Below are 53,867 nucleotides of genomic sequence, written 5' to 3' on the forward strand. Positions count from 1 at the left end.
AAGACTGAAGATGCGACGATCGCACCTACACTAGATTTACCAGAGGCGATCGCCTCCGGTCAACCTTGCAGCAATTGGGACGACGAGTTTTTGTGTCGCGACGGCAAGATTTTACCAGTTTCCTATTTTTTCCATCCCGCAGTTGAGGGCAGCGAAATATCAGTCTTGGTGTTTTTTGACATTTTTGACATTAGAGAACACAAGCAATCGCTCTCGATGCTGCAAGCAGTTCTAGAATCTACAGATGCAGGAATTCTGGCGGTTGACAGAAACGGCAATATATGTAATTATAATCAGAAATTTGTAGAGATGTGGGGGTTGTCAGCCAGCCAAGGAAAGTTGAGCCGATCAACCTTCGGCACAGTCAAAAAACCGCTCGAAACAGGATTCCCCTTCGACAGGGAACAATTAAAAGACCCGCAAGGATTTCTCCAAAACGTGCTCAAAGTGTCGGCAGATTCAGATACTCAAATCAGCGAATTATTAGAATTTAAAGACGGAAAAATTCTGGAATTAAATTCGTTGCCCTCAAAAGTCGGAGCGAAAACAGTCGGTAGAGTCTGGAGCTTTCGAGACGTTACCGAACTCAAAAAAACAGAAGAATCTTTGCAATATCGAATAGAATTCGCTCAGTTGATTGCCCGTTTGTCAACCCATTTCATCATCCAGCCCTTATCAGAAATAGACAAAGGCATCGATCGCACTCTAGAAGCGATCGCCACCTCGATCAGGTTTGACCGCAGTTACATCTACCTGTTATCATTCGACAAAACCCGCGCAGACAAAACCTACGAGTGGTGCGCGGGAAGCATTTCGGCAATTAAAGACAGCACCAATAAAAAAATAGACATCGCACAAATCCCTTGGATCGCAGAAAAACTCGATCGCGCCGAATGCCTCTATATTCCAGAAGTCGGCGAACTCCCGCCCCCAGCCAAAGCCGAAATTGGGTATTTTATCGGTCAAAATCCAGCCCACTTGCAGACCGACTCCCCATCCCAAACAGTCAATCAAACAGCAACCGCCTCAATACATTCGATTGGCACTTCGCTAAATAATTTAGAATTTAAAAAACAGCTAAAAAATATTCAATCGCTGATAATTATTCCCCTAATTTCTAGTAAAAACCTAGTAGGATTTATCGGATTAGATGGCAAACAGCAAACAGCAGGTCGAGCAACCGAAATATCCACACAGCTAAAAATGGTAGGAGAAATGCTCGCCAATGTCCTAGAGCGCAAGCGAGCAGAAGCAGCCTTGAGACAATCCGAAACAAAATACCGCAGCATCTTTGAAAACGCAGTCGAAGGCATATTCCAGACAACGCCGACCGGACACTACCTCAGCGGCAATAGCGCACTAGCCAGAATTTACGGCTACGAATCCTGTACCCAAATGCTTGCCGAACTCACCGAGATCAACCGTCAATTTTACGTTAACCCCAATCGGCGCGCCGAGTTTATGGCCCAATTGCGCGCGCGCCACCAAGTGTCAAAATTTGAATCCCAAATATACCGCCGAGACGGTAGCAAAATCTGGATTGCCGAAAACGCCCGCAGCATCTGCGACGAAAACGGCAGCGTTTTGTACTACGAAGGCACAGTCCAAGACATCACCGATCGCAAACAGACAGAATCCGCCATGCAGTTGGCCCTAGAAGCAGCAGAATCCGCCAACCGGGCAAAAAGCACATTTCTCGCCAACATGAGCCACGAACTTCGCACACCCCTCAACGCCATCATCGGCTACAGCGAAATGCTTCAAGAAGAAGCAGAAGAATTGGGCAGTTGCGAATCCGTCCCCGACCTCGAAAAAATATGCAGCGCCGGCAAACACCTGCTGTCCCTAATTGACGACATCCTAGATATTTCTAAAATTGAAGCAGGCCGAATGGATCTCTACTTAGAAAGCTTCGACATCCATAACTTAATTGAAAGTGCTGTTGCCACGGCCAGGCCGCTGGTCGAGAAAAACGGTAATACCCTAGAAGTGTACTGTCCAGACAACCTCGACACCATGCACGCGGACATGACCAAAGTGCGGCAAGTGCTGCTTAACTTGCTCAGCAACGCTGCCAAGTTCACACAAAACGGGAGAATTGCGATCGGAGTGGAAAGAATTAAAAATGAACAATTAAAAATGAAAAATCAAGAGGAATCTTCCCAAATTTTAATTTCTAACTCCGAATTTTTAAGTTTCCGCGTCGCCGACACCGGCATCGGCATGACACAAGAGCAATTGCAGCGAGTTTTCCAACCTTTCACCCAAGCTGATGCCTCGACTACCCGCGAGTACGGTGGCACCGGTTTGGGACTAGCAATCAGCCAGCGCTTCTGTCAGATGATGGGTGGCAGCATTGAGGTCAGCAGCAGCTTGGGCGCAGGCACCACTTTCACCGTGCTCTTGCCCCGCGCCATCAAACAGCCGGAAATCCCCAACAAAGTCCACGACAGCACGAGCCCTCCGGATGCCCCCGCTGTCGGCACGGTGCTGGTAGTGGACGACGACCCGATCTCGCGGGATTTAATTCAGCGCACCCTCAGTCGCCAAGGACTGCACATAGAAGTCGCCGACAGTGGCGAGCAAGCTCTCCGGCTCGCTAAGCAATTACGGCCAGACGCCATTACCCTGGACGTGATCATGCCCGGAATGGACGGCTGGGCGGTACTCTCAGCGCTGAAGGCAGATCCTGACCTTGCCGAAATTCCCGTAATCCTGCTATCCTTTGTGGGCAACAAAAGCCTCGGCTTTGCATTGGGTGCCTCGGACTACCTCACCAAACCAGTGGACGGCAAACGGCTGGCTGCCTTGTTGAACAAGTACCGACGCGACCAAGACGGCTTTGCAAGTAACAATTTGACCTGTCAGATTCTAATTGTGGAAGACGACGTTGCCACGCGCGAAATACTGCGATGCGTACTAGAAACACAAGGCTGGGCAGTAACGGAAGCTGACAGCGGACGTGCTGCTCTCGATCGGCTAAAAGTTGCTCGCCCGCACCTGATATTACTGGATTTGATGTTGCCAGAAATGGATGGTTTTGAGTTGATCGGGGAAATTCGCAAATCCCATTCGGGAGATCCTATACCGATTGTTGTGATCACGGGGAAAAACTTGACACCGGCAGAAAGCCAGCAGCTAAACGGCTACGTCGAGCGGGTGCTACAAAAGGGAGTCTACAGTTGCGATACTTTGCTGCGCGATGTTCGCTCTATAGTAAATGAAAGGCTCGATCGCAGGTACGACTCGAAAGGCAAGGAGAAAACCAATGGCTAAAATCCTGTTGGTCGAAGATAACGAAATGAACAGGGATATGCTTTCCAGGCGTCTGGCCCGCAAGGGACACGAGGTCTTTATTGCTGTTGACGGTGCTGAGGGAGTGTCGATGGCACTCGCGAAAGTACCAGATTTGATTCTGATGGATATGAGTCTGCCGGTTCTCGACGGGTGGCAAGCAACGCAGCAAATTAAGGCGGCTCCTGAAACTAGCAGGATTCCGGTGATTGCCCTGACGGCTCACGCAATGGCGGGCGATCGTGAAAAGTGTCTTGCCGCCGGCTGCAATGACTACGACACCAAACCGGTGGAGTTTCCCCGACTTTTGGGTAAAATTGAAACGCTTCTGAAAGAGGCCCTGACATGAAAGGTGACGAGGGCAGCGTGCTGGTTGTTGACGACAATGAGGTAAACCGCGATTTGCTGGCCCGCCGACTTCAGCGTCAAGGCCATTTGGTGACTGTTGCTGAAGATGGTCTCCAAGCTCTGGAAATGTTGCGAAGCGATCCTTTTGATTTGGTTCTGCTAGACATTATGATGCCGCAAATGAACGGCTATCAGGTGCTGGAAAATCTCAAGGCTGACGAGAATTTGCGCCACATCCCGGTGATTATGATTTCGGCGGTGGACGATATCGACAGTATTGTGCGCTGTATTGAGTTGGGGGCGGAGGATTATCTTTCTAAACCTTTCAATCCTGTATTGCTCAAGGCTCGGATTAGTGCTTGTCTGGAAAAGAAGCGGCTGCGGGATAAGGAGCAAACTTATTTGCGGGAGTTGGCAGAGGAAAAGGAAAAGTCGGAACGTTTGCTGTTAAATATTTTACCAGGCCCGATCGCGCAGCGCCTCAAAGAAGGGGAAATTACGATCGCCGACAGTTTCGCTGAGGTAACAGTAATGTTTGCCGATTTGGTCGGTTTTACGAAGCTTTCGGCTCATTTGTCGCCGGCGGAGTTGGTAGAATTGCTCAACGAGATTTTTTCAGCTTTTGACGAGTTGGCCGAGCGCTACGGACTTGAGAAAATTAAGACGATCGGCGATGCTTATATGGTGGTTGGCGGTTTGCCTAAGCCGAGCGACAACCACGCCGAAAGCATTGCCGAAATGGCGCTCGACATTCAAACAGCAATCGGTAAGATGCACGCCAAGGGAGGTCAACCCCTCAGCATCCGCATCGGCATCCACACGGGCCCGGTGGAAGCTGGGGTAATCGGTACTAAAAAATTTACTTATGATTTGTGGGGAGACACAGTAAATACAGCTTCGCGGATGGAATCTCAAGGGGTACCGGGCGGCATTCAGGTGACAGTTGCTACCTACGAACGCCTGCAGGACAAGTACGTTTTCCAAGAGCGCGGCGTGATTCCAGTGAAGGGTAAAGGCGATATGATGACTTATTTGCTTGTGGGCCGAAAGGCTTAATTGGTCATTGGTCATTGGTCATTGGTCATTGGTCAACAGTCACTGGCATTGGTTGTTTGTGATGTCGTTCTTGGTTGAATTGGATTTTTTTAACCGCAGAGAGCGCAGAGGACACAGAGAGAGAGAATGGAGAGATGAATGCAGGAGGATGCTACCGGATTTGATATTATTTGTAGGTTGTTATTTGTCCCGTTTTAGTTGTTAGTTGTTAGTGACTACCAATAACTAATGCTAACAGTTAACAGTCAACAGCCAACAGTCAACAGTCAACAGTCAACAATTACATAATTCTCAAATGAACGTAAATTCTAACCTATTAATGTATGCCCAATGGGCAGGAATTCTGACAGCGGCTTTGCTGGTTTTAACAGTTATAGCATTTATTTTTAAATGGGGCTTTCGCTTCCGTTTGGTAGGAGTTACTAGCTTTATGGCCGTAATTGCTGCGAGTATATTTGGTCTTGGTTTGGGACTGTTTGCGCGCACGGAAATTCCCGGCGCGGTGCGCTATTCTTTAGTTTACGATACTGGCGGCGCTCAAACAGTTGTTACTGTGCCGCCTTCGATTACTGAATCGGAGTTAGAAGCAACGATGCAGCAAGTGGCTGCGGATTTGTACTCTCCAGGGCGTTCTGGACGCGGAAGAGACTACATGACTATCCGCGTTCGGACGATCGTACATCCAGAGCCGGGGCTGTCGCAGCCACTGTTTTTGGGCGAGGTGAGGCGATCGCTCGCGACGAGATATGATGAGAAAATGGCGATCGACATCTACCCCGAAAAAGTTGCTATTCTGAAAAAGTATCAAACCTGATAAATGCTGTATGGGCGGGTTTTACAAACAAGAATTGCCTCAAACAGACAATCTCGTAAACCCGCCCGCACCGTTAGATAATTCTGCGATTGAAATCGCTTTTTTTCAAACAGATGAATCCTGTATGGGCGGGTTTTACAAACAATAATTGCCTCCAACAGACAATCTCGTAAGCCGGCCCGCACCATTAGATAATTCGGCGATTGAAATCGCTTCTTTTCAAACGAATTTCCTCTCTAAGAGACTAAGATAGCCGACAAAAAATACTTTAAAATTATCAAAAAACTATCTAATTATGACTCAAGAATCTAAAAAAAAGCAGCCTGCTTCGGAAAGATGGAATCAAGAAGATTATTTAGCTTTGACCGAGGCACGGAAACGCGAATTGGTGAGGATTCAAGGTTTAATTGATGAGGATGGGCAAACACCAGAACAAAAAGCTGAATTATTTTTAGAACAAAGTTATTTATATATCTATGCTGAAGAATACGCAAAGGCGATCGCCTCCTACGACAAAGCCTTAGAAATCAAACCAGAAAACCACGAAGTCTGGTACAATCGAGGCTATGCACTGGGTAATTTAGGCAGGCTTGAAGAGGCGCTCGCCTCCTACGAGAAAGCCTTAAAAATCAAACCACATCATCACGAAGCCTGGTATAGTCGGGGCTATATACTGAATGATTTAGGCAGGCTTGAAGAGGCGCTCGCCTCCTACGAGAAAGCCTTAAAAATCAAACCAGATCATCACGAAGCCTGGTATAGTCGGGGCTATATACTGAATGATTTAGGCTGGCTTGAAGATGCGATTGCCTCTTACGATAAAGCTTTAGAAATCAAACCAAATAAACACCAACCCTGGGACAGCCGCGGTCTTGCATTGCATAATTTATGCCTGTTTGAAGATGCGATCGCCTCTTACGATAAAGCCTTAGAAATCAAACCAGATCTACACGAAGTCTGGTACAATCGGGGCCTTGCACTCGGTAATTTAGGCAGGCTTAAAGATGCGATCGCCTCCTTCGACAAAGCCTTAGAAATCAAACCAGATCATCACGAAGCCTGGTATAGTCGGGGCTATATACTGAATGATTTAGGCTGGCTTGAAGATGCGATTGCCTCTTACGATAAAGCTTTAGAAATCAAACCAGATAGAGATCGAGTCTGGTACAATATAAAACATCTCAAATTTATCATCAGGCTTGCTGCTATGCGTTACACAGTCAAATTGACCGAGCAATTCAGAATTTGCAGAAAGCGATCGATATGAATCCTGACAAATACCGAGAAATGGCAAAAACTGACTCGGATTTTGACAGCATTCGAGCTGATGTTCGGTTTCAAGCCTTGATTCAAGGATAGGGATTTGCCGTTGGGTGCGGGCGGGTTTATGAAATTATCGGTTTCAGGCAATTATTGTTGGTAAAACCCTCGCGTTGTATGGTGCGGATCTGTGAGATTTTCGAGTTTTGTAAGTAGATTGTTGATGGCGATACACCATAGGATAGCTAGCTGACGCGAGAGGATACTGGAGAACGAATTGTTAGAGAACAGGAAGGAAGGGCGATCGCTGCTATCATTACTTATGCAGATTTCAAGCGACTCGAAGCACTAGAAGCAGCCCTAATTGACAAAGCAAAACTACAAGAATATGAATGGCTAAAAGCTGCGATCGCAAATCCAGCCTTTGATTCTCTGAGAGACTCAGCGGAAGATATCTACACTTTAGCTGATGGCTTGCCCTTCCACGACTCAGAATGGATTAAAATAGTAGCGATAGAGCATAATTTTGGTTCGATCCTCGACCCTGAAAAAGACATTTAAATCTTGGGTGAGGTTTGTGATACCTGAGTGCGATCGCCCTTTTTACGCTTCTACGCAATTTATGAAAAAAAATAGTATTAATCTATACCTTGAAACCAGAGAGTTGCGTATAGATTAGAAAAGGTTGAAAAAATTGCAGAGTTACTATAAAATTGCCATAAATAACCAAATATAGGCGATCAATCAATTGCGATCGGCAGCGAAAACTTAATCAATATAAAGAAAAAGCGACAATTTTACAAAAAATAATGAGGTGAAACCCCTTGCAAAAATTAGCCAGCATAGAAAAGCCGATCGACTCAGGGGAAAAATCCATAGCAGTCAACATCCAAAAGGCTCAAACCTTGTACGATCGGGGCAACGCCCTAGAAGCAATGGGACGATTCCAAGCTGCGATCGAATCTTGGGAAGAAGCGATCAAACTTGAACCAAAATTTTATGAAGCCTGGTATAACCAAGGCGTAGCCCTCAAAAAATTGGGAAAGTTAGAAGAAGCGATCGCAGCCTACAACAAATCCCTACAAATCAAACCCAACAATCCCGAAGCGTGGTATAATCGCGCCAACGTTTTGCGGAAGCTCAACAGACTCTCAGAAGCGATCGCATCCTACGAAAAGGCGATCGAACTCAACCCCAGCTACCCCGAAGCTTGGACGAACCGCGGCAACACCCTCGTCAGCTTAGAGAAATTATCAGAAGCGATCGCCTCCTACGAGAAAGCTATAGCCATCAAACCAGACTACTGCGAAGCTTGGTACAACAAAGCATTTGCCCTGAGAAAATCTGACCAAAATACAGCGGCGATCGCCTCCTACGATAGGGCACTGGAACTAAGACCAAACTTGCATCAAGCCTGGTACAACCGCGGCTTAGCCCTAGCCGATGAAAAACTCTACCCGGAAGCCGTCGCCTCCTACGACAAAACCCTGCAACTGCGGCCGAATTCCGCCGAAGCCTGGAACAAACGCGGCACGGCGATCGCCCAAATAGGACAATTTGAAGAAGCGATCGCATCCTGGGACAAAGCCCTCGCACTCAAGCCAAACGACAGCGAAACCTTTTACAACCGTGGCTTAGCCTTCGCCAACTTACAACGCTTTGAAGAAGCAATAACCTCTTGGGACAAAACCGTAGAGTTGCAGCCAGACAACACGGAAGCCTGGTACAACCGCGCCGTCGCCCTCAAAAAAATCCAACGATTTACCGACGCGATCGCCTCCTACGATAAAATCATCGCACTCAAACCCGACGATCCCAACCTGTACTATCAAAAAGCTTGCATTTACGCCTTGGAAAAACAAGCAGGCGAGCTCACAAACAGCCCGGAACTTGTAGCCACCAGTATCGCGCGGGCGATCGAAAACTTATCCAAGGCGATCGAACTCAATCCGCATAAATACCGGAAATTGTGCAAAAATGACTCTAAATTGCGTACAATACGGGAAGAAGTGCGGTTTTTAGCTTGATTTCAGGGTAGCTATGATTGATGGATACGGATGCCGCACTGCAACCTTTGTAGGCAAAACAGCACCATAAACCCCAATCATGCAAACCCTAGACAAAACTCAAGCAAAATTCGCTCAACTGGCAGCCCACCTCAGAGAAGTTAACGACATCGAATCAGCCTCGTCGCTGCTGCATTGGGATCAATCAACTTATATGCCGGCCAAAGGTGCAAATGCCAGAGGCCGCCAGTTGGCTACTCTCAAACAAATATCCCACGAAAAATTTACAGATCCAAAAATAGGTGAACTCCTAGAAGACTTGCGTTTCTACGAACAAACCCTCCCCTACGACTCCACCGCAGCCAGCCTGATTCGCATAGCCCGCAGAGACTACGATCGCGCCTCCAGAGTCCCCGCAACCTTCATGTCCGCACTCTGTCGCCACCAAGCCGACAGCTACGAAGCTTGGGCCGCAGCCAGGGCAGCCAACAACTTCGCAGCCGTTGAGCCGTATCTCGAAAAAACCCTAGAATTAAGCAGGCAATACGCGGACTTTTTCCCCGGCTACGAACACATCGCCGATCCGTTGATCGATCGTAGCGACTACGGCATGAAAGTATCCCTGCTGCGCCCGCTTTTCGCCAAACTGCGTGAAGAATTAGTGCCGATAGTCGAAGCCATCACCTCGCAACCTCCCGCCGACGACTCCTGCTTGCACCAAGACTTCCCAGAATCACAGCAACTAGAATTCACCCGCAAAGTCGTAGAACGCATGGGGTACGACTTCCAACGGGGACGGCAAGACACTACCCTGCACCCGTTCATGACCAACTTCTCCATAGACGACGTGCGAATTACCACCCGCGTCTACGAAGATCACTTGGATCAAGCTTTGTTCAGCAGCATCCACGAAGCCGGACACGCCCTCTACGAACTCGGCAATTCCCCGGAATTTGAAGGCACCCTGCTTGCAGGCGGCATTTCCTCCGGCGTGCACGAAAGTCAGTCGCGACTTTGGGAAAATATGGTCGGGCGCAGCCGCGGTTTTTGGGAATGTTTCTACCCGCAACTCCAAGGCGTATTTTTGCGACAGTTGGGACACGTATCCACTGACGCATTTTACCGGGCAATTAACAAAGTCTCGCGATCGCTCATCCGCACCGACGCCGACGAAGTAACCTACAATCTCCACGTCGCCATCCGCTTTGACCTAGAATTGGCAATGGTAGAGGGAAAACTAGCAGTGCGAGACCTCCCCGAAGCCTGGAACGAACGCTATAAAACCGACCTTGGTGTTGTCCCTCCCACCGACAGCGAAGGCGCGATGCAAGATGTTCACTGGTATGTTGGTACGATCGGCGGAATGTTCCAAGGTTACACCCTCGGCAACTTGATGAGTGCCCAATTCTACGAAACAGCAGTAAAAATCAATCCTGAAATTCCCGTAGAAATAGAACAGGGCAATTTTAGCGTACTCCACGACTGGCTAAAACAAAACATCTACCAGCACGGCCGTAAATACACCGCTGTCGAATTGATAGATCGCGTTACAGGTTCACCTTTAACTATCGATCCCTTTATCCGTTACATTCGCCACAAATACGGGGAGTTTTATGTCATTTGAGGGATAGCAACTTCACTTTGCAGACTTTAAAATTACAAAAAAAGTAGCTCCTTAAAAAAAGGGCGATACTGTTTGAGTATCGCCTAATTTCACAGCGGAAATCAAAAGTCTTAAATAAGGGAGTATGTATGTCTGAACTCTTTCAGGAGACTTCTTGCAAAAGTCCTTTTAAGCAAATTTTAGGACGGGTTCTCCGGCCCATCCCACAAGAGAAAAAACTTTTTGTGGGATGGGCCGGAGAACCCGTCCCAGCTATTTTTGCAAGAGGTCTTTTGTACAAAATCCGCCTGTAAAGATTTGTGAATAACGGCAGGTTTTGTACCATAAGACTGAGGATAAAAGACGTGGTTTAGACGAGAATATCAGCTTTAGTAACGAAATATCTCAAAATCAACCGGGTTTATTAGAAATAGTGCGAACCGGCCCCTACTTCTAACAGGCAACTTCCAACTCGCAACTTCTGAGTGCTGGTGTCCCCATTGCCGAAATTGTAGAGACCGGGGCGGATATAGCAACCGCGCCAGAAGGTTAGAACTTTCTTAATGGCCCAAACCAATGCGGTCTATTACCCCTTCTCTCGGACTTCTTGTTACCCGATCGCGAAGTCGAAGGGCTTTCTTCCTTCTTCATTCTGCTATATGTCTCAGAAAGCTGTCCGGGTAATACAATTAGATTTAGAAACATGAAAACAGGGAAACCTTGTCAAACCTCACTAATAGGATGAAATTTATGCGTGTGACTACTGTTACGATTTTCAGCTTGATCGCTCTGCTCGCTCCCGGCTTAACCCGAAAGGCAACTGCTGCTTTTGACTCCGAACCATTTGTGCAGGAACAGTACCGCAGAGACTTTACGGCTCCCGCCGATCCGGGCGCGTCAGCATCGCCCGAAGGAAATTCCCAAGGAGATATGTTTAACAAGCCTTTTTACGCGGGCGAGCAGCCGCCAGTGAAAAAGGAAAAAACTATCTCGGCGGGATCTGACGGGCCAGAAGTTGCAGCCATACAGCAACGGTTGCAGGTGCACAGTTTCAAGGTGGGGACGATCGACGGTTCCTATGGCTCTCGCACTACATCGGCTGTGAGTGCCTTTCAGCAGTCTAAGGGTTTGAATGCCGACGGCATTGTGAACAAAGAAACTTGGACAGCTTTAGCAGCAGATCCGGCATCAGCTCCTGAAACTGTGCAGAGCAATGCTCCAATTCTGAACGATGCTGCTGTTCCCGGCAATCCTCCAACTCTTCTAAATAAAGGCGCTGTCGGTTCCAAGGTGAAGACGCTACAGGTGCGTTTGGAAATACAGGGTTACGATCCGGGCCGGATCGACGGCATTTTTGGCGCTCGCACTGCTACGGCTGTCAAGAGCTTTCAGGAGTATAAGGGTTTAACGGCTAACGGCATGGTGGACGAAACAACCTGGAAGGCGCTGGGCCAAAAGTAAGTGACAAGTGAAAAATACGGAAATTTGCTGTGGCGATAACTAATGATTGAACCCGGTGTCCAAAAATGACCGGGTTTCTCGATGTTGGGCGATCGAGCAATTTGGTCATCACCCTGCGGATTTATCAGTGGGTCGCTTCCTTCAATCTAAAATCTAAAATCGATGTTGACCGATCGCTTTGTTGTGTGCTATAGTAGTAAAATGTCAAAATGCGGATATGGCGAAATTGGCAGACGCGCCAGATTTAGGTTCTGGTTCCGAAAGGAGTGAAGGTTCAAGTCCTTTTATCCGCACTACTCTCAACGCTTTGTACATCAATAGTTTCAGGTTTGTTACTGTACAGTAACAAATTATTTGTCACTAATAATCGATCTCCTCATCATTAGCACCAGGTCTGAGATTTTTGATCACTGGAGGTGCATTGGCCGCCAGCCAATTATGAATTCTTTTCCCAATTATTTTCATGAGAAAACCTCCTAAGCCTGTTTGTTTAAGTGCAGTTCTTTTTCGCCATACTTCCGCAACACCCTGCCCTGGCTGTAGGCAAGAATTGGGAAGGTATCGAAACAGTTCGTTGTGCGGTCATTTGCACTTCACTTTTCAATACGCTCAAGTTCCTCCCGTACAACTCTTCGTAAGGTTTCTTCCAAAGGATCACAGCTCTGCTGGATATATTGACGCAACGCTTCATTAATCAAGCTTGGGTAGTTCCCTCTATCTGCTACATGAACTTGCTCGCGAAACCACGCTAAAACCTCATCTCATCATCTAACCAAATTGCGATCCGAGTTTTCCTAGGTAATGTTAATTCGATCGCCCTTTGCTTACCCTGACTAAAATCATACTCTGCTTCCATGACTATTCCTCTCCCTCTTCTTTTTCCTCCTCTGCGCCCTCTGCGCTCTCTGCGGTTTGTTCAATCTTTCCTGCATTAAACTCAATCTTTTTCTGTTGGCGTTCCGACGCTGCTTTTTGCAGCATTTTCAACCTTTCTGGGTCAGAATTCGATCGCCAAAACAACTTATGATCCTTAATTTTAACGCAGTTTTCCTCCAAACACTTCACCCACTCGCGATGTTTCTTAACTGCGCCACGATCGAGAATCCCTAACTTTTCTTCTTGGCGGGTGAGTTTCACAAACTTTTCGTAATGGGGATAAGTAGCAGTAACAAAAGCTTCTTTTCTAACTAAAATTGGCGGATTATACAAATCAGAATAGTCTTGATAGCCCACAGAAAGGTCGCGCAAATTTATGTGCATGGAAGTGTGGAGGGCTGGATGCGGGTTAGTGTCAAAATCGGGATAAAATAAATAGGAAATTTTTGGTTTATGAGCGTAAAATTTGATAATTGTAGCGCCATCAAGCCTGCCAATTGTGCGGTTGGCGCAGCCTTCGTAGAGCCGCAGCAAAGGGTCAAGTTCTTCTAATGCAGAGACGTGAACTGAAAGGGAGCCTGGTAGTTTGTAGCCGATCGCACTATCTTCACAGCAGTCAGCCACAATATCAGGTTTGCTCAGACTATATAGCATTAAATCTGCCAAAGTGCAAGCTTTTTGATAATTGTCAAACAAACCTTTGATATCATTGCGGATTTGAGCCGGGAGTCGGCGGAGTGAAGGCCGATCGCCCAAACCGTTGAGAGCGAGATATACCAGCAAATCTTGGCGACGCTTGTCGGCGATTGTCTCCCAATCATCCGCATCCGTTGCTTGCAAAATCACCCTCCAAGCGCGATTAAAACTGTGGAATTCCCCCTTAATTGGCGATTCTTCAGCTAATTCGCCTTTAACAGGAAGGCGGCCCCGATCACTAACAAAAGCCATCAAAGGAGCCAACATTTCCGCATAATCCTCAAACCGCTTAACTTGCGATCGCACTCTGGGAGTCGATAAGTGCGATCGAAACCGAGAAGCACGAAAACCTTCACCCTCCGCAGCATCCCGAAACACAAAATAAATCCCCAAAGCAACAGGAATTGCATCAACACTCAAAACTTGGTCAATATAAACCTTCAACTCTTCTTGTTGGTAATACTTCTGAAAAGTATTCCGAGAAGTAATCACCCCATCCCCATAAGCAATTTGGCCTCGATCGCTATCATCAATCAAAACCTGAGCCGCCACAACTAATAAACTCTTAGTTAATTCCCAAGCATTCAGCAAAGCTTCTCGGCGTTCACCCAAAGATTCAATGACATTAATCACATAACCAATATTCACAATATCAGCACAAATTCGCGGATTTTGCGGCTGATAGTATGGGTCCCAACCAGAAATAGCATAACCCTCTTGTGCAATATATTTAATATCCCCGCCGTAACCGCAACCGTAGTCAAAAAAAGTCGCCCCGTCCCTCACTAAATCATCTTCTAAAACCAGACGCAGAGGTTTAGAAAGCGAATTACGTACCATTGCAGCTTTGTGTCGCTCGATCTTAGGAATTGATAGCTCACTATTCTCCTGTTTCAAACGCTCGACAACAGTATGATCTTTGATTTCTACACCGCAATATCCCAAATATTTGAGCCAACCCTCGCGAGTGCCGATAACGCTAGTATTGTCAAGCAGTCCCCACTTTTCCTCGCAGCGAGTCAGCCTCGCAAACTTTTCGTAATGGGGATAATCCGCAGCTACAAAAGTTTCCTTACGGTGCAAAACAGGGGGATTTTCGCTGTTGCTGTAATCAAAATATTTAACTTCCCCGGTTGCTAGATTAATCTGGATGCTGGTTTGCAAAGCAGGATGAGCATCTGTATCGAAATCAGGGTAAAAAAGATAAGATATTTTAGGTTGATGGAGCAAAAATTTAACTAAAGTTGCTTCATCAATATTTTTGAGAGTGCGTCTGGCACAATTTTCGTAGATTCCGAGGACAGGGTTGAGTGTCTGCAAAGCTGAAACGTGAACGTAAAAAGCCGTCGGTAATTTTTTTCCCACCTTGCTTTCCCGACAGCAGCGAGCCGCCTTTGCCACCAGATTGTCAACACATACATTATTGATTTCATCGAGCGGGTACGGCACAGCATTTGCCGAATCTTGCTCAGAGATAGCCTCGTTTTCGTACAATAAAACTTCCTGAGCAAAAGCCATCAAAGGCGTTAGCAGTTTTTCATCATTTTCTAATGAATCGCTATCTAAAATAGTGTTTGTACTGGTATCGTAATTCATAGCTAAATTAATTATTTTTTTAATTAACCGCAGAGAAAGCAGAGGACACGGAGTAAATAAATCAACAAAATTTTCCTAAAATTTCTATATGTTAGGATGCACACTCCGTACCGTACCGCTTTATTTCTTAGTCTTTTAGAGAGGGACTTCGTTTGTGTAATGGCGATTTTAATCGCCGACTAATATCGACTACGAGCGAGTAAGATATTAACCAAACATTCGAGTTTCCACAAATTCTTGAACGCGGGCTAAATGACTGGACAAACTCACTAATATGTTCTCAACCCTCTCAATATTTAACAATTCCACCTCTGATGGTTTAGATTGAAAGCCTCGCGCTTGATGCTCCAATTGTGCGGCCAAATCCGACATCATAGCAACTCCCACATTAGCAGAAGTTCCCTTGAGACGGTGTGCTTGATATTCCACAGCTTGCCAATCTTTAGCTTCTACGGCTATTTTGGCAGCAGCCACATCAGCTTGCGCGCTTGCCACAAAAGCTTGCAAAAGTCGCTCTGGCAATTTAATATTAACTCGTCCGAGTTGCTCCAATCTGCTCTTGTCGAACAGTCCGTCGTCGTCTCTATGTTCCCAAGTTTGAAGTGCGATCGCCCTTGGTGCCGGCACAGCCACAACCTGCACTTTTTCCAAAATTTCTGTATAATTTGTTACTAATTGAGATTGATTTTCTGAATTAATACTTTTAACTCCATACTTATTTTCAAACTGAACATTTCGGGCTTCATACTTTTTCAGGGCCGCCGCCAAAGCATCTAAATCTACAGGTTTGCTGAGATAATCGTCCATCCCCGCCGCCAGACACTTTTCTCGTTCCCCCGGCATAGCATGAGCAGTTAAAGCCATCACAAAAGTATGCCGATCGCTTCCTTCGATTTCCCTCAACTTTTGCGCCGTTTTGTAACCATCAAGTACCGGCATTTGACAGTCCATCAGCACTAAATCATAGCTTTTTTTTGCCAGCAAATCCAGCGCTTCTTGACCGTTGACCACGCAGTCAGCTTGATAGCCTAAAACTGCCAACTGTTCGACAAGAACTTGTTGATTGATCGGGTGGTCTTCCGCCACCAAAATTCTCAACGATAACGGCGAATTGGAAGTAACATATTGAGAATTAACTGGTGGCAACTTGCAAGTATTAGCAGCCTCCACTCTCCCAAAATCTCCCGTTCCCTTCACCGGCGCAAGCATTGCCTCAAGCAGGCGGCTTGGCCGCACTGGCTCGATCAAATATCCGTTAAAACCCTGACGGCAAAGCGCTTCAGCCTTCGGCTGTTCCCGCAAAGGAGTCATGGCGATTAACGAGCCAACTATAGAGGTCGATCGCACTTTTATCGCAAATTCCTCCGCATCCAACTCCGGCATTTGCAAGTCCACAAGCACTACATCCCAGCTTTTTCCCCCCTCTCCCGAATTCTGAGAAATCCCGCCCTGGGAATTGTTCAACCAACTCAAGGCCTCAGCAGCAGTTTCTGCCTCATCGCAGCGGGCACCCCAACTTTGAGCGAGCGATCGCACTGCTGCCCTCCTCAAAGCGCTTCCAGACACTACTAACAGCTTCTTTCCCGCAAGTTCGGGTTCATGAGGCTCAACTTGCAACTGTTTTTCCAAAGGTACAGCAAACCAAAAAGTCGAACCGCTGCCTAGCAAACTGCGAACTCCAATCTCGCCTCCCATCATATCCACTAACTGCTTGCAAATCGCCAAACCCAAACCCGTGCCACCGTAAGGCCTAGTAGGAGAATCGTCTACCTGAGAAAAAGATTGGAACAGCTTTGTTTGCCCTTGGGCCGAAATTCCAATGCCAGTATCCCGCACCGAAAATAGCAATCTTGCTTCTTGTCTACCGTCTGCCAGTCGGTTGCCCTGTTTCACACTTACGTGAACTAGAACTTGACCGCGATCGGTAAATTTTATGGCATTCCCCGTCAAATTCAGCAAAACTTGCTTCAATCTGCCCGCGTCGCCCACCAACTTTCTCGGCACCGAACTGTCAACTAAAATATTCAATTCAATACCTGTTTCCTCTGCCCAATGCGCTATAATTTCTATCACCGACTCAACGCAACTATCCAAATCAAAATTAGCCTTTTCTAGCCGCATTTCTCCCGCTTCAATCTTAGAGAAATCGAGGATATCATTAATAACATTCAGCAAATGTTCAGCACTGCGGTAAATAGTCTGAGCGCAGTCCCGCTGTTTCTGTTCCAGAGGAGCGCGCAGCAGCAATTGAGCCATTGCCAAAACCCCATTCATCGGAGTGCGAATTTCGTGACTCATGTTCGCCAAGAATTGCGACTTCACCCGGCTCGCTTCTAAGGCAGTTTCCCGGGCTTCCACCAACTCATTAATCTTGTCGGCAACCATCACAATTCCCGCCACTTTCCCGTCGGGATTGTACCAAGGATGAGCGGCCCAGCGCAGGTAGATAACAGAGCCGTCTGCTCGTTCCCACGCATCTTCGCTCATAGAAACTACCTTGCCTTGGAGCACTTCTTGGTACATTACTTTCCAGCGATTCGGCGTATCTGGAAACAATTCGTAATGACTGAGGTTGTTCAAGGACTGCCACTCCAAATTAAATTGAGTCAGCCATTTGTGAGAGTTAGCTAAATAGCGCATTTCCGTATTGAACATCGCCATTGCTACGGGCACGCAGGTAATAATTTGTTTCAGTTGCTGCCGTTCTCTTTCTAGAGCATCTTCGGCTTGTTTGCGATCGGTAATGTCGCTAATCATGCCGGCCATTCGCAACGGTTTTCCTTGGGAATTGCGCTGAGCTTTTCCCTGAGAAGTGCAGTAGCGGTAAACACCGTTCGAGTGTAGCAGCCGGAATTCTACATTATAGTCTATTTCTTGTTCCAAGTGAGCCGCGATCGCCCCGACGATTCCCTCCTTGTCATCTGGGTGCAGGCGGTTGTAGAGATCTTCCATAGTCCTGCCAAATTGCTCTCGCGACAAACCGATAATTTCCAAAAGGCGATCGTTCCAATAAACCTCATTTTTACTTAAATCCCAATCCCAAATTCCATCGTTAACTCCCTCTAAAACTAACCTGTAGCGTTCCTCACTTTCCTTAAATTTTTGACTGGTATGAAACGCCTGATATTCGGCGCGGTAAACGCGCATGGCATTGTACAAACTGCGGGACAAACTCTCTGGAGAAAGCTTGCTTTTAGGGATATAATCAGAAGCTCCAGCCTTCATCAATTCCACAGCAATTTGTTCGTCCCCTTGACCTGTGAGCACAATTAAGGGAACTTTCAGCCCAGCTTCTCGTACATTTTGTACCAAACTCAATCCGTCTCCGTCCGGCAAGCCGTAGTCGAGGAATACACAGTCAAATTTGCACTCAAATATTTGATTTAATAGCAGCCCATTTTCTATCTCCTCAACCTCGCTTAAAGGTTGAGATTTATTTTGTTTGGATAGTTTAGCGGTAGCCTGAGTATAATTTTTACTGACCGAAAGTTGGGCCAGCGCATCCGCGCAGTCTTCTGCTTCAGTAACTTCTGCCGAAACACCAGCGGATTTGAGCGAACGTTTGATCGCCATTCTATCGACTGCATCGTCATCAACTATCAGAATTGTGAGAATTTTGTCCATAACAAAGGAATTGTGGATTACTCCGAAAAAGCTGCAGTCTGGAAAAAGGAATTAAAACAACTGCATCGCTGAAAAAACACCAAGCCACATTAAAAAATTTATTTTTTATTAAATTTCCCCTATGTTAGGGAATTTCGCTCAGCATCCAGTATCTGTTTAGGGTAGCCATCACTTCCACAAAGTTAGAAAAAGTAACAGGTTTAAGAATATAGCCAGCTACATTCAAATTATAAGCTTTTACTTTATCTCTATCTTCATTAGAAGTCGTGAGGACGATTACCGGAATCGACCTCAAACATTCATCCAGTCGCAATTCTTGCAAAAACTCGATCCCGCTCATTCTCGGCATATTCAAGTCCAGCAAAATCAACCTGCGCGCTTGAGGCATGGGAGGATCAATTTTTCCTTCTCCACGTAATATAGCTAGGGCTTCTAATCCATTGGCAGCAATGTAGAGGGGGTTGACGATGTTATTTTTTTTGAAAGCTCGCCGGACGTTCATCACATCAACCTCATCATCTTCTACCAAGAGAATATGAATTTTTTTGTCTTGCATAAATCAGCCATTTTATAGATGTTTTTTAAGCGCCCGTCTGGTTGGGGAGCTTTAGTCAGCACGGATCGCGAACCCAGCAGGTTTAATCTCTATTGTCCTTTGTCCAGAATCATTTATGCCTGGGCAGATGACAGTATCTACCTACAGGTGTACTCGCCCCTCATGCTCTCAGGGGCGCGGCCGAAATCTAAAAACTCGCCAATAACGCCCGATCGAGCTACGGTAAAATCTAAAACTCATCTACATTATTAATCGCCATGTCAGCCGATCGCAAACTCTACGAAGGCAAAGCCAAAATCCTCTACTCCACCGAAGACAGCGAAATTTTGCTGACCCACTTCAAAGACGACGCCACAGCCTTTAACGCCCAGAAACGCGGCAGCATCCTCGGCAAAGGCGAAATCAACTGCGCCGTATCCGCCCACCTGTTTCGGATGCTAGAAGCCAAAGGCATTCCCACCCACTTCATCGACACGCCGGCCCCCAACCAAATGCGAGTCTGCCGCGTCAAAATCTTGCCCTTGGAAGTAGTCGTCAGAAACATAGCCGCCGGTAGTCTCTGCAAGCAAACAGGACTCGCCCTAGGCACAATTGTCAATCCGTCGCTCGTGGAATTTTATTACAAAAACGACGATTTGGGAGACCCGCTGCTGACCCGCGGCCGACTTCAGTTAATGCAGCTAGCCACCCCCGAACAAGTAGACCAACTAGAAATCGCCGCCCGCGAAATTAACGAAATACTCAAAGAATTTTTCACCCAGTGCGGCATCACCCTAGTAGACTTCAAACTAGAATTCGGTATCGACCAACATCAAAATCTAATCCTGGCCGACGAAATCAGTCCTGACACCTGCCGCCTCTGGGACAACGCAGAAACCGACCCCGACGCCCGTGTTATGGACAAAGACCGATTCCGCCGCGACTTAGGATCGGTGGAAACCGCTTATCAGCAAGTTCTCCAGCGGGTTCTCGCTCAGAAAGTCTAGAGGCTTTAACAATGCGCTACAATTGCACAGTTTGTCACCCTTGTGCCTTTGATGTCAGCAATCAGCGGTCAACAGTCATCAATTAGCGGTCAGCGCGAGATTCAACCGACTTAATAACTAATGACTATGACTAATGAATAATGACTAATGACTAATGTGGTGTGTGGATTGCCCAAAAAAGTGAACAAAAATGCGTTTATCTGCTGTATTGGTGGCAGTTTTTACTGCCTCAGCAACATTCGGGTTATCAAATTCTGCAAGTGGCCAAACATCCTACTCTGAATCAGCAGAGGAAACTTTGGCCGCCGTTACCCCCGCCCCGTCGATCGAATTACCCGATCGCCCCATTCCAGAATTAACCCAAAACCCTCCTCAAAACCGCAAAGCCGCTAAAACCGGCAAAGCGGAAGCCCTAAAAATAGTTGTGGCCCCTGCCAGAGGAGAACCCAACGACCAACCCCCAGACCGAGTAACAGACCCGCCTTCGCCGGTTTCACCTCTGATCCTTCAACTCAAACCCGAGCTAGCATCCAACCCCTCCCCCGCCTCTAGCAGCCAAAACGCCCTGCCAGAGGCGCAACAGGACAGCTCGCTCCCCCCCGAGGAATTGGCGGTAACGCCCGCCTGGATCGCAGCAGAGCTAGGGAAACCAGAGGAATCAGGGACGATCGCTCAAAACGCCCAAGTTACCCCCAGACAGGCCCCGACCAGACCGCCGACTAACACCGTTCCCCCATTGCCCCCTGGCCCAGCACCGCAGCCCAGACAAACCCCCGCACCCGCCGGGGCGGCAGAACCGCAAGTGCTAGTTGCAGAAGTTACAGTCACCGGGGCGACGGAAGACCTGGAAAGCGAAATTTACCGAGTCATCAGCACCCAACCTGGACGCACGACCAACCGCAGCCAACTGCAACAAGACATCAACGCCATTTTTGCCACAGGCTTTTTCAGAAACGTGCGGGCAGTACCGGAAGACACTCCGTTGGGCGTCCGGGTGACTTTTATTGTGCAGCCAAATCCGGTATTGCGGGGAGTGACAATCACCGGTCAGCAAGTGCTGCCCCAAAGCGTAATTGACGAAAGCTTCCGCGATCAATACGGCAAAATTCTCAACCTCCGCCGCTTTGAGGAGGGAGTGAAAAAAATTAATGCGTGGTATCAAGAGAACGGCTATGTTTTGGGCCAAATCACTGATGCCCCGCAAGTAGCAGACGACGGCACTGTCACCCTGGTAGTGGCAGAAGGCCAGATCGAATCCGTTGATGTCCGCTTCCTGAACAAGGAGGGAGAGGCAACAGATGCCACGGGTCAGCTGATCGGAGGCAACACCCGTCGCTTTGTCGTCACCCGCGAAGTAGAACTCAAGCCCGGAGACATCTTTAACCGCACCAAGGCGGAAAGAGATTTGAGACGGGTGTTTGGTTTGGGAATTTTTGAAGACGTGCGACTTGCCTTGGAACCGGGAACGACTGACCCCCGCAAGGCAAGGGTAATTGTCAACGTCATCGAGAAAAATACTGGTTCTCTGGCGGCGGGTGCGGGTTTGAGTTCGGCGACGGGTTTGTTCGGTACGCTAAGTTACCAGCAGCAAAACTTGGGTGGTAGGAACCAGAAATTGGGGGCTGAAGTACAAATCGGCGAACGCCAAACGCTGTTTGACCTGAGTTTTACTGACCCCTGGATTGCAGGCGATCCTTACCGCACTTCTTTCACCGCTAATGTTTTTAGAAGACGATCGATCAGCGTGATTTTTGACGGCGGCGAACGGGAAGTCAGATTGCCCAACGACGATCGACCCCGCATCGTCCGCACAGGCGCCGGCATCAATTTCACCCGTCCCCTGTCGCGCAATCCTTTTGCCGATTCTGAGTGGACAGCTTCAGTCGGCTTGCAGTACCAGCGAGTCTCAATTACCGATCGCAAAGGCCGTCGCGAATCCGAGGACGAACTCGGCAACCTGTTAAGTTTTAGCGATTCCGGCTCCGACGACTTGACAACATTGCAAGCAGGTGCGGTGCGCGATCGGCGCAACGACCCCCTCCGCCCCACTAGCGGTTCCCTGCTCAGGTTTGGGATGGAACAATCGATTCCTGTAGGTTCCGGCAGCATCCTCTTAAACCGCCTGCGGGCCAGCTACAGCTTGTACCTACCAGTCAAGTACACTAGCTTTGCTCCCGGCCCTCAAACCCTGGCATTTAGTGTTAAAGGCGGCACCGTATTCGGAGATTTGCCTCCCTACGAAGCTTTTGCCTTGGGCGGCGCCAACTCGGTGCGCGGGTACGCCGAAGGCGACCTCGGAGCAGGTCGCAGTTTTCTAGAAGCCAGCGTAGAGTACCGTTTCCCGATTATTTCGTTTATCGGCGGAGCACTATTCTTGGATGCTGGCACTGATTTGGGCACAGGCAAAGATGTCCCCGGCGACCCAGCCGGCATCCGCAAAAAGCCCGGTAGCGGTTACGGTTACGGCCTCGGCGTGCGGATTCAATCTCCTTTAGGGCCGATCCGGATCGATTACGGTATCAACGACACTGGCGACAATCAAATTCACTTTGGGATTGGTGAGCGATTTTAATTAACGAAGAGTCATTAGTCATTAGTTAGGAGTAAGAGGTAATTGCTAATGGGTAATTGCTAATGGGTAATTGCTAATGGGTAATTGCTAAGCTGCGTCTGGGCCCACCCTACCAATCATGTCTAAGGTGCGCGGCCCGGCGCACCCTACGGGTTAACTACTGTGACGCTGTTGCAGTTGCTACAATCGTAGAGAACCTTACCACCTGCCCAAGATGAGTCCATTTTTTCCGATATTGCAATTTACTCAAATGCTGTTAGCAGAAACTAGCTCTTGTCATACTGTCGGACCGTCGGAGTTGATCGCGATCATTGCTCTAATGGGGGGACTTTTAACCTTTGCTGCTACAGCTAGTGTGCCATCTATGTCAATTATGATACCCGCCGTAGTAGCAAAGGTTCTAGGAGGTCTTGCAATTGGAGCTAGCATCACCTCGATCATAGTGCCATTCCAGTCATTTTTAGATATCGCGGCTGTGGTGGCTGTAGTCGAGGGCGTTAAGCACATCTTAGGATGTGGTTAAGGAGTTAACTACGGTTAACTTCCTTGTTCATTCTTCCTTCTTCCAAATGACTATTCACACCCTAAAATCTGAATTTGAACTGTCGGGAATTGGTTTGCACAGCGGCGAACAAACTCGCGTCCGAGTTTTGCCGGCTGCGGTTGGGGAAGGCCGCTATTTTGTCAGAATTGACTTGCCCGGTACTCCGATAATTCCTGCAAAAATTGAGGCGGTTTGTCAGACGGCACTTTCAACTGAACTGGCAGGTATCGATGCTCAAATTCGCACTGTAGAGCATCTATTAGCCGCTTTGGCGGGGATGGGAGCGGATAATGCTCGAATTGAGGTTGATGGGCCGGAAGTGCCGCTGCTGGACGGTTCGGCTCTGGTTTGGGTAGAGGCGATCGCCCATACCGGCTTAGTTCCTCAAGAATCGAAGCAATACCCCACTTCCTCCTGCGTCCTAGAACAGCCTATTTGGGTGCGTCACGGGGATGCTTTTGCAGCGGCTTTACCCTCAGCCGAAACTCGATTTAGTTACGGAATTGATTTTGAGGAACAGGCGATCGGCAATCAATGGTACAGTTGGTCGCCAGAGGCAGAAAGTTTTGCGACGGCGATCGCCCCAGCCCGCACTTTTGGACTTGCTCGCCAAGTTGACCAATTGCGACAAGCGGGTTTGATCAAAGGTGGTACCCTAGAGAACGCCTTAGTTTGCGATCGATCCGGCTGGCTCAACCCGCCTTTGAGATTTGCCAACGAACCGGTGCGCCATAAAATCCTAGACTTAGTAGGCGACCTCAGTCTGCTGGGAACTTTGCCAAAAGCTCACTACTTGGCTTACAAAGCCAGTCACAACCTGCACGTCCAACTCGCCCAAGCCCTGAAATCGGAAGCTCTAGCCACCCTAGATAAAAGTTAGGAAAAAACAGGTGATCTGTTAAGATTGCATCTGCCTTCTGCCTTCTGCCTTCTGCCATACCACACTCAAAAGTCTTCAAGCAATGTCTACGCTGACTGAAGTTAACACCCTCAATACTGCTAATTCTGAATCCGTCCCCACCGAGAACGGTGAAGATTCTCCAGCGGTTAAATCTACTTTTACTCTCGAAGAAATTCAGAAATTATTGCCTCACCGCTATCCTTTTGCACTGGTAGACAAGATTGTTGATTACGTGCCGTCCGAGAGGGCTGTAGGAATTAAAAATGTGACTTTTAACGAACCACATTTTCAAGGGCATTTTCCCGAAAGGCCGATTATGCCAGGAGTATTAATTGTTGAAGCGATGGCTCAAGTTGGCGGTATTGTCCTCGTTCAGTTGCCCGACATCGAGCAAGGATTGTGGATGTTTACGGGAATTGATAAAGTCAAGTTCCGCCGTCAGGTTGTACCGGGCGATCAGTTGCTGATGACTGTAGAATTGCTGTGGGTGAAACGCCGCCGCTTCGCAAAAATCCAGGCTCTCGCTGAAGTAGACGGACAAAAGGTTTGTGAAGGAGAATTGATGTTTTCGATGGTAGATTAAATTGGGGAATTGGTAAGATTTTGCGGGTAATTGTGAGTTGTAATTTTTGAGTTTTGAATTTTACTTGAAACCGCCAAGCGTTGCTAGGAACCAAGCAATCTTAAAATTAAAAAGTTTCCTTCTTCCCTCTTCCCTCTTCCCTCTTCCTTCTTCCTTCTTCTTTCTTTTTTCTTTTTACCCTGAGCGAAGCCGAAGGGCCTTCTTCCTTCTTCCTTCTTCCTTCCCACTTACCAGCAAAAAAACTGACAAATGCTTACTTTGATTCACCCAACTGCTGTGATTCATCCCCGCGCCGAACTGCACCCAACTGTAGAAGTGGGCGCTTATGCTGTAATTGGGGAAAGAGTGAAAATCGGGCCGGAGACTAAGATTGGCGCTCATGCAATTATCGACGGGCTAACAGAAATAGGCGCTGGCAATCAAATTTTCCCCGGTGCTGCGATTGGTTTGGAACCTCAAGATTTGAAATATGAGGGTTCTCCCACTAGGGTAACAATTGGCGACAGCAATGTGATTCGGGAATACGTGACAATTAACCGCGCTACTGGAGCCGGGGAAAGCACCACAATTGGCGATCGTAATCTGTTGATGGCTTATGTTCATGTGGGACACAATTGTGCGATCGCCGATCGAGTAATTATCGCCAATGCTGTAGCCTTAGCCGGACACGTTAAAATCGAGTCTCAAGCCCGCTTGAGCGGTGTTTTGGGGGTTCACCAGTTTGTCCACATCGGCCGCTTGTCTATGGTGGGCGGCTTGAGCAGGATCGATCGAGACGTACCTCCTTATATGCTAGTCGAGGGGAATCCTTCGAGAGTGCGAGCTATCAACAAAATAGGCTTAGAGCGCGCCGGTTTTACCGCAGAAGATTTGCTAGTTTTGAAGAAAACTTTTCGGATTTTATACCGTTCTGGCTACACTCTAAATCAAGCTTTGGAACAGTTGGATTTGTTGCAGGAAAACCCCCATTTGCAGCACCTGCGGAGATTTGTGCAGCAGTCTATAACCAAAGGGCGGCGCGGTTTGATTCCTGGTAAGAAATGAATGAGGTAGAGTAAACCTATGAACTAAGCGACTGTTGCCATATGAATGTATATACTTCAGTCAAATCTACATCCTATAAAACAGAACAAGATGGCTGCATTACGTTCTCAGATGTTAGTTGGGAGCAATTTGAAGCGATAGAAGCAGCTTTTAAAGATGTCAGAGGTGTGAAATTTTTCTATCTCGATCGCACACTGCAAATTATGACTGTCTCGCCCGAACAGGAAATAATCAAAAAAACTCTCTGTATGCTGCTAGAGGCATACATGAGAGCCAGCGGAATTCGATTTTACAAGGGCGGGCCGACTCTGGGTAACAGAGAGTTAGGAGGTAGAAAAGAGCCGGATGATTCTTATGACATAGGAGTCCCAAAAACAATCCCAGATATTGCTATTGAAGTAGTAATTACCAGCGGCGGGATAGACACTCTAGAATTTTACAAAAGATTGGGCGTGCGGGAAGTTTGGTTTTGGCAAAACCACCAGTTATCTCTCTACTGCTTGAGAAGTGAAAATTACGAGCAAGTTACCCGCAGTACATTTCTGCCTGACCTAGATTTAGAATTACTATTGCGCTGTGCTAATATGCCAGATAAATACGATGCTATAACTGAATTATTACAACAAATATCACCGGTTTAAAGTCAGAGTTTAATTAACTAAGATGAAAATTTTTATCAGCACTGGTGAGGTTTCTGGCGATTTGCAAGGAGCTTTGTTAGTTGCAGCCTTAAAACGTCACGCTGTCGCCGCTGGTTTGGAGTTAGAAATAACCGCATTGGGCGGGGGGCGCATGGCGGAAGCTGGGGCTACTCTTTTAGGCGATACTGTGGGCATTGGTTCTATGGGCATTATAGAATCAGTACCCTATATTTTGCCGACTATCAAAGTTCAGCAAAAAGCTAAACAATATCTCAAAAAGTTTCCTCCTGATGCCGTTGTATTGATTGATTATTTGACTCCCAATCTCGGTATTGGTAGTTACATTCGCCGCTGTTTGCCGAATTTGCCTGTGGTTTGGTACATCGCACCTCAAGAATGGGTTTGCTCGATTTCTCCTCGCAATACTGAGCTGATTGTCAATATTGCCGATCGAATTTTGGCGATTTTCCCCGAGGAAGCTAGTTATTATCAGAAAAAAGGAGCTCAAGTGAGTTGGGTTGGTCATCCTTTGGTGGATAGAATGCAATCTGCGCCCAGCCGGGAAGTTGCCCGCAAAACTTTGGGAATTGTGCCGGAACAGGTGTCGATCGCCCTAATTCCCGCTTCTAGACACCAAGAACTCAAGTACCTGATGCCGGTTATATTTGAGGCTGCTCAAATTATTCAAGCTAAATTGCCGCAAGTTCATTTCTGGATTCCGCTTTCTCAAGCAGCTTTCCGCAGCAAAATCGAACAGGCGATCGAGAATTACGGTTTGCGGGCTACTTTGTTAGAAAATCAAACTTTGGAAATTTTGGCTGCTGCCGATCTGGCTATTACTAAATCTGGTACTGTTAATTTAGAGCTGGCTTTGCTCGACGTTCCGCAAGTTGTCGCCTACCGCGTTAGTCGAATTACGGCGATTATTGCTCGCCACGTGCTGAAATTGTCGATTCCTTTTATCTCTCCGCCCAACTTAGTACACATGAAGCCGATCGTCCCTGAGTTGCTGCAAGACGACGCCACAGCAGAAAATATAGTGAACCATGCACTGGAATTGCTGCAAAATCCCGATCGACGCCAGCAAACTTTGGCAGGTTATCGGGAAATGCGCGAAAGTCTCGGAGATGTTGGTGCGTGCGATCGGGCCGCTGCGGAAATAATGAAAAATTTCAGTTGACAGTTGACAGTTGACAGTTGACAGTTGACAGTTGACAGATGAGTGCGACCTCTACCTGGAAGGAAGAGGATTGGAGTAATGAATAGTCTTCTTTTAATTTCTCCCGATCAGGCTTGGGGCTTTAAACCAATTCTTTCTGGTAAAATTAAATACAGCAAATTAAAGCAACTTTGTTATTGAAATGTTATGCCAAGCTATCGGAAAAAGCGACCGATCGCTGTTGATTTATTTGCAGGTGCAGGCGGCATGACCCTGGGCTTTGAACAAGCAGGTTTTGATGTACTTGCATCAGTCGAAATTGACCCTATTCACTGCGCCACACACGAGTTTAATTTCCCGCTGTGTTCTATTTTGTGCAAAGATGTCGCAGAGCTTCGGGGATCGGAAATTCGGAAAAAATCGGCGATCGGGCGGCGCGAGATAGACGTAGTAATCAGCGGTTCGCCCTGTCAAGGATTCTCCATGATGGGCAAGCGCGAGGTGGACGACCCACGAAATTCTTTAATTTTTCACTTTCAGCGCTTAGTTTTGGAGCTAAAACCCAAGTTTTTTGTAATGGAAAATGTACCGGGAATTGCATCAGGAGAACACAAAGAACTCCTGAATCTTTTAATTAGCTCTTTTCTGAAATGTGGCTATAAAGTAGAAGAAAATTATCAAGTTCTCAACGCTGTTAACTATGGAGTTCCGCAAGCTCGCAAACGATTGTTTTTGATTGGGTGCAGAGCAGGTTATGAGCTACCCAAATACCCTGAAAAAACTACGATACTGCCGAAAATTAAAATTCCTAAACGCTATAAAAAAATTAATTTACCTGCTGTCCCGACAGTTTGGGATGCGATTGGAGATTTGCCGGAAGTGGAAAAGTACAGCGAGTTGCTGCACCGAGATTGGGTAATCGCGGAGTACGGAAAGTGCAGCAGCGATTACGCGAGTTTTTTGCGCGGATTGGATGATTTTGAAAATGATTATGCTTACGATCGCCAGTACGATCGACAAATCCTCTCTTGTAGTTTGCGAACTAAACATTCTCTCGAATGTATGGAAAGGTTTCATGCTGCTAAACACGGGGAAAAAGAGCCGATCAGCCGTTTTTACAAGCTGCACCCCGACGGAGTTTGCAACACTCTCAGGGCTGGAACCGACAGGGCCAGGGGGGCTTATACTTCGCCCAGACCGATTCACCCGATCGCGCCTCGGTGCATTACAGTCAGAGAAGCTGCGCGACTGCATTCCTATCCTGACTGGTTTAGATTTCACGTCACAAAATGGCACGGTTTTCGCCAAGTAGGAAATTCTGTACCGCCGCTACTGGCGAAAGCTGTAGCAGCGCAGATTATTAGCGCTTTGGGCGTGGAAGCAATTAAGCCGAGTCTCAAGTTGACCTGGGGAGATGATTCGTTGCTGCAACTGAATTGGTCGGAAGCAGAACAATATTATCTAAAAAGTTAAGAGTTAGATTAAATTATCTCTAACGGGGAATTGGTGAGTAGTAATTGGGAATTGGAAATTGGTAATTGCTCATTGGTAAACAAGTAGTGATTTTTGCCTTTCATCTCTTTCTACAGACCAGGTTAGAGCAAATCCCATAACTACTTAGGGCTTGCTGAAAAAGCCCACAAATCGAATCTAGGTGCCAAACAGCTTGAAAAATGGGAGATTCGGAGATGGGTTCCCAAATTTACTCCACAATTTTCCACCGAAATCCAAGGATTTTGAGCCAAAAAACGTCATAACGAGAGCACTTTTTTGTGTTTAAAAATCTTGAAACCCTTGGCAGTCATAGCTTCTAGTTCTATTCAGCAAGCCCTACTTATAGCAATCCTCGCATCATTTGTGAATTTCTTACGGAATCCCCGCAGGTTCGGGGATGGTTGGGGTGGGGTAAAAAATTGACCACTCCTGCAACGATTTCTATATGCAGGGCTACCCACAATTAAGCGCGGGCGGCAGTTCCCTGTATCATTTGGCACAAATCGATATCGGCACGAGATGTCCCCAGTAGTTAAACAAACCGGGAATGTATTCCAGCCCGCTGTGCAGTTTTTTTCAGATGACAGTGGGAACTACTTCGACTACGGGCCTGTAATCCAAGGCGTAGCGATCGTCCTATACATGAAATAGCAACATCAACATCTAAATACTATTTAAGATTTTAGATTTTAGATTGTGAAAGTCTCCCGATAAAACATTTTGATAAATTTCGCTGAGTTTTGCAACAATTACGAGTCTTTTGGAATTCTAGAGCTATCGTGTAAAAAGTGTATTTTCAGGAGACTCAACTAATATGGGTTGGTTTAAAAGACTGTTCGGACTCGAAAAGCCTGAAGCCCCGGCTGAACCGATGGCACAAGTAGTACAGCAAGCAGCACAAGCGCAATCCATCGCTCCTGCTAAAGTCGGCCCAGACGGAAATTTTGACGAAAGTGGCTTAGCGAAGCGGGTTGCTTTAGCTTTTGACGCCGATTCAGAAGTTGCTGATATCGAGACTGTTTATGTAGCTCAGCTCAGCAGCACGGTTGTTCTCAAAGGTCAAGTTGCGAGTCAGGCAATTCTCGACAAGTTGGTGGCGATCGCCTCTGCTGAAGAAGGTGCAACAAACGTGCAAACCGATCAGGTGACAGTCGGCTAGTTCTTCCGAACTCAAGCAGTTTCGATCCGGCTGCGGCTCGAATTAGTCAAAAGTTCGATTAAACCCGCTGCGGCGGGTTTTTTGCTGCCCTCTCCCCCCCTCAAAATATTAATTCTTGTAAATACAACCGATTTCTCTTAAAAAACAGTATAATTGAATACAGAAACTAAAAAAGTTTTAGCGAATAAAAGCAAACCTGACCTGACTGCCCTTTTTATCGACCTATAAGGATCAAAAAATATGAAACTCACTTATCGCGGCTCAAACTACGAGTACGACATTCCGACAGTTGATATGATCGAAGGCGAAGTCGCGGGCAAATACCGGGGCCAAAACTGGAACTATCGGTATCCGAGACACATTCCCAACCCCAAAAAATACGGCGGCACAAACTCTACCAAAAAGCGAGATGCTCAAGCTGGCGATCGGGATGTCGCCGCAGCTAGCGCCTCAGCGACGGTGGAATATTACCCAACAGTTGTGGAAGTGGCGCAAGTACACCGGGCGAATATTTGCAATATTCTCGATCGTAGAAAGCAAGCAGCCAAGGCCAAGGGCGATGAAAGACTGCTGCGCTTGCTAGAACTTGAGTGGCAGCAGATGGTCTGTTAGAGAAAAGCCTGAGAAAATAAAGCGTTTGTCGAGAGGGGGAAATCGAGTTAAGCTCAATTTCCCCCTTTTGATGCTGTTTGTGCGATCGATTTTGCACCCTCGAAGCGATATCAATCGTCGCGATTTTGGGCGATGCGATCTTTTTTAATGCGATCGATCTCCTCAAAACTCTTTTGGGTGCGACGGGTTTTGACGATTAACTCTATAGCTTGGGTTATCATCCAGGGGATAACATCGAGGGCTGGTTTACCTGAAAGCACATCGAGATTGCCCTTGATGCCGATAATGGCTGCTTGCAGGATAAATGCACTTGCGATCGCATGGCGGATGAACTTTTGTCGATCGCTTTGGCTGTTGTTTTTCATGTTCGGAACCTTGTTTGATTAACTACATCAACAGGTTCTCTTTGGGGTTGTAACCTTAATCAAGTCGTAGCGATCGCAGCGAAAAGTCTTGTAAAATCGGGATAGTAGGGGTTTGGGGTAGTAACGATAGTTTGGGGTAGCCCCAGACTTTATGGTAATTTTTGGGACTTTTATGCCGCGAAATACTTACGGGCCTACGGTTAAAGAGCGGGTGAAGCGCCTGTTGCAGGCATTGCTTGCTTTCGTCAATTGGGAATTTGAGGAAAGCTTTAATATTGAGTTCAAGTGGGAAGTGGAAGACAGTACCAACCCCAAACTGATTGTCAAAACAACACTGGTCACTTTGGAATGGTTGATAGCAAAAGACAAATATCCTGGCAAGTTAACTAAAACTCAAATTCGAGAAGCGCTGAAGCTGTTAAAAGACTTGAAGATTTTGCAGGACAACCGCACCCAAACCAAGGGAGTTGATACCTGGCATTTCACGCTGACGCTGTGGTCAAAAGATCAGGAAAAGAATCTCAAGCAGTTTGATAAGGCGTGGGAAGATAGCCGACCAGAAAAGTCTAAAGCTTTAGAGGCAAACTTCAAGAAATCTGATGCGTTTGACTGGCGAAATATTTGCCTCGCCATGTTGGAAGCTGAGAAACCGCTAACCACCAATGCGTTGATGCGCGATGAGGACGATCGCTTTGAGTTAGAAGAAATCCACGTACCGCTAGCATTAGTAGAGCGCAAAAAACCTAATCTGATCGGTGGCGACACCCAAGCAGAACAAGGTTCGCGCCTGTACGAGCCAGAATACGAAGAAAAGCAGCGCTTTGAACACGAACAGTTTTTGCGGGATATTCTCAAAGACGGGAAAGGTAAGCAAAACGGTAAGCGCATCGCTATTATTGGCGAACCGGGGGCGGGAAAAACAACCCTCTTACGCAAAATCGCCTTTTGGGTGCATAAAGAAAACACCGAAATTTTACCCATTTCGATTTCTCTAGCAGATTTACCAGAAACTAATTCCAAACAAGAGTTTCTGGAGCAATATTTACTCGACAAATGGCTGAAAGCAGCGCTACCTTATATCTCGCTGGAAATAGTGGAAGTGACGGAAGCGCTGAAAACCGAACTGAAAAAACTGTGCAATCAGGGGCGAGTTTGGTTGTTGTTGGATGGCGTGGATGAAATGCCCCTGCAGGGAGAAGAACGCCTCTGGGCAATTTCTAACCAATTGAAAGGCTGGGTGGGACAAGCGCGGGTGGTGCTGACTTGTCGGCTGAATGTCTGGGAGGCAAACCGCAACGTGCTGGCAGACAATTTTGAGATTTATCACACCTTGGATTTTAGTTATGGGGATAGTACAACGCCGGATAGAGTGGAGGAATTTATCGCCAAGTGGTTCAACAAAACGCCAAATTTAGGTCAGGAATTGCGACAGGAGTTAGACAAACCAGGAAAAGAGCGCATCAAAGATTTGGTGAAAAATCCCCTGCGGTTGGCGCTGTTGTGCAGCACTTGGAATTTGTGGCGCGATCGTGATGGTTTGCCAGATACAAAGGCGAAACTTTATCAGGGATTTGTCGAGAAGTTTTATGATTGGAAAGGCAAGGAATTTCCCACAGATTCTACTCAGCGGGAGAAATTAAATCGGGCATTGGGAGAGTTGGCCAAGTTGGCGATCGACCAAACTGAATCCCGGTTTCGACTTAAGCACAGTCTGGTTTGTCGGGTATTGGGGCAACCAGATGAGGAGTTGTTTGGGTTGGCGTTGGAATTGGGTTGGTTGAATGAGGTTGGTTTGGCGGCTGAAAGCCCGGATGAAAAAGTTTATGCTTTCTGGCATCCCACGTTTGAGGAATATTTTGCGGCGCTGGCAATTGACGATCGGGATTATTTCTTGCCTCGTAATCATGTCGATAGTCCTGTTTATGGCAAGCGCTATCGCATTTTTGAGCCGCAGTGGAAAGAGGTGATTTTGCTGTGGTTGGGTCGAGAGGAAAAAGATAGAGAGGAGAAAGAGGAGAAAGAGGCATTTATTAAGGGAATCATAAACTTTAACGATGGATTCAATGGTAAATTTTATTGGTATCGAGCTTATTTTCTAGCCGCTGCTGTAATTGCTGAATTTAGAAGTCACTTTGCTGATGAGATTGCACAGCAGATTATAACGTGGAGTTTTGATTGTTTCTATAAAGAAGTTGGTTATTTCTCTAAAAACTTACAGGATGCTCAATTTCATTCTAGTATTATAGAGGGAGCTAGGGCAGCACTGCCGGAAGCAGACTACCCTAAAGCCGTGAATTTTATATTGCCATTACTAGAAGATAAAATTAAGTATCGGCATAGGCGACATGAAGCGATCGAGACTTTAGGAGTAATCGGCACTGGTAATTGTGATGCTATCAAGGCTTTGAATAGCATAATAGACGATGGCTATGAAAATATCTGCTGTGTAGAAATAGCTTCTTGTAGCCTGGTAAAAATTACTACAGGAAATCTACAAGCAAAAGCCCTTCAAAAAATCATTAATTGGATCAATAGCGATCCTACTAAAATTGCTATATCTATTAGTAACCTTTTTATGGGAACTTTAAAAATTGATTTTGAGAGTTTAGATTTTATTATAGAAGTTTTTGCGAAACATCTAGAAAAATTTGACCCCTTTTATTCACATCATAATTGGTTTAGTGCTAAGGCTTTTTTGAATATAGCCCCAATTGACCACCCACAATACCAGTATGCTACGGACATCAAAAATATAAGCGATGCAAGGATTAAGCAACTTGAAGATAGCGTAATAGATGCGTTGCTCAATGATATCAATATCCTAGGTTTAGGGGATATAACAGCAAAAGAATTAGAATCGCAAATTCTTAAAGTAATTTATCATTTAAACTTCATTTTACGTACTAACCAAGACAATGAAATTCAAAAGATAGCTGGTGATTGCTTAACATCAATATTGCTAGGTCAACAAGTCTCCAATCAAGCTATTTTTTTACATTTAGTAATTCAAGGCTTAAAAGATTGCCCAGATTATCGTATCCGCGAAAACTACTCAGTCCTCTGGCACTGCGCCCAAAACCTCCCTTACCCCACCTTCTATGAAGCATGGCACGATTCCGCCACCACACACGATCCAGAAGTCTCAGAAACTACCGGCGATTCTACCCCCTCCGCACAAAGCTTCAACTCAGCAAACTTACCCCAAGTCCTTGCCAATGCTATTGACAACGAACCCGATTTATCTAACAAACTAAAACTAATTTGCATCGACTCTCACCCATTCATCGAATCTGAAAACCCTGCCCCAGAAATTTACGACCAGATGCTCAATCAAAAATGTCCAGAGTGGCAGAATGGGTATCCAGAAACAATGCAAAAACTCAAACTTTATTGGAATTACCTGCGCCGCCAAAGCGAAATTCCCCTGTTTTTCATCTGCTACGACTCCACAGCACTCTCAGCCACACCCACAGGATTTAGCGATTCATTTCTGAAAGCTTTAAGCAAATTCGATCGCGCGATTTGTGTCCTGTGCGAACAAGGAAATATTCCCTTGCCAACTTTTTCACCCAGTCAACCCGATTTAGTCGCTGCTGTTGTAGCATGGATTCGGCGAAGTATACTAGAAAATAGATATCCTATTTAAGAGTCGATCGACAAAGCAGGAACTATGACACTTACAAAGATCGAGTATAAATATATAGAACTCAACGAAGACAATGTTCCCATCATAGCCGGAACTACGATGAAAGTCGTTGAATTAGTCGAAGCTGAGATAGCTTATGGTTGGAGTCCAGCAGAATTACACCTCAATCATCGCTATTTAACTATGAGCCAAATTATTTCTGCGTTAGCTTATTATTGCGATCGCAAACAAGAACTCAATGCAGAAATCAAGCGACGAGAAGAGTATGTTAAACAGGCAGAAATTGAAGCTGGCGAATCTCCTTTTGCTGCTAGACTACCTGCTCAAAGGCTATTGCCTTTATAGCTTCCCTTACATTCACCCCTTGACACAAACCACCTGCTTCAAAGTCGCCACAACTTCCACCAAATCCGACTGCTGACTCATCACCTCATCAATCGGCTTATAAGCCCCCGGAATTTCATCTAAAAATTGCTCATCTTTCCGGCACTCAACCCCCTCAGTCTGCCGCACAAAATCATCAAGAGTAAATACATTCTTCGCTTGAGTTCGAGACATCAATCGCCCCGCACCGTGACTGCAACTACAGTAACTCTCAGCATTTCCCTTCCCTTTAACAATGAAAGACTTCGCCCCCATCGAACCCGGAATAATCCCGTAATCCTCAACATCCGCGCGCACAGCACCCTTGCGAGTAACATACACATCTTCGCCAAAATGCACCTCTTTTTCCGCGTAATTGTGATGGCAATTCACTTCTAATAACGGCTTAACAGATTTGCCGCCCGCGACGTGCTTTTCCACAATGCGCTTAAACCGATTCATCATCACATCCCGGTTAAAACGAGCATAATCCTGCGCCCACTGCAAATCGTGCCAGTAAGCCGCAAACTCCGGCGTGCCCGCTACAAAATAAGCCAAATCTTTGTCAGCCAGATTAATTTCTGCCAGTTTAGCTAAATCTTTCGCCGTCTCTATATGCTGCTGTGCGAGCAAATTGCCAATGCCGCGAGAACCGGAATGCAGCATCAGCCAAACAAAGTTTTCAGTATCAACACAAACCTCAATAAAATGATTGCCGCCGCCGAGGGAACCCAATTGTTTTAAAGCTTTATTGTCTTGGTGCTGCACGCCTTGATGAAGTTCCTTAAATTCTCGCCATCCCTGCCAATTAGTAACAGTTGTTTCTACTTCCTTGTTTTCGGAAAATCCCACGGGAATTGCGGCTTCGATATCGAGGCGAATTTGTTTTAGTTTGCCTTCTAATTTGTTGGCGGTGAATGGCATTTTAATGGCAGCCATCCCGCAACCAATATCAACGCCCACAGCAGCCGGAACAATCGCTTCTTTTGTGGCAATTACTGAACCGACTAAAGCACCTTTTCCTAAGTGTACGTCGGGCATTAGCGCGACGTGTTTGAATACAAAGGGCAAAGATGCTACGTTTGCGGCCATCTTGGTTTCTTTTTCGCCTAGGGCGTGATTTGCCCAAGATAATACTGGTTTTGGGGTTGATATGTCTAATTTTTCGTAGGGCATTTTTATTGAGATTTATTTTGCTTATTGTTATGTAGTATATATTGTAGCATAAATAATTTATGATGTCAAATTCACCTTACTGGCTGATTTTATTAGGGCGCGTCAGCTTAACATCAAATGCAGCACCGATATTGTTGGTAAGTCCGACAGCCCGATAGGGAATGAATTCCCTGTCTCATAGCAAAAGTCCTCTAAAAGAGGACTGAAATCGATAAGGCTTTCCCTCACAATCAGCAGTCGGTTTTAACCGACTTTCGCTATGAGGCAGGGGTTTAAACCCCTGCCGGATTGCGGGAAAGTGCGTATTTTCTGACGCTACATTTTACAAATTCGGAGTCTTTCCCGCCGCCTTCTGCACAGGAATAGCAACCGCCTGCGGTTTCTTATTCCCTGCAAACATCCCGAAGAAATCGTGCAGCAAAATATAGAAACACGGAATAATAAACAACGTCAGCAAAGTCGCCAGCGACAAACCGGAAAACACCACCACACCCAGCGGTTGCAAGAATTCCGAACCGTCTCCAATGCCCAAAGCTAGGGGAAATAAACCCAAAACTGTGGTAATAGTTGTCATCAAAATCGGACGCAAGCGCTGAGGTGCCGCCCTGAGAATTGCTGTTGTACGATCGACCTTTTCGTCTTCCAGAATTTGGTTCGCCAACTCCACCATAATAATCGCATTATTTACCACAATTCCCACCAGCAAAATCGCCCCCACAATCACCGTTGCGCCGATCGCAGTTTTAGTCGCATACAGCCCGAAAATCCCCCCAGCCAAGGCCAGCGGCACCGTTAACATAATCACCAGCGGATCGACAAGCGAATTGTACTGCACCGCCATCACCACAAATACCAAAAACGCCGCCAAAGAGCCCAAAACAATCAGCGAACTTTGCAATTCTCGGTTAGTTTCCGCCGCAGAACTAGGTATCACTCGCACTCCCGGCGGCAATTTGATTTCCGACAAAACTGCATCCACTTGTTTCAAAGCATCGCCCAAACTCGCGCCCTTATTAATATTCCCAGCAATCATGAAAACTTGGCGCTGGTTAAGCCTTTGAATTTCCCCAGGCGCTTTTCCAAGTTCAATATTCGCCACATCGCTCAAGCGGATAATGCTGTTATCCCTAGCAGTTAAAGGGATAAATTTTAGTGCGGAAATCGATTGGACAGCAGCGCGATCGAATTGTACCCGCACATCAACCAAACGGTTTCCCCGCTGCAATTGCGTGGGAACAGAACCTTGAATTGCTGTCTGAATCGCCTCTCCAATTTGCCTCGCATTCAACCCGTAGATTTCTGCTTGTTCCCAGTTGGGGCGAATCTGCACTTCCGTTTGTTGCGGGTCTCCATCCGGGCGAAAAGTAGCTAAATTTACCTTCTGATCCAAAGTTGCCAATACCTCGCGGCCAGTTTGCTGCAATATTTGTTCGTTTTCGCCCTGAAGCAGGACATCAACTTCAGCGCCGCGTACTGGCGAATTAGTTAAAACCAAACCCCGCACATTTTCTGGATTCAGGCGCAAACGAGTATTTTTGGGCAAATCAATTTTTTTATTCAATTCTTGCGTAACTCGCTGCACAAAATTCAATGTATTGGTGCCAGGTTTCAGCGTAATGTTGCAGCCGCCGCGCAGCACATTCTCCACCGTATTGTTGCCGAACAACAGCCCGCCCACCGTCGTCAAAGTGTATAGAGTTTCTGGTTGGCTGAGGATAATTTTATCAGCTTCTGCCATGATTCTTTGGTTGGTTGCCAAATTAGTGCCGGCAGGAAACAAAGCAAACAATCTCGCTTGACCGGTATTAATTCTGGGCAATATTTCCTGGGGAATTTGACCAGCCATCAGCCAACTGCCGCCGCCCAATCCAATAATCGCTACTGCAATTATAATCAACCGCCACCGCACTACTCCCGATAAAAATTTACCGTAACCGACGGTAGCATTGGTAAAAGCTCGATCGAATGCGCGCAGCGGCCAAAAGTTGCTCAAACCGCTGGATACCCGCAGCGCTAGCAGTCGAGAAGCCATCATCGGTACAACTGTCAATCCGACAATCAGAGAGGCTGCGACGGAAAAGCTGATGGTGAGGATTAATTCGTTGAAAAGTAAGGAAACTAAGCCGCCGATGAGCAAAAATGGCAGTACAGCAACTAAGTTAGTAATGGTGGAAGCAAATAAAGCTGATTCTAATTCTTGGCTGCTTTTTTCTGCTTGCTGGATCAACTGCTTGTTACTTAAGCGCTGCTTGCCATTGGCACTGTTTTTATTGCTGGTTCCTTCGACAATATTCTCCAGCATGACGATCGAGTTATCGACCACAATTCCCACACCCAGCGCCAAACCGCCCAAACTGAAAACGTTCAGAGATAGGCCAAAAACTCCCATCAGGATAATCGCCATTAAAGTTGCGAGGGGAATTGCCAGGACAATAATCAAAGTTTGGCGAAGGGAAGCGAGGAACAGCAATACAGATGCCCCGGCTAAAACAGCCCCGGTTAAACCCGAAAATAGGACATTGCTAATAGAATCGCGGATGAACTTAGACTCGTCGAAGGTATTGACGATAGTCGTACCTTCGGGAATTGCCCCGGATGCTTTTAATTCTTCTAGCCGCTTTTTGATGCCGTCTACAACTGAGATTGTATTGGCGTCCGGCTGCTTTTGAATGCTAATTTTTACGGCTGCTTTCTGATTGAGAAATACTTTAACTCGCTCTTCTTCTGTACCGTCAATTACCTGAGCAAAATCTCGCAAAAACACTCGTTTTGGCGGATTGGAACCCGATGCTTGAAAAGAAATTGCCTGAATTTCTTTGGCGTTTTTAAATCGCCCGACGGTACGGGTTAAAGGTTCCGCTGCTTCTTGCCGCAGTCGCCCGCCGGAAGTGTCGAGGTTGCGGGATTCGAGGGCTGATAAAACGTCGGAAATACTGACGCCTAAAGATTGCAAGCGATTTAAGTCAATATTTACTTGAATTTCTTCTTGCACGCCGCCGGCAACGTCAACTGCTGCTATTCCAGGAATTACGTTTAGTTCTCTGGATAATTCTTCGTCGGCAAATACACGCAAATCAACTCCTTGCAAGGAGTTGGAAGTGAGGGCAAATTCGTAAATCGGCTGCTGGGAAGGGTCAACTTTGAAGAGAGTGGGCGATTCAACTGTATCGGGAAGTCGGTTGCGGATGCGGTTGACAGCGGCGGTGGCGTCGTTGAGGGCCTGGTCGATGTTGCCCCCGGGTTTGAAAAATAAATCGACGCTGACTTGTCCTTCGCGAGTCCGCGAGAAAACTTGGATGACGCCTTCAGTTGCGGAAAGTCCTTGTTCGAGGGGGCGGGTAACTTCGTCTATTGCTACTTCTGGGGAGACTCCGGGGGCGTTTAAGCGCACGCCTATGCGGGGATAGGTGATTGAGGGTAGCAAGTCAACGGGCAGTTGGGTGATGTAGAAAAAGCCCACGATTATAATAGCAAGTGTCAGCATGAGGGTGCCGATGTGGCGGCGAATCGCGGTCGCGCTAATGCTAAATCCGGTTTTGTCGGCTGTCATTTGATTTTAGATTTTAGATTTTAGAATTGAAAAGTTTACACCGTCAGTCCGCCTGCAAAGGAATGAATCGCGGGGCTGGCGACCAAATTGTTTTCGGTCAGGCTTTATTTTGTATAGGCAGTGAGAGAATATTTACGCTCTGCACCTGACAAGTAGTATAATAAATTTTAATAAATTGTCAAAAATGTTTTTTATAATATTCCTTTAGAGGTAGTCGATCGCCCAAAACGCAGATTGACATAAATTGCGATCGGCTTTTTTATCGATCGAAAGCAATTGCGATTTACCCCTATCGTGGGGATGGGTTAACTATATTGTTGGTCTTACCCACAGATTGGTTGTAAAACCCGCCCCTCCATTATTATTCGGCGTTGCTGATTTACGGTATGGAAAGCTAAATATGCCGGGTCTTCCGTACTTAGTGTGCTAATTTATCTGAAATTAATAGCATAATTTTTTACACAGCAAGGGTTTGCGGCCTTACTTTAGGATCGCGAATTAAATAATTTACACAAGTTTGTGGGATGGGCATCCCGCCCATCCCACAAGAAGCATAAAAATTGTAAGTTATTAAATTTTCATTCCTTAGTTAATTTGGAGCCATTTTTTCCTTCCATTCATAGATAGCTTGGGTTTTAACTACTTAAACTAATCGTTTGGCACACTAAGTAAGTAAGGAAGAGCCAGCTTTACTACAAAGTTCTTTCTGCTGATTTACTGCCATTCACCACCTTTCCTAAAAAAAACCGGTTTCTTCATAAAACCGGGTTTTTAACACTCAAATTGCGTGTTGTCGATACCAATCAATCGTCTTTTTCAACCCTTCCTTAAACTTTACCTCCGCCACAAAACCAAACTTTTCCTTAGCCCTTTGGGTATCCAAACAGCGGCGCGGCTGACCGTTTGGTTTGTCTGTTTCCCAAACAATTTCTCCCTCAAATCCCATCAATTCGCAAATCGTTTCCACTAAATCGCGAATTTTAACTTCGCTATTCGTTCCCAAATTAACCGGGTCAGATTCACTGTAATCTTGCGTTGCCATCACAATTCCCCGCGCGGCATCTGTGGAATACAAAAACTCGCGGCTAGGGCTGCCGTCGCCCCAAACTGGCAGTGTTTTGTCTCCCCTTTCTTGCGCTTCGTAGACTTTACGAATTAATGCGGGGATGACGTGGGAACTTTTCGGGTCAAAGTTATCTTCCGGGCCGTACAGATTTACTGGTAGCAAGTAGATACCGTTGAATCCGTACTGCTGGCGGTAGGATTGCAGTTGCACTAATAAGGCTTTTTTGGCAATTCCGTAAGGTGCGTTAGTTACCTCTGGATAGCCGTTCCACAGGTCGTCTTCTTTGAAAGGAACTGGGGTTAAATTGGGATAAGCGCAAATCGTGCCTACGCAGACAAATTTTTCGACTTTTGCTTCGTAGGCGGCGTGGATTAGTTGCGCGCCCATCATCAAATTATCGTAAAATAATTCAGCCGGTTTGAGTTGGTTTAAGCCGATGCCGCCGACGTGGGCGGCGAGGTGAATGATGATATCTTGTTTGTCGGCGGCGCGCTTGCAGTTTTCCATGACGCGAAGGTCGCAGTCGCGCGATCGAGTTACCGAAATTTTATCAGCATCGGCCCCTGCTTTCACTAGCTGGTCGATTACCTGACGGCCCAAGAAACCGGCGCCGCCCGTGACTAGAATGCGTTTGCTGCTTAAATCCAAGCTTGTCATAATTTTAGCCTCGGGATTTTGAATAAAGGTCGATCGACAATTTCAATTCTAAAATTGTTGCTTTGGCAAAAAAAAGCTTTCAGCTACAGGATGAGGTTACCCACAAATTTGTTTTAGCTGCAGCAGATAGGGACAATTTGCGCCGTGCACACCCGAAAGTTAGATATAGGGGTCGCGACTCCTCAACGATCATTTTAAGGTTTTTTTTAGCCCGCACAGCCAAAAATTTTGCGAGCAATTAAGCTGGTTCTTTGAATGCCGATCGCGCTACGCTAATAGCTGTAACAACCCTCTCATCAGTTGTGAAGTGTGTGCAGGGGCAATCCTCCGGTGCGCGCCTTTCGCCAAAGGGGGTAAACACGGGACCCTACCCCTACAAATTGTCCGCACTGACGGCTTAGTTGAGCGACTTAATCAAATCCGTTGCCCGAACCCCGACCTTGCTGTTCTAAAGCTTTCATGTCAGCATCTACCATTAAATGTACTAACTCCTCAAAAGTTACAGACGGTTCCCAATTTAATTGCTGGCGCGCCTTAGTCGAATCGCCAATCAACAGTTCGACTTCTGCCGGACGCAAGTAGCGTTCGTCAAACTCCACATATTTTTGCCAATCTAAATTGACGTAAGTAAAAGCCAAATCGAGAAATTCCTTAATGGAATGGGTCTCGTTCGTAGCAATGACATAATCGTCAGGCTTGTCTTTTTGCAGCATCAGCCACATCGCTCGCACGTAGTCTTTAGCATAGCCCCAATCCCGCTTGGAATCGAGATTGCCCAAGTAAATCTTTTTCTGCTTGCCGGCGACTATTCTGGCAACGGCGCGAGTAATTTTGCGAGTTACAAAAGTTTCGCCACGGCGGGGAGATTCGTGATTGAACAAGATGCCGTTGCAGGCAAAAAGTCCGTAAGATTCGCGATAATTTATTGTTTGCCAGTGCCCGTAAACTTTGGCGCAGGCGTAAGGACTTCTGGGATAAAAAGGAGTTGTTTCCTTTTGCGGAACTTCCTGCACCAAACCGAACATTTCCGAAGAACCTGCTTGATAGAACCGCACTTCTATGCCGGTGCGGTGCTGATAGTCCCGAATTGCTTCTAGCAGCCGCAATACTCCCATCCCTACAGTGTCCACCGTATATTCCGGCGAGTCAAAACTGACTCGAACGTGAGATTGAGCGCCTAAGTTATAAATTTCTACCGGCTGAACTTCTTCCAATATCCGGCGGAGAGTGGTGCCGTCCGTCAAGTCGCCGTAGTGTAGAAACAGGCGCGCACCCTCGCTGTGAGGATCGACATAGATGTGGTCAATTCGATCGGTATTGAAACTAGAACTGCGCCGGATAATGCCGTGAACTTCATATCCTTTCTCTAACAGTAATTCGCTCAAGTAGGAGCCGTCTTGACCTGTAATACCTGTTATTAGCGCTCGCTTACGTTGCGTCATCTGATTTTCCTTTGACAGGCTGTGTTTATTCACAAGAAACTTTTTGGCAGAGGCTGTTGATCCCTGCCGGCCGTATTCTCAAACTCTACGTTAACTGCTTTATAAAACTTACTCAAACTTAACTTTAGTTACCTAAAGCCCGTTGAAGTTTACTTCCTACGCTGTTGGGTAGTGGGCTATCCCCCTTAAGCCAAAGGTTATAGAGTTAAGTTTAACACCTAAGCCTAAAGCAGTCTATCTAGAAGAACTGATCTTTCTAGATGAAGAAGAGGTAGGTTTATTTAAGTATTTGCCCCTTTAGTTAAGCTCACAATTCTTCGATCGGCATCCAGGAACTGTTTAGTTTTGACAAAGAGTTTGTCGCTGATTGTCGGTAGTCAGCATCAGTGGTCAGTAACAAATAAAACTAACTACCGAGTGCTGACTGCGGACAAAAATTAATATGCGCCGTTATTTTTGGGAAAAATCACAACTCCAATTGTTTTGAAAACAATCCACATATCCATCCAAAGGTTTTTGTCATTTGCGTAATAGAGGTCGATTTGGACTCGGCGGGGATAGGGAATGTCGTTGCGACCAGACACTTGCCACAAGCCTGTAATTCCAGGTCTTATGGTGAGAATTTTGTTGATGTGACGGCCGTATCTCGGCAGTTCTTCTTCAACTAAAGGTCTCGGTCCGACGACGCTCATATCTCCTTTTAAAACATTCCAAAACTGGGGAAACTCGTCTAAACTGGTCATTCGTAAAAATCTTCCAATCCAGGTAATTCGAGGGTCTTGTTTCAGCTTGAAATTGTCCTCAAACTCTTGACGCAAATGCGGAGAATTTTCCATGATTTCCAGCAATATATCGTCCGCATTTTCCACCATCGTTCTGAATTTAAGGCAATAAAACCTTTTACGGTTTTTGCCTACTCGTTCCTGTACGTAAAAAATAGGCCCGGACGAGCTTAAGGCGATTAAGAAAGCCAAAAGCAGGTAAACCGGAGCAAACAGGATCAGAACCGATAAGGAAAACAGGATGTCAAATAACCGCTTGAAAAGTTCTCCGTCGAGGCTCTGTAGAGAACGACTTATGCGTCTATCTCCTTGCAGGACAGACCCAAAACCGCGTCTTGCGATCGCTCGAATTACCTTGCCGGAGATTAGTTGGCTGTCGGCAGTCATCTTACTCCTTCACTTCACACCACACACAGTCATGATCATAAAGCCTCAAGACGCTTTGTTCTCTGAATTATGTTTCCAATACTCAATTTTCTGCATTCAGAAGAAGGAAGAAGGAAGAAGGAAGAAGGAAGAACGAAGAAGGAAGAATGGACAAGGTACTTATGTAGAGAGGTTTTGAGGGCTTCGGAAGCAAGAAGGAATATTTTCTGCCTCTCCTAGTCTCCCCCTCTCCCCCTATCTCCCCCTCTCAACTCCCAGACTTGGTAAAATCACAGGATTGAAATTCCTGATAGCACTGTTCGACAAAAGCCAGATAGCGCTGCTCAAAGACTTCCGGGGCAAACTTTTCGGCGCGCAAGCGTGCCATTTCCGGCTGAAATTTTCCTTGCAACTGCTCAAATTCCTCGACGGCTTCGACTATAGCTGCTGCGGTTTGGGATGCAAAAAATAAACCAGTCCCTGTTTCTGGGTGTTGGCGAATGTCGAACACTGTCTCCAAAGCGCCCCCTGCTGCATAGGAAATTACTGGTGTTCCGCAAGCTTGAGCCTCTACCAAAGCTATGCCAAAATCTTCGCAAGCTGCATATACAAAGGCTTTCGCCTCTGCCATGTACTTTTCAACTATGGAGGCGGGCTGCCAGCCGAGCACTTGCACGTTGGGTTTGGCGATTTGCCGAATCATTTCTAATTCTGGCCCGGTGCCGATGACAATGAGAGTATGCCCGAGTTGATTGAATGCTTGGACGATCGCACTTACGTTTTTGTAACTTACCAACCGACAAACTGTGACGTAAAAGTCTTGTTTTTGCCGCATCAAGGAAAATCGCTCGATATTTACCGGCGGATAAATCACCTGGGCCCGCCGCCGATAGCACCGCCAAATCCGGCGCGCAGTGTGTTGAGAGTTAGCGATGAAATAATCAACGCGATTGGCGGAAATTACGTCCCACTGCCGCAGTCGATGCAACAAATATCGCGTCAGCAGACCCTGGATGCCTCGTCCGGCTTTGCTGCTACGCAAATAGTCAAAAGTTAAGTCCCAAGCGTAGCGCATGGGCGTGTGGCAGTAGCAGACGTGCATTTGCTGGGGACTGGCGAGGATGCCTTTGGCGACAGCATGGGATGATGAGAGGATGATGTCGTATTCTCGCAGATCTAGTTGTTCGATCGCGATCGGCAGAAATGGCAAATATTTTTGGACGCCACGGCGGGCTGCGGGAAAGTGCTGCAAAAATGTTGTGCCAATCTGTCGCCCGAAAAGATAGCTTTCGGGATTGGCCGATTCAAAGTCGATGAGGGCATAGATATCTGCCTCGTCTACGTGTTTGAGAATTTCCTGCACTACGAGTTCTGAACCGCCAGTAGCTAAGGGCGTCAACCATTCGTGAACTAGGGCGTATTTGAGTTTTTTCACTTTATGTAGCCGATCAAACGATTTGTTAGCGCCAGTGCTGTCAATATTAGTCTTACTGAGGGATCACTTACGCAATATCCAGTCATCAACCAGGTTTCTACGTAGGTATTTAGCTCAAACCAAGGATTTTGGGAATAAACGGAGTTTTTGTCCAATCAACCACAGCAAAACTGCACTCTCCGGCAGTGATTTCCCCGATAATTGACAAGAAATACTATTAGGCGGAATATTGAAGGTGATTTGCGATCGCCTAAATCTGCGGAAGGGGCGATCGGCTCAATGTGGTGTGAGGAAAAAATGTCCAAATTTTTGTGGAAGGGACTTTTAGTTAGTCCGGCGGTATTGGCAGCAAGTTTAGTCGTATGTTCGACGGCGCTAGCAGCAGAGCAACCTGTAGAAATTGCCACGGCAGCTCAAGCTGATAAATTGCAATTAGCAGGTGCTGCAACCGAGGCAGCCAAGTCTGAGACAGCAAAGCCTGAGACAGCCGAACCAGCGTCACTAGCTAGTAAATCAACTGTTGAAACTATTGAGAAAGAAAGTGCGAACCTCTACGAGGGCTTCACTAACGATTTGAGCGCCCCAGTTGCCGAACAAGCAAAAGCACCGGAAAACGCAGTTGCAGCAGATTTAAGCGAAACCAAACCCGCAGGAGCGCCCGCAAATTTAAGTGCCGAACCACCTGTCGCGGAACAAATCCCCGCAGTCGCACCCGCAAACTTAAGCGAAACGCAACCCGTCACCATTGCACCGGCTAATTTAAACGCAGAAAAAGCTGGCATACAACCCGAGCAGATTTCGCAATCCACTGATTCAAGTGCCCAACCTCAAGCACAGTCTAATGTTTTAGAACAAATCAACCAATACAGCGCCGAAGACAGTAGCAGCGAAGATGCAGTTGGCCAAGTAACCTCAGTTTCGCAACTTTCCGACGTTCGACCCACCGATTGGGCCTTCCAAGCTTTGCAATCCCTAGTAGAGCGCTACGGGTGCATAGCTGGCTATCCTGACGGCACTTTTCGCGGCAACCGGGCGATGACTCGCTACGAATTTGCAGCAGGTTTAAATGCGTGTTTGGATAAAGTTACCGAGCTAATTCAAGGCGGTTCGAGAAATCTGGCGACGCGAGAAGATTTGGCTTCTGTGCAAAGGTTGCAAGAAGAATTTGCGGCGGAATTGGCAACTTTACGTGGCCGCGTCGATGTTTTGGAAGCGCGCACCTCTGAATTAGAAGCAAATCAGTTTTCAACTACGACTAAACTCAACGGCGAAGTGGTATTTGCTGTGACCGGTATCGCCGCCGGAGATGATGCTAACGGCCGCGAAGCTGATAGAACGACTGCTTTTGGCAGCAGGGTTCGTCTCAATTTTGATACGAGTTTCTCAGGTGAAGACTTGCTGAGAACTCGACTGCAAGTTTTGAATTTGGGTTCGTTTTCTACTAATAATACCAAAACCGCTGAAGGGGAATTGCGGTTTAATGCTGGGCCTTTTGGCGAGGCTAGCAATACTGTAGGTTTAGATGCGCTGCTTTACCAATTCCCTCTCGGCAAAAGCACGACTGTAATTCTCGAAGCCAACGCAGGCGCTGCTGATGATTTTACCAACACTGTCAACCCTTACTTTGACGGAGACGGCAGCTACGGCGCTCTTTCTAACTTCGGTACTCGCAACCCGATTTACTATTTGACTGGCGGTTCTGGCATCGCTCTGCGGCATCAGTTTGGGGAAAAACTGGAGCTGAGTTTGGGATATTTGGCGGGCAATGCTGCGAGCCCGACGCGGGGAAATGGTTTGTTCAACGGTTCTTACGGCGGTTTGGCTCAGTTGACTTTCAAACCCAACGACAACATGGCTTTAGGTTTAACTTACGTTAATTCCTACAACTTTGTTACCGGTACCGGCAGCAATGCTTCTAATTTCCCGGCGCGTCTCGGTTCCTTTGGGTTCGACAGCGATACCACTCTGCCAGTTTCTAGCAATTCCTACGGCGCGCAAGCTTCGTGGCAGTTGAACCGGAGATTTGCAATTGGCGGTTGGGCGGGTTACACCAACCAGCGCATTTTATCCAACTTGGCTACTCCTACCGATTCTGTGCAGCGGGGAGACCAAAAAATCTGGAACTGGGCAGTTACTTTGGCTTTTCCCGATTTGTTGAAAGAAGGAAATGTGGCGGGTATTCTGGTAGGTATGGAGCCGCGGGTGACGAGTTCTACTAATCGGACTTTGCCGGAAGATAAGGATACTTCGCTGCACGTTGAAGGTTTCTATCAGTTTAAGTTGAGCGATAATATTTCGGTCACTCCCGGTCTGATTTGGCTGACTGCTCCTGACCACAATAAGGATAATTCTGATTTGGTGATTGGGGTAATCAGAACGACGTTTACTTTCTAGGAGTTGTATATTCGGGGCGGGCTAGAAGCCCACCCCACAAGAGTTTGATTTTTTTTGAAATAAAATTTAAATGTAGAACAGCTTAAGAGCGCATTCGACTTATTGTATAAATCTTTGATTGATAGGGAAACCGCAGATGCAACGCAGATGCCTTTCAAGAAGAGCGAGCGAATGAATGCAATTAAAGTCTATTTTGTTTCAATAGAAACGACCAGCTTTAGTAAAAGCTGGTCTGCACAAATAGTTAAATCCGTTGTTTGTTGTTCTCACAGTGTTTTTTTCACAGTGAGGAAACCCAAATTGCACGTTTCTTTGCAGCGGGTTCTAAGAAACATATCATCTGTCTTAAGTGGTACTTTTGCAACAAGAATTATTTTTTTGTAATAAAACTTTACATTAGTCGGGTTGTTCGATCGCACATCGTATCAAGCCGGAGCTTGCTGCGGTCTGCCCCAGACAATCCGCTCCTGCTTGTATACAACCATACCCGGTTTTGCGCCTTTCGGCTTGTATACATATTTCGGTTCTGTATAAACCACCGGGACTTGTTCGCTGTGGCGGGCGCGACTGTAGTAAGCAGTCATGTCGGCGGCAAATTGCAAATCGGTTTCTTCAGCCACTGTACCGGGTTTGAGACGCAGCAAAGCGTGGCTTCCGGGAATCTCTAGGGTGTGAAACCACAAGTCATAGTCATTAGCGGTACGAAAAGTGAGTTGGTCGTTTTGGCGGTTGTTGCGCCCGATTAATAATTCAAAGCCGCTGGGGGTTTGGTAGCGGTGAAATTCGATCGCAGCATTTTTGTCACTGCCACGGTAATCTGATACAACTAGATATTTTTGCTGGATCAGTTCTTCGCGGATTTCGGCGAGGGTTTGCAAATCTTGGGTGTTGCGGTAGGTTTCCAATACCGCAATCGCGACTTCGACTTGTTCTAAATAGTCGATTTCTTCCTGTACGGCGGCTAACAAAGGTTCTACTGCAATGCGGGCTCTTTTAAGTTTTTGGTGCTTTTTGTAGATTGCTTGAGCGTTTTGAACGGCGTTTTTTTCCACGTTTAGCGGAATTATCACGGGTTTTTCGGTTTCAAAGTCGGGGAGAGAAATTGATTTCATTCCGGGTTCCCAATGCTGCAAGTTTGCCATCAGCAAGTCGGCTTGGGATTTGTGGGTGTCGGCATCTGCTGATTGCTGCAATCGTTCTTTAAATGTGTTGGCTTTGAGGCGCAGTTTTGCTAGGACATTGTTGAGTTTTTGGGTAAGTTGATGCCGCAGTTGGGCGAATACTTGTTGATTGATTTCGCCTGTGTAGTAGCTGTTGAGTATTTCTTGAACGGAAGAAGGAAGTTCGGCAACGGATTTTGTAACGGATTTAACGGATTTAACGGATGTCTGGAGGGAGGAAGAAGGGACGAGGGGGGAGGGATTTTCTGGTGTTGGCCAGTCGATGACGGTGTAGCCTTCAGGGGTAAAACTCGGGTGAAATTTGGAGTTTTCTAGGCATTGCAGCCAGTATAGCCAGCGCTGGAATAGTTGCTGCCATTGGTCGGGATTGAGGCTGTCGGTGGATTGTTCGGGGTCTAAAGAAGCCGATCGAATCATTGACCCAATTAAGGCCTTACTCAACCCTCGGTAATTCTTCAACATATTGCGGTTTAATGGGCCGGGAACCAGGCTAATTCGTGATTGCCAGCGGTTTTGAGATTCGCTCAGACTCGGTACTGCATCGGTCAAAGACGGGGGCATTTCGTAGGGTTGCCCGGTTTGGATGGGACGGACGGTGGACTGTTTGGCGCTGACTTGGTGGGCGCAGGTGACAACGAGGTTGTCTTGGGCGGTGAGGATGACGTTGCTGTATTTGCCCATGATTTCGGCGTAGAGATGCCAGAGGGCGGGTTCGCCCGGACGTTTGGCGAATTGCAAGTCGATGACTCTTTCCCAGGATGAAACGGGGGCGATGGAAACTAAGGCTAAACCGCTGAGTTGGTGCCGCAGTTGTTCGCTGAAGGTGAAGGTATCGGGAATGCGGGGCGGGGGGTCGCCGACGCAGATGCGGGCGGCCACAGGATGCCAGGAAAGGTCAATCCAGCCGCGCCCTTTCATGGTGCGGAGGGCTAGGGACACGGTGAATCGATCGCGCTGGTAGACTTGTTCTAAGCGCGCTGGCAGCCATTGGGCTCGCAGTTCGCTGCAAGTGGCGGTTAAAGTTGTAAAGTCTACGGGTTGCACGGTGGCCTCTTTGCGATCGATCGAACTATGTATGTCTATGCTGACAGATATTGGTCGTATTTAACCGATATTATCAAAGTTTTGAAACCAGATTTGAAAAGACGTATCAGAGGCAGGCATTTTGCTGGCCTCACAATCAATCTCTTTTCTTCTGGTGGAACAGGCATCTTGCCTGTTGCCTATCAGATGCAGGCAAGATGCCTGCCCCACAAAAAATCTAACTTATTGTGGAACAGGCATCTTGCCTGTTCCTAAATATCTTCGATTAAGCCTAGTAAATTCCTGTTATTGTTAGTTAAATGGAAAACATATCAATTTTAGAACAAGCCGCTAAATCGAATACAAAACCATCTTCCGCCGCCGTAGTCGCCGCCCTCCTAGAAGCCGAGAAAAACGCCAAAAAAAATAAAATGCGCTATGATTTCGAGCAATTAACCGGCAATTGGCGCCTGTGCTTTATCACAGGCACAAAAAAGACTCGACAAAAAGCAGGAATTGTGTTATGTGCGGGACGTTACATTCCTGAGTGGGTGGCAAAAATCCAAATTGCTTACTCGGTAGAACCTGTTGCGGATGGGGAAACGCTTGGAGAAACGGGCAAAGTAGAGAATTCGGTGCGAGTTGGGGCGATCGAACTAACTCTTTCCGGGCCGACTAAGTTTTTGGTAAATAAGAATATTTTAGCTTTTGATTTTACCAGAATTACCGTGAAATTGTTGGGTAAAACTGTGTATCAAGGATTTATTCGCGCTGGTGAATCGCGGGAGGCGGAATTTTTTAGTTTGAGTGTGGGGAAGCAGGCTTTTTTTGCATATTTTTTAATAGAAGATGGGATAATTGCCGCGAGGGGAAGGGGCGGCGGATTGGCTTTGTGGGCGAGAGTTTAGCGGTTCTTAATTGGCTGCAATATAGCAGGTAATTCACCTTATTCATTTGGGAATTGGCGGGATATTTGTTCTGCTTGGCGGTTGACTTCTGTTGTTTACTGCATCAATATTACTCAAAGTAGTAGCTTCCCCTGCGCGCGATCGCCCACTTCCCGCATAATCGGTAAAGCTTGGTTATAGTATTTCAATGCTTCTTGCGGTTGAGAAATATGGTTGTACACTGCACCAATATTACTCAAAATATTAGCTTCCCCGCGCGATCGCCCACTTCCCGGTTGATTGGTAAAGCTTGGTTAAAATATTTCAATGCTTCATGCGGTTGGGAGATGGTGCCGTACACTAAACCAATATTATTCACAGTAGCAGATTCCCCCCTGCGATCGCAAAAGGTATCGACTGCGACTAATCTGGATTGTTAGATCCTCTGTTGGTAAGCAGTTCTAGTATTTAGACTAGGGAATTGACACAGAGCCAAATCACGAACTATATTAGAGACATGGATGCAGCAGAAATGCTCTAAGCATGATATCCCCTTACCCACTAGGGTCGAGGAAGTTCCGGTAAAAACGTTGTGAATAGCAAAATTTATTTTTTGACGAAGGCTCTTTAAGGAGCTTTTATTACTTTATGGCTTTGGTAACGTCGGATTATTCAACATTTTTTTAGCTATGACAAAGAAAAAGAAAAAAACAACAAACGTAATCATAAAAACCAAACCAGATCTCGCAAGGATTCAGAAGGCTTAACATTTACACAACTCAACAATCCTTTTTCTGGTCTATCTCAAGAAGTTATAGCTGAGATACTCGTTGAAGCGGGGCGATCGCATGAAATAGAGTTCAACGAATCTTTAGAGAAGCTGGTAGAAAAAATTAGCTCTGTTGATGTCTTGCATCTACTTTCTATTCTTGCATTTTATGGTCTTTCTGTTGGGATGACGAAAACAGGTAAAACCTCTAAAAATAAAAATCCTACAATCCGCCAGTCTCATGTAGAGCTTGTTCAAGCATTAGCTTTACGTTCATCTGTTTCAGAGCAGTCTTCTGAACCAGTACAACATCATGAGGATCAGGAGATTTGGGATTTACTAATCTCATTTGACACCGCCTTTAATCTAAAGCGAATCGTACAAATTAAAAACGCAAAAACAGAAAAAAAGATTGCTATTTTGCAACTGCAAGAATTACTTCGAGTACACAGTAGTATGGTTCGCAACTGGGGATATTTCAAACGAGTTATCTCAATTGCAAAAAGGTTCTACTCAGGGCTTGACCAATTATTCAAAATATCAGTGGGGTTGGAAGCAACATCAATAATTGATCTCTTTGAAGCTTTAGTGCTTTACGTTGAAGAAGTAAATAATGAACGGTTTCAGCACATGAGAACTGTGTTCAAGGCACGAACTATAGAAGAAGCAATAAAAACTTACCATGAGATATATCAGTTGCCAGGTTCCGTAGAGGAAACAACTACTTTTTTGCGAGAGCAGGGTGCAACACTTAATGAGGTTCGTTCTCTGATTGTAAGACACTCCGAATTATTTTTGACTGAATCATTTTCCTTGACAATTGAGGAACTAGCAAGTTCCATGAATATTGAACCTGTAGCTCTTGAGTGTGCTTTATCTAAACTAAGTTATCAGTTTGGCGACCTTAAATATTCTGATCCAGAACACTTTCTTCTTGGAAATCCAGTCTGGACAAAGCCTTTAATTAAATTGCCAACAGGTAGCTATTTTTGTGTAATACCACAAGTTTTTTTTAGCTTTGTTTTTCAAGCACTTGATAGTCTGTTATCTGCTGAAGAAATCAAACGTGAAGTCCAAGATAAGCGTCGTCCTAAGTTTCTGGAGGATGAGATAAAGCAGCTATTTACACAAGCATTTCCTCAAGGTATTTTTAAACAAAACTTTAAGTGGAAAGATTCAAATGTGGAATATGAATCTGATTTTATTGTGCAAATTGATTCTTATCTCCTAATTGTTGAAGCTAAATCTGGTGCCGTTTCTAGAGCGGCATTACGTGGAGCGCCCGGTTCAGCTAAAGATGATATCCAGGAATTACTTATAAGTCCTGCCATTCAGTCAAAACGTTTGGCAGACAAAATAATAGACTTAAAAGCTAAGCAGGTTTTTCCAGAAACTTTTCAGGCTCTAAATTTTGATCTAAATGCTATTGACAGAATTATTAGACTATCAGTAACACTTGAGGATTTTGCAACCATTCAGTCCCAAGTATCGCGCCTAAGAGATACGGGTTGGATAGATAAAGATTTTTCTGCTGCACCAACGATAGCGCTTGCTGATTTGGAAGTTGTCTTTGATATTTTGACTTCTGTTTCACAAAAAATTCACTACTTGGTACGCCGTGCTGAATTAGAAGAGCATATGCAATATCGCACTAACGAGTTAAATTTACTTGGTTTTTACCTTGAGACGAGATTTAATCTTGGTAAAGAAGAATTTGAACCAAGAGAATGGATGATTTCAGGGATGTCTGAAAAAGTCGATGAATATTATGTAGCCCTAGACCAAGGCATTATCAGAAAAAAGGTAACCGTTCAGGGGGGGTAAAAGAGAAATAGCCCAAAAAGCGGAGAAAATCTGATAAATTAAGTGACATGGAAGAA

Annotated in this window: 38 protein-coding genes and 1 tRNA gene (1 of these 39 only partly in view); 26 read left to right on the forward strand and 13 right to left on the reverse strand. The window is 46.3% G+C overall.

Going from position 1 to position 53,867, the window contains the following annotated elements; genetic code table 11:
- The 10 genes from QUA44_RS10875 to QUA44_RS10915 form a co-directional block, all read left to right on the forward strand.
- A protein-coding gene (locus QUA44_RS10875) for a response regulator (RefSeq protein ID WP_333250577.1) crosses the window boundary here: on the forward strand, nucleotides 1-3,276 show its 3' portion. The gene continues 444 nt to the left of window position 1, outside the view; only the last 3,276 of its 3,720 coding nucleotides appear in the window; the start codon falls outside the window, past its left edge; its stop codon occupies nucleotides 3,274-3,276.
- A complete protein-coding gene (locus QUA44_RS10880) occupies nucleotides 3,269-3,643 on the forward strand; it encodes a response regulator (protein WP_015177895.1) in 375 nt (124 codons plus the stop codon). Before QUA44_RS10875 ends, QUA44_RS10880 begins: the two co-directional genes overlap by 8 nt.
- Entirely contained in the window at nucleotides 3,640-4,698 is a 1,059-nt protein-coding gene (locus QUA44_RS10885) for an adenylate/guanylate cyclase domain-containing protein (protein WP_333250575.1), read from the forward strand. Before QUA44_RS10880 ends, QUA44_RS10885 begins: the two co-directional genes overlap by 4 nt.
- Nucleotides 4,699-4,993: 295 nt before the next feature.
- Nucleotides 4,994-5,512: a Ycf51 family protein gene (locus QUA44_RS10890; RefSeq protein ID WP_333250573.1), complete on the forward strand. Its 519-nt coding sequence runs from the start codon at nucleotides 4,994-4,996 to the stop codon at nucleotides 5,510-5,512.
- A 295-nt stretch (nucleotides 5,513-5,807) separates the two neighbouring features.
- Nucleotides 5,808-6,779, forward strand: coding sequence for a tetratricopeptide repeat protein (locus tag QUA44_RS10895; RefSeq protein WP_333250571.1), 972 nt, complete (start codon nucleotides 5,808-5,810; stop codon nucleotides 6,777-6,779).
- The gene (locus QUA44_RS30680; RefSeq protein ID WP_445243654.1) at nucleotides 6,758-6,871 is read left to right on the forward strand and encodes a TPR end-of-group domain-containing protein; all 114 of its coding nucleotides are present in this window, start codon (nucleotides 6,758-6,760) and stop codon (nucleotides 6,869-6,871) included. Before QUA44_RS10895 ends, QUA44_RS30680 begins: the two co-directional genes overlap by 22 nt.
- A 725-nt stretch (nucleotides 6,872-7,596) precedes the next feature.
- On the forward strand, nucleotides 7,597-8,799 hold the full coding sequence (locus tag QUA44_RS10900) for a tetratricopeptide repeat protein (RefSeq protein WP_333250569.1): 1,203 nt from the start codon (nucleotides 7,597-7,599) through the stop codon (nucleotides 8,797-8,799).
- Between the two features lie 79 nt (nucleotides 8,800-8,878).
- The gene (locus QUA44_RS10905; protein ID WP_333250567.1) at nucleotides 8,879-10,402 is read left to right on the forward strand and encodes a carboxypeptidase M32; all 1,524 of its coding nucleotides are present in this window, start codon (nucleotides 8,879-8,881) and stop codon (nucleotides 10,400-10,402) included.
- A gap of 729 nt (nucleotides 10,403-11,131) precedes the next feature.
- Nucleotides 11,132-11,842 (forward strand): peptidoglycan-binding protein, encoded by a 711-nt coding sequence (locus tag QUA44_RS10910; protein WP_333250565.1) that lies wholly within the window; start codon nucleotides 11,132-11,134, stop codon nucleotides 11,840-11,842.
- Nucleotides 11,843-12,053: 211 nt separating this feature from the next.
- Nucleotides 12,054-12,135 (forward strand) — tRNA-Leu (locus tag QUA44_RS10915).
- Nucleotides 12,136-12,700: 565 nt separating this feature from the next.
- Here QUA44_RS10915 and QUA44_RS10920 read toward each other — a convergent pair.
- The 3 genes from QUA44_RS10920 to QUA44_RS10930 form a co-directional block, all read right to left on the reverse strand.
- The gene (locus tag QUA44_RS10920) at nucleotides 12,701-15,010 is read right to left on the reverse strand and encodes a DNA phosphorothioation-associated putative methyltransferase (RefSeq protein ID WP_333250563.1); all 2,310 of its coding nucleotides are present in this window, start codon (nucleotides 15,008-15,010) and stop codon (nucleotides 12,701-12,703) included.
- A 207-nt stretch (nucleotides 15,011-15,217) separates the two neighbouring features.
- Nucleotides 15,218-18,634, reverse strand: a complete 3,417-nt coding sequence (locus QUA44_RS10925) for a response regulator (protein ID WP_333250561.1) — start codon at nucleotides 18,632-18,634, stop codon at nucleotides 15,218-15,220.
- 124 nt (nucleotides 18,635-18,758) lie between these two features.
- On the reverse strand, nucleotides 18,759-19,190 hold the full coding sequence (locus QUA44_RS10930) for a response regulator (protein ID WP_333076249.1): 432 nt from the start codon (nucleotides 19,188-19,190) through the stop codon (nucleotides 18,759-18,761).
- A 257-nt stretch (nucleotides 19,191-19,447) separates the two neighbouring features.
- Between QUA44_RS10930 and purC the strand changes: the two genes are divergently transcribed.
- The 11 genes from purC to QUA44_RS10985 all read left to right on the forward strand — a co-directional run bounded on the left by purC (nucleotide 19,448) and on the right by QUA44_RS10985 (nucleotide 30,885).
- Nucleotides 19,448-20,176, forward strand: a complete 729-nt coding sequence (gene purC, locus QUA44_RS10935; RefSeq protein ID WP_333250560.1) for a phosphoribosylaminoimidazolesuccinocarboxamide synthase — start codon at nucleotides 19,448-19,450, stop codon at nucleotides 20,174-20,176.
- Between the two features lie 190 nt (nucleotides 20,177-20,366).
- A complete protein-coding gene (locus tag QUA44_RS10940) occupies nucleotides 20,367-22,748 on the forward strand; it encodes a BamA/TamA family outer membrane protein (RefSeq protein WP_333250558.1) in 2,382 nt (793 codons plus the stop codon).
- Between the two features lie 214 nt (nucleotides 22,749-22,962).
- Nucleotides 22,963-23,271 (forward strand): hypothetical protein, encoded by a 309-nt coding sequence (locus QUA44_RS10945; protein ID WP_333250555.1) that lies wholly within the window; start codon nucleotides 22,963-22,965, stop codon nucleotides 23,269-23,271.
- A 46-nt stretch (nucleotides 23,272-23,317) separates the two neighbouring features.
- The gene (lpxC, locus tag QUA44_RS10950) at nucleotides 23,318-24,172 is read left to right on the forward strand and encodes a UDP-3-O-acyl-N-acetylglucosamine deacetylase (protein ID WP_333250553.1); all 855 of its coding nucleotides are present in this window, start codon (nucleotides 23,318-23,320) and stop codon (nucleotides 24,170-24,172) included.
- A gap of 82 nt (nucleotides 24,173-24,254) precedes the next feature.
- Complete coding sequence (fabZ, locus tag QUA44_RS10955) at nucleotides 24,255-24,776, forward strand: 3-hydroxyacyl-ACP dehydratase FabZ (protein WP_333250552.1); 522 nt, start codon at nucleotides 24,255-24,257, stop codon at nucleotides 24,774-24,776.
- A 249-nt stretch (nucleotides 24,777-25,025) separates the two neighbouring features.
- The gene (gene lpxA, locus QUA44_RS10960) at nucleotides 25,026-25,820 is read left to right on the forward strand and encodes an acyl-ACP--UDP-N-acetylglucosamine O-acyltransferase (RefSeq protein ID WP_333250550.1); all 795 of its coding nucleotides are present in this window, start codon (nucleotides 25,026-25,028) and stop codon (nucleotides 25,818-25,820) included.
- A gap of 41 nt (nucleotides 25,821-25,861) precedes the next feature.
- Entirely contained in the window at nucleotides 25,862-26,461 is a 600-nt protein-coding gene (locus tag QUA44_RS10965; protein ID WP_333250549.1) for a Uma2 family endonuclease, read from the forward strand.
- Between the two features lie 22 nt (nucleotides 26,462-26,483).
- Nucleotides 26,484-27,641: a lipid-A-disaccharide synthase gene (gene lpxB, locus QUA44_RS10970; protein WP_333250548.1), complete on the forward strand. Its 1,158-nt coding sequence runs from the start codon at nucleotides 26,484-26,486 to the stop codon at nucleotides 27,639-27,641.
- Between the two features lie 186 nt (nucleotides 27,642-27,827).
- Nucleotides 27,828-29,093 carry a DNA cytosine methyltransferase gene (locus tag QUA44_RS10975; protein WP_333250546.1) on the forward strand — a complete coding sequence of 422 codons (1,266 nt, stop codon included), beginning with the start codon at nucleotides 27,828-27,830 and terminating at the stop codon, nucleotides 29,091-29,093.
- 835 nt (nucleotides 29,094-29,928) lie between these two features.
- A complete protein-coding gene (locus QUA44_RS10980; protein WP_333250544.1) occupies nucleotides 29,929-30,273 on the forward strand; it encodes a BON domain-containing protein in 345 nt (114 codons plus the stop codon).
- Between the two features lie 240 nt (nucleotides 30,274-30,513).
- Nucleotides 30,514-30,885, forward strand: coding sequence for a DUF4278 domain-containing protein (locus tag QUA44_RS10985; RefSeq protein ID WP_333250543.1), 372 nt, complete (start codon nucleotides 30,514-30,516; stop codon nucleotides 30,883-30,885).
- 110 nt (nucleotides 30,886-30,995) lie between these two features.
- On the opposite strand, the gene QUA44_RS10990 is transcribed toward QUA44_RS10985, so the two are convergent.
- Nucleotides 30,996-31,250, reverse strand: coding sequence for a hypothetical protein (locus QUA44_RS10990; RefSeq protein ID WP_333250542.1), 255 nt, complete (start codon nucleotides 31,248-31,250; stop codon nucleotides 30,996-30,998).
- Between the two features lie 172 nt (nucleotides 31,251-31,422).
- On the opposite strand from QUA44_RS10990, the gene QUA44_RS10995 reads away from it, so the two are divergent.
- Complete coding sequence (locus QUA44_RS10995) at nucleotides 31,423-34,896, forward strand: NACHT C-terminal alpha/beta 1 domain-containing protein (protein WP_333250541.1); 3,474 nt, start codon at nucleotides 31,423-31,425, stop codon at nucleotides 34,894-34,896.
- Between the two features lie 24 nt (nucleotides 34,897-34,920).
- The gene (locus QUA44_RS11000; protein WP_333250540.1) at nucleotides 34,921-35,241 is read left to right on the forward strand and encodes a DUF433 domain-containing protein; all 321 of its coding nucleotides are present in this window, start codon (nucleotides 34,921-34,923) and stop codon (nucleotides 35,239-35,241) included.
- A gap of 12 nt (nucleotides 35,242-35,253) precedes the next feature.
- On the opposite strand, the gene QUA44_RS11005 is transcribed toward QUA44_RS11000, so the two are convergent.
- The 6 genes from QUA44_RS11005 to QUA44_RS11030 all read right to left on the reverse strand — a co-directional run bounded on the left by QUA44_RS11005 (nucleotide 35,254) and on the right by QUA44_RS11030 (nucleotide 45,733).
- Nucleotides 35,254-36,435: an RtcB family protein gene (locus QUA44_RS11005; RefSeq protein WP_333250539.1), complete on the reverse strand. Its 1,182-nt coding sequence runs from the start codon at nucleotides 36,433-36,435 to the stop codon at nucleotides 35,254-35,256.
- Nucleotides 36,436-36,757: 322 nt separating this feature from the next.
- Complete coding sequence (locus QUA44_RS11010) at nucleotides 36,758-39,985, reverse strand: efflux RND transporter permease subunit (protein WP_333250537.1); 3,228 nt, start codon at nucleotides 39,983-39,985, stop codon at nucleotides 36,758-36,760.
- A gap of 778 nt (nucleotides 39,986-40,763) precedes the next feature.
- Nucleotides 40,764-41,708: a GDP-L-fucose synthase gene (locus tag QUA44_RS11015; RefSeq protein WP_333250535.1), complete on the reverse strand. Its 945-nt coding sequence runs from the start codon at nucleotides 41,706-41,708 to the stop codon at nucleotides 40,764-40,766.
- A gap of 410 nt (nucleotides 41,709-42,118) precedes the next feature.
- Nucleotides 42,119-43,150 (reverse strand): GDP-mannose 4,6-dehydratase, encoded by a 1,032-nt coding sequence (gene gmd / locus QUA44_RS11020; RefSeq protein ID WP_333250533.1) that lies wholly within the window; start codon nucleotides 43,148-43,150, stop codon nucleotides 42,119-42,121.
- A gap of 437 nt (nucleotides 43,151-43,587) precedes the next feature.
- Nucleotides 43,588-44,319 (reverse strand): sugar transferase, encoded by a 732-nt coding sequence (locus tag QUA44_RS11025; RefSeq protein WP_333129943.1) that lies wholly within the window; start codon nucleotides 44,317-44,319, stop codon nucleotides 43,588-43,590.
- 247 nt (nucleotides 44,320-44,566) lie between these two features.
- Nucleotides 44,567-45,733 (reverse strand): glycosyltransferase, encoded by a 1,167-nt coding sequence (locus QUA44_RS11030; RefSeq protein ID WP_333250532.1) that lies wholly within the window; start codon nucleotides 45,731-45,733, stop codon nucleotides 44,567-44,569.
- A gap of 297 nt (nucleotides 45,734-46,030) precedes the next feature.
- Between QUA44_RS11030 and QUA44_RS11035 the strand changes: the two genes are divergently transcribed.
- Nucleotides 46,031-48,127, forward strand: coding sequence for an iron uptake porin (locus tag QUA44_RS11035; protein WP_333250664.1), 2,097 nt, complete (start codon nucleotides 46,031-46,033; stop codon nucleotides 48,125-48,127).
- 425 nt (nucleotides 48,128-48,552) lie between these two features.
- Here QUA44_RS11035 and QUA44_RS11040 read toward each other — a convergent pair whose 3' ends face one another.
- Complete coding sequence (locus QUA44_RS11040; RefSeq protein ID WP_333250531.1) at nucleotides 48,553-50,352, reverse strand: NFACT RNA binding domain-containing protein; 1,800 nt, start codon at nucleotides 50,350-50,352, stop codon at nucleotides 48,553-48,555.
- Nucleotides 50,353-50,651: 299 nt separating this feature from the next.
- On the opposite strand from QUA44_RS11040, the gene QUA44_RS11045 reads away from it, so the two are divergent.
- A complete protein-coding gene (locus QUA44_RS11045; RefSeq protein WP_333250530.1) occupies nucleotides 50,652-51,239 on the forward strand; it encodes a hypothetical protein in 588 nt (195 codons plus the stop codon).
- A 113-nt stretch (nucleotides 51,240-51,352) separates the two neighbouring features.
- Here the strand turns inward: QUA44_RS11045 and QUA44_RS11050 are convergent, their stop codons facing one another.
- Nucleotides 51,353-51,478 carry a tetratricopeptide repeat protein gene (locus QUA44_RS11050; RefSeq protein WP_333250528.1) on the reverse strand — a complete coding sequence of 42 codons (126 nt, stop codon included), beginning with the start codon at nucleotides 51,476-51,478 and terminating at the stop codon, nucleotides 51,353-51,355.
- Nucleotides 51,475-51,597, reverse strand: a complete 123-nt coding sequence (locus tag QUA44_RS11055; protein WP_333250527.1) for a tetratricopeptide repeat protein — start codon at nucleotides 51,595-51,597, stop codon at nucleotides 51,475-51,477. The genes QUA44_RS11050 and QUA44_RS11055 overlap by 4 nt, the downstream gene beginning before the upstream one ends.
- A 576-nt stretch (nucleotides 51,598-52,173) precedes the next feature.
- On the opposite strand from QUA44_RS11055, the gene QUA44_RS11060 reads away from it, so the two are divergent.
- The gene (locus QUA44_RS11060) at nucleotides 52,174-53,811 is read left to right on the forward strand and encodes a hypothetical protein (protein ID WP_333250525.1); all 1,638 of its coding nucleotides are present in this window, start codon (nucleotides 52,174-52,176) and stop codon (nucleotides 53,809-53,811) included.
- Nucleotides 53,812-53,867 lie beyond the last annotated feature (56 nt).

This window comes from Microcoleus sp. N9_A2, from assembly GCF_036701775.1.
Lineage (GTDB): Bacteria > Cyanobacteriota > Cyanobacteriia > Cyanobacteriales > Microcoleaceae > Microcoleus.

What these genes read in the sequence shown, in the direction of transcription:
- QUA44_RS11035 (WP_333250664.1), top strand. Translation starts at nt 46,031, where the DNA reads ATGTCCAAATTTTTGTGGAAGGGACTTTTAGTTAGTCCGGCGGTATTG.
- QUA44_RS10920 (WP_333250563.1), bottom strand. Translation starts at nt 15,010, where the DNA reads ATGAATTACGATACCAGTACAAACACTATTTTAGATAGCGATTCATTA.
- purC (WP_333250560.1), top strand. Translation starts at nt 19,448, where the DNA reads ATGTCAGCCGATCGCAAACTCTACGAAGGCAAAGCCAAAATCCTCTAC.
- QUA44_RS10880 (WP_015177895.1), top strand. Translation starts at nt 3,269, where the DNA reads ATGGCTAAAATCCTGTTGGTCGAAGATAACGAAATGAACAGGGATATG.
- QUA44_RS11060 (WP_333250525.1), top strand. Translation starts at nt 52,174, where the DNA reads ATGACGAAAACAGGTAAAACCTCTAAAAATAAAAATCCTACAATCCGC.
- QUA44_RS10990 (WP_333250542.1), bottom strand. Translation starts at nt 31,250, where the DNA reads ATGAAAAACAACAGCCAAAGCGATCGACAAAAGTTCATCCGCCATGCG.
- QUA44_RS10925 (WP_333250561.1), bottom strand. Translation starts at nt 18,634, where the DNA reads ATGGACAAAATTCTCACAATTCTGATAGTTGATGACGATGCAGTCGAT.
- QUA44_RS10890 (WP_333250573.1), top strand. Translation starts at nt 4,994, where the DNA reads ATGAACGTAAATTCTAACCTATTAATGTATGCCCAATGGGCAGGAATT.
- QUA44_RS10885 (WP_333250575.1), top strand. Translation starts at nt 3,640, where the DNA reads ATGAAAGGTGACGAGGGCAGCGTGCTGGTTGTTGACGACAATGAGGTA.
- QUA44_RS10905 (WP_333250567.1), top strand. Translation starts at nt 8,879, where the DNA reads ATGCAAACCCTAGACAAAACTCAAGCAAAATTCGCTCAACTGGCAGCC.
- lpxB (WP_333250548.1), top strand. Translation starts at nt 26,484, where the DNA reads ATGAAAATTTTTATCAGCACTGGTGAGGTTTCTGGCGATTTGCAAGGA.
- QUA44_RS11010 (WP_333250537.1), bottom strand. Translation starts at nt 39,985, where the DNA reads ATGACAGCCGACAAAACCGGATTTAGCATTAGCGCGACCGCGATTCGC.
- QUA44_RS10965 (WP_333250549.1), top strand. Translation starts at nt 25,862, where the DNA reads ATGAATGTATATACTTCAGTCAAATCTACATCCTATAAAACAGAACAA.
- QUA44_RS11015 (WP_333250535.1), bottom strand. Translation starts at nt 41,708, where the DNA reads ATGACAAGCTTGGATTTAAGCAGCAAACGCATTCTAGTCACGGGCGGC.
- QUA44_RS10995 (WP_333250541.1), top strand. Translation starts at nt 31,423, where the DNA reads ATGCCGCGAAATACTTACGGGCCTACGGTTAAAGAGCGGGTGAAGCGC.
- lpxA (WP_333250550.1), top strand. Translation starts at nt 25,026, where the DNA reads ATGCTTACTTTGATTCACCCAACTGCTGTGATTCATCCCCGCGCCGAA.
- lpxC (WP_333250553.1), top strand. Translation starts at nt 23,318, where the DNA reads ATGACTATTCACACCCTAAAATCTGAATTTGAACTGTCGGGAATTGGT.
- QUA44_RS11000 (WP_333250540.1), top strand. Translation starts at nt 34,921, where the DNA reads ATGACACTTACAAAGATCGAGTATAAATATATAGAACTCAACGAAGAC.
- fabZ (WP_333250552.1), top strand. Translation starts at nt 24,255, where the DNA reads ATGTCTACGCTGACTGAAGTTAACACCCTCAATACTGCTAATTCTGAA.
- QUA44_RS11045 (WP_333250530.1), top strand. Translation starts at nt 50,652, where the DNA reads ATGGAAAACATATCAATTTTAGAACAAGCCGCTAAATCGAATACAAAA.
- QUA44_RS10975 (WP_333250546.1), top strand. Translation starts at nt 27,828, where the DNA reads ATGCCAAGCTATCGGAAAAAGCGACCGATCGCTGTTGATTTATTTGCA.
- gmd (WP_333250533.1), bottom strand. Translation starts at nt 43,150, where the DNA reads ATGACGCAACGTAAGCGAGCGCTAATAACAGGTATTACAGGTCAAGAC.
- QUA44_RS10940 (WP_333250558.1), top strand. Translation starts at nt 20,367, where the DNA reads ATGCGTTTATCTGCTGTATTGGTGGCAGTTTTTACTGCCTCAGCAACA.
- QUA44_RS11005 (WP_333250539.1), bottom strand. Translation starts at nt 36,435, where the DNA reads ATGCCCTACGAAAAATTAGACATATCAACCCCAAAACCAGTATTATCT.
- QUA44_RS11025 (WP_333129943.1), bottom strand. Translation starts at nt 44,319, where the DNA reads ATGACTGCCGACAGCCAACTAATCTCCGGCAAGGTAATTCGAGCGATC.
- QUA44_RS10895 (WP_333250571.1), top strand. Translation starts at nt 5,808, where the DNA reads ATGACTCAAGAATCTAAAAAAAAGCAGCCTGCTTCGGAAAGATGGAAT.
- QUA44_RS10985 (WP_333250543.1), top strand. Translation starts at nt 30,514, where the DNA reads ATGAAACTCACTTATCGCGGCTCAAACTACGAGTACGACATTCCGACA.
- QUA44_RS10910 (WP_333250565.1), top strand. Translation starts at nt 11,132, where the DNA reads ATGCGTGTGACTACTGTTACGATTTTCAGCTTGATCGCTCTGCTCGCT.
- QUA44_RS10945 (WP_333250555.1), top strand. Translation starts at nt 22,963, where the DNA reads ATGAGTCCATTTTTTCCGATATTGCAATTTACTCAAATGCTGTTAGCA.
- QUA44_RS10930 (WP_333076249.1), bottom strand. Translation starts at nt 19,190, where the DNA reads ATGCAAGACAAAAAAATTCATATTCTCTTGGTAGAAGATGATGAGGTT.
- QUA44_RS10980 (WP_333250544.1), top strand. Translation starts at nt 29,929, where the DNA reads ATGGGTTGGTTTAAAAGACTGTTCGGACTCGAAAAGCCTGAAGCCCCG.